Source organism: Clostridium sp. Ade.TY, assembly GCF_000498355.1.
In the GTDB taxonomy this organism is placed as follows: domain Bacteria; phylum Bacillota; class Clostridia; order Clostridiales; family Clostridiaceae; genus Clostridium.
In genome coordinates this window covers 1-57,671 of sequence record NZ_AVSV01000007.1, presented here as the reverse complement: position 1 = coordinate 57,671, position 57,671 = coordinate 1, and the positions used below count along the sequence as shown (strand labels likewise).

General features: G+C 25.8%; 48 protein-coding genes, 2 pseudogenes and 1 riboswitch (1 of these 51 running past the window's edge). Of the genes and pseudogenes, 10 read left to right on the top strand and 40 right to left on the bottom strand.

Annotated elements, in window-relative coordinates:
- Positions 1-133 carry the 3' portion of a hypothetical protein gene (locus O212_RS16820; protein WP_173391476.1) on the top strand. 23 nt of this gene lie to the left of the window's left edge, so 133 of the gene's 156 nt are visible here — the last part of the coding sequence; the start codon falls outside the window, past its left edge; the stop codon is at positions 131-133.
- A gap of 35 nt (positions 134-168) precedes the next feature.
- Here O212_RS16820 and O212_RS0103310 read toward each other — a convergent pair whose 3' ends face one another.
- From O212_RS0103310 to O212_RS0103300, 3 genes are all read right to left on the bottom strand, one after another.
- Positions 169-1,587 carry a peptidoglycan binding domain-containing protein gene (locus tag O212_RS0103310; RefSeq protein ID WP_024613741.1) on the bottom strand — a complete coding sequence of 473 codons (1,419 nt, stop codon included), beginning with the start codon at positions 1,585-1,587 and terminating at the stop codon, positions 169-171.
- 493 nt (positions 1,588-2,080) lie between these two features.
- A complete protein-coding gene (locus tag O212_RS0103305; RefSeq protein WP_278244683.1) occupies positions 2,081-3,391 on the bottom strand; it encodes an NCS2 family permease in 1,311 nt (436 codons plus the stop codon).
- A gap of 67 nt (positions 3,392-3,458) precedes the next feature.
- A riboswitch (purine riboswitch) is annotated at positions 3,459-3,560 on the bottom strand.
- A gap of 145 nt (positions 3,561-3,705) precedes the next feature.
- On the bottom strand, positions 3,706-5,406 hold the full coding sequence (locus O212_RS0103300) for an ABC transporter ATP-binding protein (protein WP_024613739.1): 1,701 nt from the start codon (positions 5,404-5,406) through the stop codon (positions 3,706-3,708).
- Between the two features lie 274 nt (positions 5,407-5,680).
- Between O212_RS0103300 and O212_RS16360 the strand changes: the two are divergent.
- Positions 5,681-6,212 (top strand): annotated as a pseudogene (locus O212_RS16360) (asparagine synthase C-terminal domain-containing protein); the annotation flags it as partial.
- A gap of 51 nt (positions 6,213-6,263) precedes the next feature.
- Here O212_RS16360 and O212_RS0103290 read toward each other — a convergent pair.
- The 6 genes from O212_RS0103290 to O212_RS0103265 form a co-directional block, all read right to left on the bottom strand.
- Complete coding sequence (locus tag O212_RS0103290) at positions 6,264-6,794, bottom strand: DUF1949 domain-containing protein (protein ID WP_024613737.1); 531 nt, start codon at positions 6,792-6,794, stop codon at positions 6,264-6,266.
- A gap of 17 nt (positions 6,795-6,811) precedes the next feature.
- Positions 6,812-7,540, bottom strand: coding sequence for a nitrite reductase (locus O212_RS0103285; RefSeq protein ID WP_024613736.1), 729 nt, complete (start codon positions 7,538-7,540; stop codon positions 6,812-6,814).
- A gap of 154 nt (positions 7,541-7,694) precedes the next feature.
- The gene (locus O212_RS0103280) at positions 7,695-10,913 is read right to left on the bottom strand and encodes an MMPL family transporter (protein WP_024613735.1); all 3,219 of its coding nucleotides are present in this window, start codon (positions 10,911-10,913) and stop codon (positions 7,695-7,697) included.
- Positions 10,914-11,273: 360 nt separating this feature from the next.
- The gene (locus O212_RS0103275; protein WP_024613734.1) at positions 11,274-11,429 is read right to left on the bottom strand and encodes a zinc-ribbon domain-containing protein; all 156 of its coding nucleotides are present in this window, start codon (positions 11,427-11,429) and stop codon (positions 11,274-11,276) included.
- A 204-nt stretch (positions 11,430-11,633) separates the two neighbouring features.
- Entirely contained in the window at positions 11,634-13,415 is a 1,782-nt protein-coding gene (locus tag O212_RS0103270) for an ABC transporter ATP-binding protein (protein WP_024613733.1), read from the bottom strand.
- Positions 13,408-15,141, bottom strand: coding sequence for an ABC transporter ATP-binding protein (locus O212_RS0103265; RefSeq protein ID WP_024613732.1), 1,734 nt, complete (start codon positions 15,139-15,141; stop codon positions 13,408-13,410). Before O212_RS0103265 ends, O212_RS0103270 begins: the two co-directional genes overlap by 8 nt.
- A gap of 466 nt (positions 15,142-15,607) precedes the next feature.
- On the opposite strand from O212_RS0103265, the gene O212_RS0103260 reads away from it, so the two are divergent.
- Positions 15,608-16,723 (top strand): DEAD/DEAH box helicase, encoded by a 1,116-nt coding sequence (locus O212_RS0103260; protein WP_029699148.1) that lies wholly within the window; start codon positions 15,608-15,610, stop codon positions 16,721-16,723.
- A gap of 29 nt (positions 16,724-16,752) precedes the next feature.
- Here the strand turns inward: O212_RS0103260 and O212_RS16145 are convergent, their stop codons facing one another.
- The 6 genes from O212_RS16145 to O212_RS0103230 all read right to left on the bottom strand — a co-directional run bounded on the left by O212_RS16145 (position 16,753) and on the right by O212_RS0103230 (position 25,511).
- Positions 16,753-17,829, bottom strand: a complete 1,077-nt coding sequence (locus tag O212_RS16145) for a helix-turn-helix transcriptional regulator (protein ID WP_024613731.1) — start codon at positions 17,827-17,829, stop codon at positions 16,753-16,755.
- A gap of 169 nt (positions 17,830-17,998) precedes the next feature.
- Complete coding sequence (gene ygjK, locus O212_RS0103250; RefSeq protein ID WP_024613730.1) at positions 17,999-20,632, bottom strand: alpha-glucosidase; 2,634 nt, start codon at positions 20,630-20,632, stop codon at positions 17,999-18,001.
- Positions 20,633-20,961: 329 nt separating this feature from the next.
- Positions 20,962-22,956: an ABC transporter permease gene (locus O212_RS0103245; RefSeq protein ID WP_024613729.1), complete on the bottom strand. Its 1,995-nt coding sequence runs from the start codon at positions 22,954-22,956 to the stop codon at positions 20,962-20,964.
- On the bottom strand, positions 22,946-23,716 hold the full coding sequence (locus tag O212_RS0103240) for an ABC transporter ATP-binding protein (protein WP_024613728.1): 771 nt from the start codon (positions 23,714-23,716) through the stop codon (positions 22,946-22,948). Before O212_RS0103240 ends, O212_RS0103245 begins: the two co-directional genes overlap by 11 nt.
- 107 nt (positions 23,717-23,823) lie before the next feature.
- Positions 23,824-24,837 (bottom strand): sensor histidine kinase, encoded by a 1,014-nt coding sequence (locus O212_RS0103235; RefSeq protein WP_024613727.1) that lies wholly within the window; start codon positions 24,835-24,837, stop codon positions 23,824-23,826.
- Entirely contained in the window at positions 24,828-25,511 is a 684-nt protein-coding gene (locus tag O212_RS0103230; protein WP_024613726.1) for a response regulator transcription factor, read from the bottom strand. The genes O212_RS0103235 and O212_RS0103230 overlap by 10 nt, the downstream gene beginning before the upstream one ends.
- Before the next feature lie 440 nt (positions 25,512-25,951).
- On the opposite strand from O212_RS0103230, the gene O212_RS0103225 reads away from it, so the two are divergent.
- The 3 genes from O212_RS0103225 to O212_RS0103215 are packed head-to-tail and all read left to right on the top strand — an operon-like array spanning position 25,952 to position 26,960.
- Positions 25,952-26,314 (top strand): DUF2089 domain-containing protein, encoded by a 363-nt coding sequence (locus tag O212_RS0103225; protein WP_024613725.1) that lies wholly within the window; start codon positions 25,952-25,954, stop codon positions 26,312-26,314.
- Between the two features lie 18 nt (positions 26,315-26,332).
- A complete protein-coding gene (locus tag O212_RS0103220; protein WP_024613724.1) occupies positions 26,333-26,722 on the top strand; it encodes a hypothetical protein in 390 nt (129 codons plus the stop codon).
- A gap of 10 nt (positions 26,723-26,732) precedes the next feature.
- Positions 26,733-26,960 carry a hypothetical protein gene (locus O212_RS0103215; RefSeq protein WP_024613723.1) on the top strand — a complete coding sequence of 76 codons (228 nt, stop codon included), beginning with the start codon at positions 26,733-26,735 and terminating at the stop codon, positions 26,958-26,960.
- A 114-nt stretch (positions 26,961-27,074) separates the two neighbouring features.
- Here O212_RS0103215 and O212_RS0103210 read toward each other — a convergent pair whose 3' ends face one another.
- The 7 genes from O212_RS0103210 to udp all read right to left on the bottom strand — a co-directional run bounded on the left by O212_RS0103210 (position 27,075) and on the right by udp (position 36,209).
- Positions 27,075-28,046, bottom strand: coding sequence for a Gfo/Idh/MocA family oxidoreductase (locus O212_RS0103210; RefSeq protein WP_024613722.1), 972 nt, complete (start codon positions 28,044-28,046; stop codon positions 27,075-27,077).
- Positions 28,047-28,229: 183 nt separating this feature from the next.
- Positions 28,230-29,417, bottom strand: a complete 1,188-nt coding sequence (locus O212_RS0103205; RefSeq protein ID WP_024613721.1) for an acetate kinase — start codon at positions 29,415-29,417, stop codon at positions 28,230-28,232.
- Between the two features lie 419 nt (positions 29,418-29,836).
- Entirely contained in the window at positions 29,837-31,303 is a 1,467-nt protein-coding gene (locus tag O212_RS0103200) for a catalase (protein ID WP_024613720.1), read from the bottom strand.
- A 62-nt stretch (positions 31,304-31,365) separates the two neighbouring features.
- The gene (gene zupT / locus O212_RS0103195; protein ID WP_024613719.1) at positions 31,366-32,169 is read right to left on the bottom strand and encodes a zinc transporter ZupT; all 804 of its coding nucleotides are present in this window, start codon (positions 32,167-32,169) and stop codon (positions 31,366-31,368) included.
- Positions 32,170-32,296: 127 nt separating this feature from the next.
- Entirely contained in the window at positions 32,297-33,766 is a 1,470-nt protein-coding gene (locus O212_RS0103190; RefSeq protein WP_024613718.1) for an amino acid permease, read from the bottom strand.
- 415 nt (positions 33,767-34,181) lie between these two features.
- The gene (locus tag O212_RS0103180) at positions 34,182-35,372 is read right to left on the bottom strand and encodes a phosphopentomutase (protein ID WP_024613717.1); all 1,191 of its coding nucleotides are present in this window, start codon (positions 35,370-35,372) and stop codon (positions 34,182-34,184) included.
- Positions 35,373-35,396: 24 nt separating this feature from the next.
- A complete protein-coding gene (gene udp, locus O212_RS0103175) occupies positions 35,397-36,209 on the bottom strand; it encodes a uridine phosphorylase (protein ID WP_024613716.1) in 813 nt (270 codons plus the stop codon).
- 223 nt (positions 36,210-36,432) lie between these two features.
- Between udp and O212_RS0103170 the strand changes: the two genes are divergently transcribed.
- Complete coding sequence (locus O212_RS0103170; protein WP_024613715.1) at positions 36,433-37,173, top strand: GntR family transcriptional regulator; 741 nt, start codon at positions 36,433-36,435, stop codon at positions 37,171-37,173.
- Positions 37,174-37,208: 35 nt separating this feature from the next.
- On the opposite strand, the gene O212_RS0103165 is transcribed toward O212_RS0103170, so the two are convergent.
- The 4 genes from O212_RS0103165 to O212_RS0103150 form a co-directional block, all read right to left on the bottom strand.
- Positions 37,209-38,135: an exonuclease domain-containing protein gene (locus tag O212_RS0103165; protein WP_024613714.1), complete on the bottom strand. Its 927-nt coding sequence runs from the start codon at positions 38,133-38,135 to the stop codon at positions 37,209-37,211.
- 126 nt (positions 38,136-38,261) lie between these two features.
- A complete protein-coding gene (locus O212_RS0103160) occupies positions 38,262-38,807 on the bottom strand; it encodes a nitroreductase family protein (RefSeq protein WP_024613713.1) in 546 nt (181 codons plus the stop codon).
- Between the two features lie 27 nt (positions 38,808-38,834).
- A complete protein-coding gene (locus O212_RS0103155) occupies positions 38,835-39,455 on the bottom strand; it encodes a hypothetical protein (protein ID WP_024613712.1) in 621 nt (206 codons plus the stop codon).
- A gap of 91 nt (positions 39,456-39,546) precedes the next feature.
- Entirely contained in the window at positions 39,547-40,296 is a 750-nt protein-coding gene (locus O212_RS0103150; RefSeq protein WP_024613711.1) for a hypothetical protein, read from the bottom strand.
- A gap of 72 nt (positions 40,297-40,368) precedes the next feature.
- On the opposite strand from O212_RS0103150, the pseudogene O212_RS16565 reads away from it, so the two are divergent.
- Positions 40,369-40,446: pseudogene (locus O212_RS16565) on the top strand (HAD hydrolase family protein); the annotation flags it as partial.
- Between the two features lie 115 nt (positions 40,447-40,561).
- On the opposite strand, the gene O212_RS0103145 reads toward O212_RS16565, so the two are convergent.
- From O212_RS0103145 to O212_RS0103125, 5 genes are all read right to left on the bottom strand, one after another.
- Positions 40,562-41,440 (bottom strand): ROK family protein, encoded by an 879-nt coding sequence (locus O212_RS0103145; protein WP_024613710.1) that lies wholly within the window; start codon positions 41,438-41,440, stop codon positions 40,562-40,564.
- Positions 41,441-41,457: 17 nt separating this feature from the next.
- The gene (locus tag O212_RS0103140) at positions 41,458-43,458 is read right to left on the bottom strand and encodes a beta-galactosidase trimerization domain-containing protein (RefSeq protein ID WP_024613709.1); all 2,001 of its coding nucleotides are present in this window, start codon (positions 43,456-43,458) and stop codon (positions 41,458-41,460) included.
- 32 nt (positions 43,459-43,490) lie between these two features.
- Complete coding sequence (locus O212_RS0103135; RefSeq protein ID WP_024613708.1) at positions 43,491-44,327, bottom strand: carbohydrate ABC transporter permease; 837 nt, start codon at positions 44,325-44,327, stop codon at positions 43,491-43,493.
- 15 nt (positions 44,328-44,342) lie between these two features.
- A complete protein-coding gene (locus O212_RS0103130) occupies positions 44,343-45,353 on the bottom strand; it encodes a sugar ABC transporter permease (RefSeq protein WP_024613707.1) in 1,011 nt (336 codons plus the stop codon).
- Positions 45,354-45,448: 95 nt separating this feature from the next.
- Positions 45,449-46,756: an extracellular solute-binding protein gene (locus tag O212_RS0103125; protein ID WP_024613706.1), complete on the bottom strand. Its 1,308-nt coding sequence runs from the start codon at positions 46,754-46,756 to the stop codon at positions 45,449-45,451.
- 144 nt (positions 46,757-46,900) lie between these two features.
- Here O212_RS0103125 and O212_RS0103120 point away from each other — a divergent pair, with 144 nt between their 5' ends.
- Both O212_RS0103120 and O212_RS0103115 read left to right on the top strand, forming a co-directional pair.
- Complete coding sequence (locus O212_RS0103120) at positions 46,901-48,676, top strand: sensor histidine kinase (protein ID WP_024613705.1); 1,776 nt, start codon at positions 46,901-46,903, stop codon at positions 48,674-48,676.
- Positions 48,673-50,157: a response regulator gene (locus O212_RS0103115; protein ID WP_024613704.1), complete on the top strand. Its 1,485-nt coding sequence runs from the start codon at positions 48,673-48,675 to the stop codon at positions 50,155-50,157. The genes O212_RS0103120 and O212_RS0103115 overlap by 4 nt, the downstream gene beginning before the upstream one ends.
- A 50-nt stretch (positions 50,158-50,207) precedes the next feature.
- Here the strand turns inward: O212_RS0103115 and O212_RS0103110 are convergent, their stop codons facing one another.
- The 9 genes from O212_RS0103110 to O212_RS0103070 form a co-directional block, all read right to left on the bottom strand.
- Positions 50,208-50,711, bottom strand: coding sequence for a GNAT family N-acetyltransferase (locus O212_RS0103110; protein WP_024613703.1), 504 nt, complete (start codon positions 50,709-50,711; stop codon positions 50,208-50,210).
- 11 nt (positions 50,712-50,722) lie between these two features.
- Positions 50,723-52,078, bottom strand: coding sequence for a PFL family protein (locus O212_RS0103105; RefSeq protein WP_024613702.1), 1,356 nt, complete (start codon positions 52,076-52,078; stop codon positions 50,723-50,725).
- Positions 52,079-52,093: 15 nt separating this feature from the next.
- Entirely contained in the window at positions 52,094-52,363 is a 270-nt protein-coding gene (locus O212_RS0103100; RefSeq protein ID WP_024613701.1) for an ACT domain-containing protein, read from the bottom strand.
- A 144-nt stretch (positions 52,364-52,507) separates the two neighbouring features.
- The gene (locus O212_RS0103095; protein WP_024613700.1) at positions 52,508-52,789 is read right to left on the bottom strand and encodes a hypothetical protein; all 282 of its coding nucleotides are present in this window, start codon (positions 52,787-52,789) and stop codon (positions 52,508-52,510) included.
- On the bottom strand, positions 52,786-53,121 hold the full coding sequence (locus O212_RS0103090; protein WP_024613699.1) for a hypothetical protein: 336 nt from the start codon (positions 53,119-53,121) through the stop codon (positions 52,786-52,788). The genes O212_RS0103095 and O212_RS0103090 overlap by 4 nt, the downstream gene beginning before the upstream one ends.
- A gap of 213 nt (positions 53,122-53,334) precedes the next feature.
- Entirely contained in the window at positions 53,335-54,690 is a 1,356-nt protein-coding gene (locus O212_RS0103085; RefSeq protein WP_024613698.1) for a radical SAM protein, read from the bottom strand.
- Positions 54,691-54,884: 194 nt separating this feature from the next.
- Positions 54,885-55,118 (bottom strand): hypothetical protein, encoded by a 234-nt coding sequence (locus tag O212_RS0103080; RefSeq protein ID WP_029699144.1) that lies wholly within the window; start codon positions 55,116-55,118, stop codon positions 54,885-54,887.
- Positions 55,119-55,361: 243 nt separating this feature from the next.
- Entirely contained in the window at positions 55,362-55,931 is a 570-nt protein-coding gene (locus O212_RS0103075; protein ID WP_024613696.1) for a TetR/AcrR family transcriptional regulator C-terminal domain-containing protein, read from the bottom strand.
- A gap of 200 nt (positions 55,932-56,131) precedes the next feature.
- Positions 56,132-57,433 (bottom strand): M20 family metallo-hydrolase, encoded by a 1,302-nt coding sequence (locus O212_RS0103070; protein WP_029699143.1) that lies wholly within the window; start codon positions 57,431-57,433, stop codon positions 56,132-56,134.
- Positions 57,434-57,671 lie beyond the last annotated feature (238 nt).

Sequence of the window (57,671 nt, the reverse complement as noted above, 5' to 3'; positions counted from 1 at the left end):
TAAAAAAACTTCAAGAATGCCAAAATGTAATTGCCAAACTTCACTTACTAGCGAAGAAGGTAAAAACCATAATAGAACAGCAAAAAAACATTCCGTAAAACGCGAAGGTTTTCAAAGTCAACATATAAATTAAACAAAAAAATACGAGTGAAAAATCACTCGTATTTTTTATTTATAACAAACAACAGGTGTTCCTGATGTTATGTTATTAAATATTGTTTCTGCAACTTGTGGTGGTAAATTTACACATCCATGTGAACCTTGATTTTCGTATATTTTCCCACCAAACTTATCTCTCCACCATGCATCATGAAGTCCTATACCTCCATTAAACGGCATCCAGAATTTAACTGGTGTTTTATAATTTTCACCTTTTAGTGTTGCATCTTTTTCTTTGTAATTTAAGAAATATACTCCAGCTGGTGTTGCCCAGTTTTTGCTTTCATTACCTGTAACAATATCACCCTCTGTAACAAGTGCACCATCTTTATAATACCAAACGTGTTGTTTATCTAGGTTAACTTCAACATATGTATTTCCTATATCATTAGTTCCATAAGATAATGAAGTTTGTGAATATATTGGTTTTCTTGTAACTTTTTTGCCTTCTTTTATTTCTGAAATTAATGTTTGAACTTCTTCTGGAACATTTATTTTCCATCCATAAGATCCGCCACTTACTTTTGCAATAGTTCCTAATGAAGTTTTAAAATCTCTAGTCTTTCCTACTGTATCATATTGATTAGCTAATCCATTTACATAGTTTGAAACCGCTTGATCATTAATTATAACGTTCATGTTCTTGTCCACATTAATCCAATTATGAATTATTGATCCATTTAAATTTATTTTACTATCTCCAATAGTATATGTTATATCTGAAGATACATATTTATTTAAAGTATTTTGGGCCTCTATAACCTTTTTAGAATCAGCTAAAAACTTAGGATTATCGTAACAATTTGCTTTATCTAAATTTATGCTTGTTTGTCCATTATGAATTGCATCTACAACTTCTTTATATAACTTTTCTTTATTAACTTTATTACCATAGACTTCTTTTATAATTTCATACTTTCCATCTATATATTTAAAGCTAGCATTTTTAGGATTAACTATTTTAGCTTTGTCAAAATAAACCATATTATTTATAGTATTATTTAAAAGCTTATCATCATATGATGCTAAAATATCTATTTGAGTATCTTTATTTCTAAAAATTTCTATAACCCACTTAAAAGGGCTTTGTTTTTCTTTTAACTCTTTAATAGTTTTAGCTGCATCATATTTTAATCCTATTTCCTTTGCAGTTATTACTTCGTTAACTTCATTTCTTCCTTCTAATTCTAATTTATAATTCCCGATTTTATCTTCAATCTTTTTATTAGCTTCTTCAACAGTATCTCCTGATATACTTATTGAATTAACAGATGAACCAAAATAAAAATGATTAACAAAGTACATGGACATTCCTAAATATATAGCAAGTAAAATAGATATAGAAATTATAACTCCTATTATAATTTTTTTACGATTAGTATCCTTGTTTCTTTCACTTCTTCTACCTCGATCATTATCTTTTTCCATAATAATAATTCCTCCCTATAATACTATACCAAACTTTAACTTAAAAGGTTGTCCTTTTTTGATACAGTAAACCGATATTAAATTTTTATTTACAATTTCCTCTGTTTTTAAGTAATAAATTTAAAATTTTTTAAATTTATTACTTAAAAACCTACTTTAAACTTTATTTTATTTATCTAAATTATATTTTAAATAATAATTAAAAATATATTAAATCTAATATATGCAATAAAGCATATTTAATTATATTCGTATTTTTAAGTTTTGCCAATTACTATTTGATTACAAATTTGATTTATTAATATTTTTTTATCCTAATAAAGTATATATATGTATTTAAACTCATATATTATACTAAACTCTGTATAAATGGTTATAATTATAACCTAATTTGTGAGTTCTTCTTCTTTTTAACCCAAAATCAAAGGGAACTATTTTAAATAGTTCCCTTTTAATTTTATAAAATAAATTTTTAATATTTAATTTATATTCATTATGACAAACCAAATATAAAATAAAATGTAAATAATCCAGCCAAAGTGTACATTATAGGATGAACGCCCTTAAAATTGCCTTTCAAAACCATTAATACAACGTAAGCGCAAAATCCAAAAGCAATTCCTATAGCTATACTATATGATAATGGCATTAATATAACTGTTAAAAAAGCAGGTATTGCAATTTCTGGCTCTTTCCATTCAATATCAGCTAATGATGCACACATAAGAGATCCAACAATTATAAGTGCTGGTGCTGTTACTTCAGAAGTAACTACAGAAAGAAGTGGTGAAAAGAAAGTTGATAATAAAAACATTCCTCCAACTATAACACTTGAAAATCCAGTTTTAGCTCCTACAGAAGCACCTGATAGAGATTCAATATATGATGTTGTATTAGTTGTTCCAAATATAGAACCAACACATGTTGCAATTGAATCTGCAACTAAGGCTCTAGATCCATTTTCAATAGATCCATCTTCTTTAACAAGTCCAACCTTTGCACCAACAGCAACCAAAGTTCCTGCTGTATCAAAGAAATCCATAAATAACATTGTAAATACAACCATAAGCATTTGTGGTGTAAATACTTCTTTTACATTTGAAAGTGCATATCCAAAAGTAGGTGCTATTGATGGTACTGAAGAAATTACTCTACTTGGAGTATCTATAAGACCTGATATTATTCCAACTATTACCGTACATATCATACCAACAAAAATTGCTATTTTAACTTTTCTTGCCATTAATGCACCTGTAAATAAAAGACCAAATATAGCAAGTAATACTTTAGGACTTGTCAAATTTCCTATTGAAACGAAAGTAGCATCATTTTGCACTACTATTCCCGCCCCTTTAAATCCTATAAATGCTATAAATAAGCCTATTCCAGCTGTAACTGCTGATTTTAAATTCCCTGGTATTGCTTTTATTATAAGTTCTCTAAGTCCTGATACTGAAATTATCACAAATATTATTCCTGAAACTAAAATTCCTGAAAGAGCAACTTTCCATGAGATTCCCATCTCTCCACAAACAGTAAAAGCAAAAAAAGCATTTAATCCCATTCCTGGTGCAAGTGCCATTGGAAAATTTGCATATATACCCATTATTAATGTTCCAAATGCAGCTGCTAATGCTGTTGCAACAAATACACTATTTTTATCCATTCCTGTTGTACTTAATATATCTGGTATAACGAATAACACATATGACATTGTTATAAACGTTGTTATTCCCCCAATTAATTCACCTTTTAAAGTAGCATTTCTTTTTTCAAACTTGAAAAATTTTGAAATAAAATTCATCTTTTGTATTTCCTCCTTTAGCTTTTAATATTTTATTATAATTTTGATTAATCTAAAGGATTGTTTCTATACTCTTTAGAAAAATCGTAGTCAAACCATTTACGGTGGCTTGGTAGAAACTATCGAACCTTATTTACGATATTATACGATTATTTTTTTATTTTTTAAACTTTATATTTCGTATATTTATATAATATTATACTTAATTCATTTAGTCAATATTCGTGTTTATGTTTTTTAAAATTAAATTTTTGCATATAAATATAAAAAAGTATAAGTTTTTTAAGTTAAATTAAAAAACTTATACTTTTTTTTTATTTTCTATGAAGCTTTGAATATACTCCACCTTTTTCTATAAGATCTTTATGAGTACCTCTCTCTTCTATTCCATTTTCAGTTAAAACAATTATTTCATCTGCATTTTTTATTGTAGATAATCTATGAGCTACAATTAAGTTTGTTCTATTTTTACTTAACTCTTCTAATGACTTTTGTATTTCTTTTTCAGTTACATTATCAAGAGCTGATGTAGCTTCATCTAGTATCATAATAGGAGGATTCTTTAAAAATATTCTAGCTATTGATACTCTTTGTTTTTGTCCTCCTGATAATTTTACTCCTCTTTCACCTATATAAGTATCATATCCATTTGGAAGAGACATTATAAAATCATGTATTTTTGCCCTTTTACAAGCTTCTATTATATCTTCATCTGTAGCATTGTTATCTCCTATTGTTATATTTTCCTTTACTGTACCTGTAAATAAAAATACATCTTGTGCTACAACTCCAATATTATTTCTAAGAGAATTTAAACTTACATCTTTAACACTTACGCCATCTATTTTTATATCACCATATTCAAAATCAAAAAATCTTGGTATAAGACTACATAGAGTTGTTTTACCACCACCAGAAGGTCCAACAAGTGCTACTGTTTTTCCTGCATCTATTTTTAAATTAATATTATTAAGTACTTCATTTTCCTCTTCATATGTAAAAGATAGATTTTCTATTTCAATATCACCTTTTACTTCTTTTAATTCTATTGGATTTTCACATTCTTTTTCTGTTTCCTCGTGAATTATCTCCATAAATCTTTCAAATCCAGTCATACCATTTTGATATTGCTCTGTAAAGTTTATTAGCTTTCTAATAGGCTGCATAAACATTTTTACATAAAGTAAGTATGCAGCAAAATCACCTAAAGTAATATAATCCATATAAGTAAAATATCCTGCAACTATTAAAACAACTAATTCTAAAAAGTCAGTTCCAAAAAACATACCAGAAAAGTAACTTGCCATTACTCTATACGCTTTTTCTCTAGCCCTTTTAAATACTGCATTAGATTCCTTCATCTTTTTAAGTTCTTCTTCTTCGTTACAAAAAGATTTAGTAACTCTAATTCCAGCTATACTATTTTCTAAAGTAGCATTAACTTCTCCAATTTTAACCCTAGTTTCTTTAAAAGCTCTACTCATTCTTTTTCTTTGAGTTATTGCAAATAAAATTATAAGTGGAAGTATAGAAAAAACTATTATTGTAAGTGGAACATTTATTCCAAGCAATATAAAGAAAGACCCAAATATAATTACTATAGATATAAATAAATCTTCAGGTCCATGATGTGCAAGTTCTGATATATCCATAAGATCATTTATTATTCTAGACATTATAACACCTGTTTTGTTATTACTAAAATAAGAACTTGGGAGCTTTTGAAGATGAACAAATACCTTTTCTCTCATATCAGCTTGCATCCTAACCCCAACAACATGTCCCCAATATTGCATAAAATAATTTAAACCAGCTTTCAGTATAAATATTAGTAATAATGTTACTCCAAATATTACAAGCAACCTAAAATTCTTTTCTGGAACAACATCGTCCATTATATTTCTTGTTATCATAGGATATACCAAATCACATAAAGCTACTGTAAAGGCTGCAAATAAGTCTAATATAAATAGCTTTTTGTAAGGCTTATAATATTTTATAAACTCTTTAAGCATAATTTATCCCTCTCTTTCGTATTAAATTTTATTATTTAATATACATTATATCAAATATTTATAATTTATCTAAAAATTTAAAAGTTGTATTATAAATTATCATTATAATACAACTTTTAGTTTATTTTTGTTACAAAGTTTTTTTACTTAGTTATAGCAGTATTTACTTCATCTAACATTTTATTTGTTGATATAATTCCTCCATCACTTAAATACCATTAATGAGTATCTAAGTAAACTATATTATTATTTTTATAAGCTTTAGTTTTATTTATTAAATGAAGTACCCCATTTAAGTGGTGAATCTTCAGAAGAATATAGAATGAGAGAATTATTTTATTTAAATCTTAAATGGTTTATGGTAACTCTTCTTACTCGTAAAGATAGAATGAGTATGGCAAATAGCCTTGAAGTTAGAGTTCCTTTTGCTGACAAAAAAATTGTTGAATATGCTTTTAATATTCCAAGTAATATTAAATTATTAAATGATAGAGAAAAAGGTCTTTTAAGACAAGCATTTGAAGGATATTTACCTCAAGATATACTTTATAGAAAAAAGAGTCCCTACAAACTCATAATCCTTTGTATACAGACTTAGTTTGCAAAGAAATGAGTAATATTCTTCAGGATAAAACTTCTCCTATATTACAAATTATAGATATAAAAAAATTAAAGAAATAGTAGATACTAAGGGTTCATCTTATAAAACACCATGGTATGGTCAACTTATGACAGTTCCTCAATTAATTGCTTATTTAATTCAAGTAAATATTTGGCTAAAAGATTATAATATTATAATTGAATTATATTATATAAAAACTCTGATAAAACAATTATTTGTTTATCAGAGTTTTTTCTTAACAAGCATACATATTCGCATTTAAATTATCTTTTGTATAATCTTTTAATTTTTTATATAAAGCTTCATTAACTTTAGCCTTTATAGATACTAATCCACTAAAATCAATATTATCAATATTTCCATCATTACTTTCTATTATGTTTCTAATTGGAGAAAATATACTATAATCACATTCTATAAATACATTTAAGTCATCTTCATCTTCTTCAGATTCCTCAATTTCTTCTCTATAATTTGCTCTACAAACACTACTATCTTTTGAGTCTAATATATAAAATCTTAATTTATTACTTCTTGGGAATTCTCTTTTTTCTATTGTTTTGAGAAGTTTTTTCAACTTATCTATATTTAAATTATAAAATTCTTCCTTATGAAATCCATCTTCATAAAGATTATAACTATCTTCTAATTTTTCTATAATAACTTTTCTATTTTTTTTGTATGACCTTATATCCAAACAATTTAAAGGCTTTAAACTTTCTAGTCTCTTAATTGAATCTAATACAAAATTATCAATTGATACCATTTAAAGCCACCTCTCTTCTATTTAATCTTACTATCAAATATTTTATTTATAGAGTTTTCTACCTCTTTTAAAGAAACTCTTTCTATAAGCTCTGCAAATCTTTCATTTTCATTTGCATTTTTATCATAATATTCAATTATTGATTCTATAATATTCATAAGTTCTTCTCTTTTAAATTTTCTTTCCATAGGCTTTGCAAGTCTTGCATTTCTTCCAAGTCTTCCACCTAAAAATATTAAATATTCTATATTTGAAGTTTCTAAATTTCTAGTTGGCATTATAGATAAATCATTACTTTGTGCTTTTCCATAACTATTTACACATCCAAAAACTCCAATTTTAAACTTACCAATAAGATTTCTTCCAAAAAATTTATCTTCAATTTCATTTCCAAGCTTTCTTGTATCTATAAGTCCATGTATACATACATTTCCTTTACATGCTATTACTGCTCTAACAGTTTTTCCAGCTCCACCAATTCTTAATCCATTTTCTTTCGCATAAGCTACTACATTTTCTATATTTTTTTCTTCTATATAAGGAACCTCAACTGTTAATCTACTAGTTAAGCTTACTTCTCCATTACCATATCTTTTTGCTATATTACTTAATGCTATTATTTCATCTGCTTCAAAATATCCAACTTTACTTAAAAATCTAATTGTATAATAACCCTCTTGCTTCTGAGCTAATATACCCCTCTTTTTTAAATTCATTTTTTCATCATATGTTAATCTTAAGCTCATCACATTCCCTCCACTTTACACTATAAATTATAATTTTATTATACATCCATTATATAAATAAGTAATATATTATTATATTATTTATTATATAAGTAATTTATTATATATAATTATAAAAAAGAAAACCTAATTTTTAGGCTTTCTTTTTTTATAATTAATCAGTATGATTATTATCCTTTTTTTCTATTACAACTTTAAATGGCCACCAATTTGCCTTACCAAATATTTTAACCATAGCTGGAATAAATAGTGGTAATATAACTACAACATAAAGTACTATACCTGTTAACACAACCATTGATATTTCAACAAGTGATAATACTCCTGAAGGAAGTAATGCTGCAAATGTTCCACTTAATATAATTACTGCTGAAAGTATTACGCCTCCCATTAATCTCATTGTTGTAACTATGCGAGTCTTCATATCACTATTTTCATCTTGATTAAATCTTGTCATTATAAATATAGAATAATCTATGCCAAGAGCCATCAACACTACGAATCCGAAAAATGATGTTATCCATGAGATACCTGGATATCCCATTATCTTTTCAACAACAAACTGAATTATACTTATTGAAGTAAAATAAGTTAAAATAAGTGATGCCATCAAATATATTGGCATTACTAATGATCTTAAAATTATTACTAATGCTATGGATACCCCAATAATTACAAATACTAATGCTTTATCATAATCTTTTTGAGCCATCATTTTAGTTTCATAAGTTGTACTTGCTATTCCTCCAACTCCAATATTTGCATTTTCAAGATGTGTTCCTTTAACACTATTTTTAACTACATTTTCAAGCTTTGGAATTGCATCTACTGCTTCATTTGAGTATGGATTCTTTGTTGTTATTACATTTATAACAGCAAGCTTTCCATCTGAACTCATATATTGGTTTAATGATTGTCTAAATTCACTATTACTAAATACTTCTACTGGAACACAAATTCCAGAAAGGTTATATGAAAGATTAGACCAATCATTAATGAATCCATTTGCATATCTAAGACCATTTTGTATCTCTTCAATACCATTTGAACCAGTTTTTAATCCATCTGATAATTCATTTATTTGTGAGCTAAATTCTTTAAATCCATTTTCTATTTGTTCTTGTCCTGCTGCTATTTTAGATAATGCACTTGATATTTCAGGTACTTTTCCTGATATTTCTTTTCCACCTTTCAATGATTTTGAAAGTCCTGAATCTAACGCATTTAATCCATTTTCAACCTGTTCTATACCTGAATTAAAATTATTTAAGTCATTTATTATTTTAGTTTTTTTGTTATTTAATTCTTTTAAACAATTATTTAAATAATTTATATCACTATTTAAACCCTTCACTTTATTTAATAAATTATCATTTGCTTTACCTTGAATATTATTAGTATTACTGTCTAAACTATTTAAATCATTTATAAATTTTTGAAAATTCTTATCTTTTTCTGCTTCAGGATGAATTTTTAAATATTCATTTAAATTATTTTTAACTGATGATATAGTATCTTTTATCTGTTTATTATTAACATTTACTAATCCATTATTATCAATTAAATTATTAAAATTACTTACTTTATCTAATATTTCACCTGCTTTGCCTGTTATATCATTATAAGCATTTTCAATTTCTGTTTTACTAAATTTTAAACTATCTAATTTATTCTTTGCCTTATCTACTCCATCCTTAAGTTCTGTTGCTCCATTATGTTCTAAATTAATACTATTTACTAATTCATTTAATGCTTTTTGAAGTTCATTAACACCATTTTTAGTCTTAAGTGTACCATTTTGTAATCTTTCAGTTCCTTCTTCTGCTCCTTTAAGTTTTGACTTAGAACTGTTTATTTTATTTCCTGCTGTATTTAATCCATCTTTAATTTGATTTAGGCCTCCATTTGCTTTATTTATTCCTTTATAGACATCTCCTGCTTGATTATTAACATATATCTCATCTAACCTACTTCCTGTTGGTCTTGTAACACTTAGTACTGAAGTAATATCTTTATTTGAGTTTTCTATATCATTTGATATCTTTTCTATTAAAGCAATATATTCTGGCTTCTTCATGTTATCATCATTTTCAATATATATTGATACTGGTGAAGCTTTACCTATTCCAAAATCATCAGCTACAATATTAAATCCTTTTTTTGCTGAGTAATTATTACCTATTTCATTTAGATTATTAAAAGATTCATTCCAATTATTAAATAATATCGGTATAATCGTTATTACTAATATAGCTATCAATGTTGGTATTGGCTTACTAAAAGCAAAATTTCCAAGTTTACCCCACAATTTGTTTTCTTCAACTGAAATTTTCTTTTTAACAGGCCAAAATATATTTTTACCTAAAATCGTCATAACTGCTGGAAATATAGTAAATAATGCAATTATTAAAAATACTATCCCAATAGCAACTGCTACAGCACTTCTATAAAGATTAAATCCAATAAAATTTAATGATGCAAAAACTACAAATACAGGTATTGCACTTGACAATACAGTTTTCCCTGCTGTTTTATATGTAATTTTTACAGCTTCATATTTATCTTTACCTCCTGCTATTTCTGCTTTAAATCTATTTAAAAGCAATATAGAATAATCTGTTCCTATTCCAAACATAATACATATCATAAATATTTGTGTATAATTTGAAAGTGGAAAATTATATTTATTCGCTAGTATTGCTACAACAGATTGTGCAGCTAGATAACTTATTCCTACAGTAAGTAATGGCACAAACGGTGTAACTATTGACCTAAATAATAATATAAGAACGATAAATATAAATACAACTGTTATATTTTGAGTTTTATTAAGTCCACTTTGAGCTGCCAAATTAACATCTGATTCTATTAGCTTTTCTCCTGTAAGATATGTAGAAACTCCTGGTGTATTTAGCTTACTATCTATAGCTTTTTTTATTACATTAGTTTTATCACCCTTAGGGTCTATTGTTATTAATGCCATTATTGTTTTATTATTATCTGATACTAATTGTGATTTTAATTCTGGCGTATCAAAACTATCTACTATACTTTTTATATAAATACTATCTTTATCCTGTTTTAAATTTTCAATAGTATTTTTAATGTTTTGTTTATCAATATTATTTAGTCCATTATCTGAATGAAAAACTGCTATGTAGCTATCATTACTATTAAACTTGTTATTATCTTTTAATATACTTGAAATTTTTGAAGAATAATCATTAGGTAATTGAATTCCTCCTTTAACACTAACTAATTTAGTTAGAGATGGAGAATTAAATACTAAGACTAATGCTACTACACACCATAAAATTAATATTCCAAAACTATAAACCTTTTTTAAATTTTTTTTGCTATTACCTTCTTTCATACATCATCCACCTTTTCTTTTTTGCATTAGTACATAAAGAAATATAACACTTTATAAGATTTTTTCAAAAATTAAAAAATAGTTTGAAACAGTTATTTTTAAAAATAATTTATAATTTAATTATTTTGTATATACATTATTAATATAGTTAAAAATATAAATCGTATATTTTTAAAGTTATATACATGTAATCTAAAAATTTTTCTCATTTATTAGCTTATATAATAAAATTCAGATAAATACTAGCTTATTTTTAAATATTTTATCTTTAATATACAAGTTAATGTAAACTTATTATTATATTTTTTTTAAACAATAAAAAAAGCTGTAGTTTACACTACAGCTTTATAATAATTTGAATTATCTTCTATTATTTTGTTCTTTTTTAGCTCTTCTACAAGCTGGACATCTTACAGGTTCATTTGTGAATCCTTTTTCTTTGTAGAATTCTTGTTCTCCTACTGTGAATACGAATTCTTCTCCACAATCTCTACATTTTATTGTCTTATCTGTCATAATAAATCCTCCTAAATTAAAAGATTCAAATTGATAATAACCTCTAATTAATTTAAGAGTAATTATATACCTAAGAGAAACTTTTCTTATTGTTAGCATTTCCTGCTACCAATTAATAATAACATATTATTATATATATAACAACACTTATTTTCTGTTTATTTAATCTTTTTTTGTTATTTTTTTCTTTTTGAAAAAATTATATTACTTATTTGCAAATTGACTATTATAAAGTTTCTCATAAAATCCTTTTTTGGCCATAAGCTCTTCATGATTTCCTTGTTCTATAATATTACCTTCATTAATAACTAATATTAAATCTGCATTACGTATTGTAGACAGTCTATGTGCAATAACAAAACTTGTTCTACCTTTCATTATGTTTTGCATAGCTTTTTGAAGTAGCTGTTCAAGCCTTGTATCTACTGAACTTGTAGCTTCATCTAATATAAGTATTGCTGGATCTTTTATTATAGCTCTTGCAATAGTTAAGAGTTGTTTTTCACCCTGAGATATATTTGATGCTTCCTCATTTAAAAACATATTATATCCATCAGGTAAAGTTTTAATAAAATGATGTACATTTGCAATTTTACAAGCATTAACTATTTCTTCTTTAGTTGCTCCAAATCTACCATACTCAATATTATCATATATTGTTCCATTAAAAAGCCATGTGTCTTGTAATACCATACCAAACATTGAACGTAAATCTTCACGCTTCATATCTTTAGTATCAACACCATCTATTTTTATCGAACCACCATTAATATCATAAAATCTCATAAGTAAATTTATTAATGTTGTTTTTCCTGCTCCAGTTGGTCCAACTATTGCAACCATTTGACCACTTTTAACTTTAGCATTTAAATCTTTTATTAAAATTTTATCTTTGCTATATCCAAACTTAACATGCTCAAATGTTACATCCCCACGTAAATTTTTAATTTTAATTGGCTTTATAGGGTCAGGTGTTTCTTCTCTTTCATCTAATATTTCAAATACACGGTCAACGGCTGCAAAAGCTGATTGTATACTTGAAGATAGCTGAGTTATTTGTGAAAGTGGTTGATTTATTTGCCATATATAACGAATAAATGCTTGTAAATTACCAACTGTAATTATCCCTTTAATTGCATAAATAGGTCCTATAAAAGCCATAACTGCAATTCCTAAATAAGTTACTAAAGAAACTAAAGGTGACATAAGTCCTGATACAAACTGTGCCTTAAATCCATTTGTACAAAGCTCTTCATTTATTTCTTTAAATTCCTTAATTGCATCATCTTGCTTTCCATATAACTTTATTTCATTAAATCCAGTATACATTTCTTGTACACTTCCATTTAACTTCCCTAAAGCATTTTGTTGTTTCTTAAATAACCTTTGAGATTTTTTTACTATAAATCTTGAAACTAAATAACTAATAGGAATAATTAGTGTTGCAAGTATTGCCATAGTTACATTAATAGTAAACATCATTGCCACAGCTAAAGTTACTGCAAGTATTGAGTTAACAACTTGACTAAAACTTTGTTGAAGTGCATTTGATATTGTATCAACATCATTGGAAATACGACTTAAAATATCTCCATAGCTATTTTTATCAAAATAACTTATAGGTAACTTTCTAATCTTATTTAAAAGAGAATTTCTTAAATCTCTCATTGTATTTTGAATTGCATTTGTTAATAAAAAGTTTGCTGCATAAGTTAAAACTGTATATGAAACATAAAGTATTGCTAGTATAATTAAAATTTTAGTAATATAAGCAAAATCTACACTTGCTCCTATTACCCCTTTTGACATTTCAATTACATCTTCTGTAAGCTTAGTAATTATAAGACCTTCAACCTTTGGAGATAATGCACTTATAATTGCTGCAAATACTATAAATAATATAGCCATCATAAAACCTATTTTATAAGGCTTTATATAAGGAGAAATTTTATTAAAAGTAATCTTTAAATTTTTAAATTTATTCATCTTCTAATTCCTCCTTTGTAAGTTGTGATGTAGCAATTTCATAATAAATTTCACAAGATTTAAGTAATTCCTTATGAGTTCCCTCTCCTACAACTTCACCTTCATTTAATACAATTATCTTATTAGCATCTAGTATTGAACTAATTCTTTGAGCAACTATTAAAACAATTGAATCTTGTATCTCTTCTTTAAGTTTAGCTCTTAATATAGCATCTGTTTTAAAATCAAGTGCTGAAAAACTATCATCAAATATATATATTTCTGGTTTTCTAACTACTGCTCTTGCAATAGATAATCTTTGCTTTTGTCCACCAGATACATTTGATCCACCTTCACTTATCTCTTCATCAAAACTGTTAGGTTTTTTTACTATAAAGTCATATGCTTGTGATACCTTAGCTGAATGAATAAGTTCATCCTTATTTGCATCCCTTTTACCAAACTTTATATTTTTACCTATACTTCCTGTAAATAATAATGTTTTTTGTGGAATAAAACCAATTTTAGTTCTTAGAGATTTAAGATCATAATCTCTAACATCTACTCCATCAATTTTTATACTTCCATCTGTAACATCATAAAATCTAGGAATTAAATTTATAAGTGTACTTTTACCACTACCAGTACTTCCTATAAAAGCTATTGTCTCACCCTTATTAGCAGTAAATGATATATTTTTAAGTACTGGTTCTTCTCCATAAGGATATGTAAAAGTAACATTTTTAAATTCTATTTTTCCTTCACCTTTTATATCTTTAATTCCATTTATAGGATTTTTAATTAATGGTTCTTCATCCAATAATTCTTGTATTCTATTTGCTGATACTTCTGCTCTTGGATACATTACAAAAACTAATGAAAATAACATTATTGAAAACATAGCATGAAATAAATATTCAATAAATGCAACTAATTGTCCGACTTCTAAAGATCCAGTATTAATCATATGACTAGAAATCCAAAATATAGCTATTATTGCTAAGTTAAGTAAGAAAAAGAATGTTGGTTGAGTAATTGACATAAGTTTGTTTAATTTTTTTGAAACATCAGCGTAACTTTCATTTGTATCTTTAAATCTTTCTGTTTCATGTTCTTCATTTCCAAAAGCTCTTATAACTCTTATTCCAGTTAAATTTTCCCTAGATATTCTATTTAATTTATCTAAACCTTTCTGTTGGCTTTTTGACATAGGGTGAGATGTTTTAGCTATAATAACTACTCCTGCTATTATAAAAGGAATTGTTATAGCTAATACTAAAGATAATGATAAGCTTGTTCTTATTATCATTATTAAACTGATAGTAAACATTACTGGTGTAATGAGTGCTGTTCTTAAAACAGTATTTACGAATTGTTGTAATTGGAATGCATCATTAGTAGTTCTAGTAATCATAGAAGATATTCCAAATTTATCATATTCACTATGAGAAAATTCTTGTGCTTTAGAAAATATATCATTTCGAATATCTCTTGTTATACTCGTTGAAATTTTTGAAGAACAATATCCCAAAATAATAGTTCCAATAGATCCTATTATAGATATAAGAACAATAATAATTCCCATTTCCCTTATATACGGGACATCATTATAAACAATCCCAACATCTATAATTTTAGCCATTACAGTTGGTATACCAAGTTCCACTAGGGCAAAGCCAAATACTGACACTATATTTAATGAAATTAAAATTTTATATTTTTTCAAATATTTTAAAATCAACTTCATAAAAAATCATCTCCTCTCTTTATAATTTTTAATTTATATTTTTATAAATATAATGTTCCTTATTTATTTGCAAAAAAAAATACCTTTATAATAGGAAAATCCTATTTAAGGTATGTATACCATGCAAACTTATAATTTACAGAGTAATACCAAAATCATTTATAATATACCTGTAACAAAATTAATTCTTACAGATTTATAAATAATTTTCATGTTATTCTTAATATTATTAATAATATACCATACCAAGAATTCATTGTAAATATTTATATTATTTGTATTATAATAGTTTATTTTTATAAAAATAATTTATTTTTAGGTAATAAATTTGTTGACTCACATAAATTTAAATGATATGATTATCTAGCAGTTGGTACGTAAAGTGCTAATTAATTGTGGAGCTTGGTTGTCTTTCGCCGGATACCAAGCTCCATTTTTATATTTTTTATTGAAAGGATAATAATTAATGAATTTTAATAATTTAGGATTAAATAATAATATAGTTAAAACTTTAAATAAAAATGGTATTAAAGAACCTACTCCTATCCAAGCTGAATGTATACCTTATATTTTAGATAAAAAAGATGTTATTGGTGAAGCAAAAACTGGAACTGGTAAAACTTTAGCTTTTTTACTACCATTATTTCAATCTATATCTACTAAAGATAATTTTACACAAGTTCTTATTATATCTCCAACTAGAGAACTTGCTATACAAATAACTGACGAAGCAAATAAACTTAATATAAATAATGAAATTAATATTCTTGCAGCCTATGGTGGAAAAGATGTTTCATCTCAAATAAAAAAACTTAAAAATACTATTCATTTAATAGTAGCAACTCCAGGTAGATTAATAGATCATATAAAAAGAAAAAGCATAAATTTAAGTAAACTTAAAACAATTGTTATAGATGAAGCAGACCAAATTCTTTTTATGGGATTTAAAAATGAAATAGATGAAATTATGAAGCATATTCCAAAAAAGCGTCAAACACTTTGTTTTTCAGCAACTCTTGATTCTAAAGTGAAAAAACTTGCCTATAGATATATGAAAGATCCAGTTTTAGTTGAAATTAAAGAAGAAAATATTACAGTTGATAAAATAAAACAAAATGTTGTTTTTACAACTGATAGATGGAAACAAGATTCTTTATGCGAGACTTTAAAAGAAGATAATCCTTTTATGGCAATAATTTTTTGTAGAACTAAAAGAAGAGTTGATGACTTAGAAGAAGCAATGCATAAAAGAGGATTTAACTGTCAAAAAATACATAGTGATATCCCACAAGCAAAGCGTGAAAGAACAATAAAATCTTTTAGAAAAGCTGACATTCAATATTTAATAGCAACTGATGTCGCAGCTAGGGGCATAGATATAACTGGAGTTACTCATATTTATAACTATGATGTTCCTGAAACTCCAGAAAGTTATATTCATAGAATAGGAAGAACTGGTAGAGCTGGAGAAGATGGTTATACTTGTATGTTTGTAGTTCCAAGACATGAAGGTCATTTAAATAAAATTGAAGAACTTTTAGATTATAAAATACCTGAGCGTAAAATTAATATAGAAAAATAAAAGATGGATTAATCACCCATCTTTTTTTATTATACTAACCTTTCTAATTTTTTAATTAATTCTTTAAATCTATCATCATCTTTTAAAAATTTATATTCACTCTCTTCTTCTAATTCACCCTTTAATATTTTTATTAAATTTCCTATAACATATTCTTTAGAATGAATAGCCTCTGAAAGTTTTACTCCATCAAATAATATATGCCCATTAAAATCATATTTATCATTTACATGTTCTATAACATATTGTATATGCTCTAAAGTTTTTAAATCATTATGCTCCTTTGCATACATAGATGCAAACATAATATTACTACTAACATTATATATTCCCTCTAATTTAAATATTTTTATTATTTCATTTTGAATATTAAGTATTTCTTTCGCTCTTTTTATATTGCTTTCTTTAAAAGAAATACTTATATAAGTATCTAATGCTTGTATAATATTAACAACTCTTTTTAAAGTTAAATTTATTAGTATTTCTTTTGCCTTATCATATTTATTTTGATTTATATAAAGTGCTATTAACATATCATCTCTATCCAATGTTACTTTTGGTAAACTTAATAAAATTTCTTCTGCTTTATCCCATTGTTCATTCATAGTATATAAAGAACTTAATATATATTTTGATGCTTCACTTATTTCATTATTAGGACTAGTGGAGGATTCTTCTAATAAAATAATAGCTTTATTTAAAATATCCTTAACTCTATCTTCACTAGTTGCACTTCCCATATACATCATATATAAAGAACCTAGTCTAAATTTTAAAAATAAATTATTAGGATATTCTATCAAAACTTTTTCTGAAGCTTCAAGTGCTTTTTCCATACCTTCATTTTCAAAAATTTTTGCTAAACTTTTCATAATTTCCATAACATCTTCATTAGAAATATCTTTATTAAAATTTAAAAGTTCATCTATACTTATATCAAAAAACCTTGCTATAGATGGTAATATAGTAATATCAGGATATGATATTTTGCTTTCCCATTTTGATACTGCTTGAGAAGATACTCCAACTGCATTTGCTAACTTTTCCTGTGTTATTTTTCTTTCTTTTCTAAGTTTATATATAACCTCACCAACTGATAGTTCCATAAAATTCTCCCTCAAAATATATTTATAAGATCTTATATTTAAATTATATAATTTATTATTTATCCAAACAATGGAAATATAGTTGAATAATAGTTTATTTATTTAACCATTAGTTAAATATAAAATAAATAGAGCAATGATAATATTGCTCTATTTACTAATTAAATTTTTATTTTTTTCTTCTCTTTATTAATCCTATTCCAGCAGCTATAGAAGTAGCAGCTAAAATCCCTGCAAATCCTAAATTGTATCCTGTGTCTGGCATAGGTTTACTATTATCAACACTTGGATTACTTTCATTACTTGGTTTATTATTTTCCGGTTTATTATTTTCTGGTTTGTTTTCTGGTTTGTTTTCTGGTTTATTGTTATCACCTGGTTTATTGTTATCACCTGGTTTGTTGTTATCACCTGGTTTGTTATCATCACCAGGCTTATTATCTTCTGGTTTACTATTTAATATTGGAATTGCTATAGCTTCTTGTGATGTAGTCTTTTTAGAAGTTAATGTATTTTTGTACATTAAATAATATGCTGATGCTGACCAACTAAAGTTTTTAGTATGAAGTCCTTCCCCTGTTTCTGGATTATAATTTTCTCTAATTGGGGCATCTCCCATTAAACCTTCTGCATTATTAAATAACTTTTTAGCCATTCTTTCAGCATCTTTATTATATCCATAATTTTGAAGAGCTTCTACGCCATATAATGCTTGATCAAGCCATACTGGTCCTCTCCAATATTTGCTTGGATTATATTTTGGATTATCTTTTGATGCAGTTGGAAAAGGAACAAAAGTATCGAATTTGCCTGGATCAACCATATTATCTTTAACTTTTTCTGCTTCCTCTTTAGTAGCCATTTTTGCCCATAAAGGAATCCAACCTTCAGTTCCTTTACCTCTTTCATCTAACATATTTTTCTTATTTCCATCTTCGCTTATTTGAAGATCATAGAAGAATCCTGTTTTTTCATCAAACATATTTTCACTTACATATTCTCTTACATATTTTGCTTCTTTATCATATTTATTTGCATCAGCTGAATTCCCAAGCTCCTTTGCCATTGATTTTAAGAATGCTTTTTCGGCATAAAGATATGCATTTAAGTCAACTGATTCTTGGTTTATAGAATATCCAAGAAGCTTTCCATTTTTATCTTTATTTTCAAATACTTTTACGCCAATATCTTCTCCGCCTGCTCCTTCTTTATCGAATCTTGTAGCATTATCCATACCACTTTCCCAAGCAGCTGCTAATATTACTTCGTCTTCATTAAATTTAGGATTTCCTTTTTCATCTTTTATAATATTTCCATTTTCATCATACAACCAGTGTGCATCATGTACCATTCCACCATATTCAGCTATACCATTTTTATTGTGATCTCTATTTGTATACCACCAATTATGATATTCAACTAGCTTAGGATACATTTCTTTTAAAAATGCCTTATCATTAGTTTCTTTATATACATTCCAAACTGCCCATGCTGCTAATGCTGGCTTTGAATTTCTTTCATTCCAGTTACCACCATCATCATTTCTTGCTCCATCTTTATTATAGAAAATAGCATCTATTATAGCTCCTTTATCTTGTGGTCTTAATTCATCATTTCCTTTAATTTGATAATCAAATAATGCTTTTATATTATCTTGAGCAAGCTCTCCATTAAATTTTGCTGTAGCTACTGCTTGTTTCCATGAGTCCCATGCCCACATTCCAATAAACCATTTATATGACATTGAAGGAACTATACCATCATGTTCAATTGCTCCTGCTGCACTTCTCCAGTTTGTAGTTAAAGTTTCTATAGATTTAACTGCTGCATTTTTATATTCAGGGTTATTTGTACTTTCTATTCCATTAAAAGTTTTATCTAAATACCCTTGCCAACGACTATTATTTTCTGAAAAATATTTATCTCCACTTTCTATGTATTTATTTAAATTTTTCTTTTCATTTTTTAACTCTTCATCAGTAAAAGTATAACTTTGAGTTGAATAAGTTTTAAATTCTTTTTTAGGTTCTATTTTAACTTCATTATTTAATTTAGTTACATATTCTTTACCTTTTACTTCTGTTTTTACATCTCCATCATATTGAACTGTAAATTTAGTTTCTGGAGTTGAAAAGAAATTCCAAGTATCTCTTAAATTTGAAAAATTAACCTGAACTCCTTTATCTGTCGCTTCTAAAGTTTGTTTTAAATCTATAACTCTACTTCCTGTATTAAGTTCTCCAAATATACTACCTGTCCACTCTAAATTTAATTTTAATTCTTTATTTGTTTTATTTTCTATTCTTGTTTGTATAAGTGCACTTCTATTACTTGCAAAAATAAGTTCTAAATTCAAATTAAAATCATTCATTTCATATGTTTGAACTAATTTTCCTGGATAATAATTAAATGTTACATTTTTTGCTTTAGTTAAATCATATTCCTCTTTTGTCTCTAAATTTTTTATAATAATTTTACTAATTGTTTTAGACATATTTGCTGGATACTCTTCTCCAATTATTACTGGTCCTGCAAAACCACCATATATATCTTTAGCATCTTTAGTTGGTAAATAATATCCATGCCATGCTCCCATATCTGAGAAGTTATTATATTTGTTTGTTGAATATGATCCATATATTTGTGATGTTGGATTTGCAGTTACATTAAGAACATTTTTAAAATCTGTAACCTTATCCCTTTTATCTTTAGCTAAGGCATTTATCCCTCCTAAATTCCCAACTAATACAGCTGTTAATAAAGCTGTTGTTAAAATTCCTTTCTTTTTCATTCTAAAAGCCATAAATAAAATCCTCCCCTATTTCTTTAATTATAATTAATTTTGTTAAAACAAAATTTCACTCTAAAAATATATAAAAAAATACCTAAACCAAACTTTTCTCACATCATAATCAAACCAAAATATTTTTATAATATTTCAGCAATATAATATAAGAATTTTAAATTTGATTTAGGTATTGCCTCAATTAAGAGTTACAAGCCTATTTTCAACATTTTTTGTATTTCATAACCAAATATTATCATGTAAAGGTTTTTATGTCAACATTTTATTACGTTTTTATTAATTTTTAGTAAATTTATAGCTGGATTAAAAAATCTAGCTATAAATAACTAATATTTATCATTTATATTTTTCTTTACACCAATATAAGTTGCAATAAAATATCCTCCATATATTAATAAAATAACTACTACTGTAATTATTATATTTTGTACAGTTTTTGAGTTACCAAATATAGCTACTATATGAGATGCTATCTTAAGCCCTACTATAGAATGCACTATCGCCAATGATAATGGAATAAAGAAATACATTGCAACCTGCATAAATATTGCTTTATTTATTATTTTTTTATCTACACCAATATTTTTTAACAATCTATATCTTTCTATATTATCTGTTGATTCAGAAAGCTGTTGTATTGCTAATATAACTGAAGCTGTTATTAAAAATATTATTCCAATATACATTCCAAGATATGAAGCTATTGCTCCAATTCCAACTGAATTTGATATCATTTCATCTTTACTCATACAATGTATTATATCTTTATCTTTAAGTTTTTTATTATTATATTCTCTTATCTTCTCTTCTATATTCTCTAATTTTTTCTTATCCTTTAAATTAATGTTTACTATTGATTGATTAATTTTTAAATTTTTTACTAAGTTATCATCTACAACAAAAACTAAAATATCTCCTTTCATAAGTCCATTCGCTGTAGTAATATTCATAACTTTATTATTTTTCGGTGTAAGACTTTTTCCATTCAAATTTATTTTAATGCCTTTTTTTAAACTCTCATCTATTTTAGGCATAAGATTATCTATATTACTAAATGCTAAATACTCGCTTTCATTTAAACTTATAGTTCTTTTATTCAACATTTTTAAAATAGAATTAAAATCCGATATTTTCATTACACTTATATTCTTATTACTTGTTATTGGGTAATAAGATTTCTCTTCTTTAATTGCTTTATGACTTAAAAAATCACTATATTTAATATTACTTTCATACATAATTGAACTACTATATTCATCAACATCATCTTTTAAATCAATATTGTACTCTCTTAAACCTTTTACTATGTTCATTCCATTATTGTTCCATATTGTTGCATCAAATTGAGTTAAATCTTTAAGTTCAGTATTTATCGCACTATTTATTCCAAGTCCTCCTGAAAATGTACATATTGCAATAAATAACATTAAACATATAAAAGACATTGATATAAATGTTGTATTAATTTTACTACTTATTTGTTTAGTTACAAACATATTTAAATCTTTTAAATAAAACTTCTTATTTGATTTAACTAATTTTAATAGAAACCCTGTCAATGAATAAAAAAATAAAAATGTTCCAACTGCTCCAAATATAATTACTACACCATCAATATTAAAACTTACAGTTCCAATGCCTTCACTTAATATTTTATAATAAGCATATCCAATCATAATAATACTTATTATAAATAAAACTACTGAAACCCATATATTTTTTATTGTTTGTTTTTCATTTTTCTTTGAAGCTATAAGTAAATCAACTAATTTTATTTTTCTAATACTTATACTATTAAAAAGTAACACTACTATATAAATAAGAACGAAGCATATTATTGTCTTTATAAAAGAACTATTTGAAAATACAAACTCAAATTTAGTAAAACTTGCTCTAAACATTTTAGCTGTAAGTACTGACATACCTTGTGATAATAATATTCCTAAAATTATTCCAACAACTAAAGAAAGTAGTCCAATAATAAAAGTTTCTAAAAAAATTAATTTTGATAAACTTCCCTTTTCAACTCCTAATGTCATATAAATACCAAATTCTTTTTTTCTTCTCTTAATCAAATAATTATTTGCATATATAATTAAAAAACCAAGTACAAATGCAATAAAAATTGATACAATTCCTATAATCTGATCTGCTAAATTAAAAGCATTTTTTTGCATTTCATCTAATTCCATTAATATGCTTTGAGATTTTATTGCATTAAAAGTATAAAATATACAAACACCAAATACTAAAGTAAAAAAATATATAGTATAATCTCTAAAACTTCTTCTTAAATTTCTAATGGCTAACTTAAAGTACATTGTTTGAATCACCTCCAAGAAGAGTTATGACTTCAATGATTCTATTAAAAAACTCTTTTCTTGAATCTGTTCCTTTTACAATTTCATTGAATATTTTACCATCTTTTATAAAAAGAATTCTGCTTGCATAGCTTGCTGTAAAAGCATCATGAGTTACCATCATTATAGTTGCATTTAAATTTCTATTTAAATATTCTAAACTCTCTAACAGTATTTTAGCTGATTTTGAATCAAGTGCTCCTGTTGGTTCATCTGCAAGTACTAAAGCTGGATTAGTAATTATAGCTCTTGCTGCTGCAGTTCTCTGCTTTTGTCCTCCTGATATCTCATATGGATATTTATTAAATATATCACTTATATTTAGTTTTTTTCCTATACTCTCTACTCTTTTATCTATTTCTTTATTATTTACTCTTTGAACTGTTAATGCTAATGCTATATTTTCATAAACAGTAAGTGTATCTAAAAGATTAAAGTCTTGAAATATAAATCCTAATCTTTCTCTTCTAAATTTTGAAAGGCTTTTATCTTTTATTTCTGTAATATCTTTCCCCTCTAAATAAATATGCCCACTAGTTACTTTATCTATGGTTGAAATACAATTTAAAAGTGTCGTTTTTCCGCTTCCTGATGCCCCCATAACACCAACAAATTCTCCTTCTTCTACAGAAAAGCTAATATCATTTATAGCCTTTGTTATATTCCCTTTCTTCCCATAATATTTTTCTATATTATTTACCTTTAAAATTTCTTTACTCATTTTTATCCTCCTAACAAACTCTTTGTAATTAAATTTTATATTTATAAACATTATCTAGCCATAGGAGAACATAACGAGAAACTTACATATTTGTCACATTAAAATTTTTAATCAAAAATCATCATTTTATTAATTGGAAATATTATAGATACTGTTGTACCTTTGTTTTCTTTAGATTTAATATTTATAAAAACCCCTAATTTGTTACTTAACTTTTTACATAAATATAATCCTATACCAGTAGCTTTACTAAACTTACGTCCATTTTCTCCTGTATAGCCTTTTTCAAATACTCGCCTTATATCTTTTTCTTTTATTCCAATACCATTATCACTTATATTAAGTGTAATACTTTCTGAATTTTCACTTGTATAAAATTTTATTTCACCTAATTCTTTATCAATATATTTAATTGAATTAATTACTATTTGATTTACTATAAACTCTAACCATTTACCATCACAATAAATATTTTTATCCAAATTACTAATGCTTATTTTTATCTTTTTACTTATAAGAACATCTGAATTTCTTCTTATAACATTATTTATACAATCTAATAAATTCATCTCTTTTATAATATAATCTTTTTCTACATCATTACTTCTTGTATAAAAAAGAGCTTGTTCTATATAATTTTCTACTTTATTTATTTCTTCATCTATACTTTTAGTTACTTCATTATAATTATTTTCTATTAATAATTTACATGTTGATATAGGTGTTTTTATTTCATGAACCCAAATTTCTATATACTCTCTATACTCTTTATTACTAATTTTAAATTTAGCTATTTCATCATTCATAGATTTATCTGTCTTTTTAATTGTGTCATATAATATTTTACTTTCTAAAAAATTTCCTTCATTAATAACATCTGATATAAGATACTTTTTATCTAATACATCTAAATTTTTTTCAAGCTCATCATAATATTTTTTCTTTCTTAAATAATCATATATGTGGAATAAAATAATGCTTAACATATTCATTATTATTACAAATAAAATAGCAAAATCACTTACATTCAATGCATTAAGTAAAACTCCTGTAAAAAATAAAATTAATATATTTATTATTATAAAAATTATTCTATCTTTAAAAAAATCAATTAATCCCATACTAATATATATCCTTGTCCTCTTTTTGTTTTTAAATACCCATTTGCTCCAAGCTCTTCAATTTTCCTTCTTAACCTATTCACATTCACTGTTAAAGTATTATCATCTATAAATTCATTTGATTGCCATAAAGCCTTTATTATTTCATCTCTTGAAACTATCTTTTCACTATTTTTCATTAAAACAAATAATATTTTACTTTCATTTTTAGTTAAATCAATACTTTTATTATTAAACTCTACTTCACTTTTATATAAATTATATTTTAATCCATTATAATTTAAAATTTCCGTTTCATTACTATTACTATATGTCCTTTTTATAATTGAGGCTATTCTAGCCAAAAGTATTTGAGTATTATAAGGTTTTGTTACAAAATCGTCAGCACCTAAGTTCATACTCATAAGTTCATCAATTTCATTTTGTCTACTAGTAACAACAATTATTGGAACATCACTTTGCTTTCTTATTTCTCTACATACATAATATCCATCATAATAAGGTAAATTTATATCTAACAAAATTATATGTGGATCTTCATCAATTGCATCTTTAACTACATTTTCAAAATTTGTTGCTACACTTGTTATATAACCATACTTATTTAAAAAATTACTTAACTCATTTCTTATTTTTTCCTCATCTTCTATAATAAATATTTTCTTATCATTCATATTTTTTCTCCCCCAAAACAAAAAACCGTACAATATCAGTGCACGGTCTTTACTTTTCATATTTTATTATAGATTATTTTTACATATATTGAAATAAATATATCTATTTATAGTCTATTTCTATTATTAATTTAAAATTCTTTTAATAATAATTTTAAAGAATAGTCTTTTTTACTTTTCTTAACAAGAGTATATCCTATAATAATGAAATATTTCCCATTTAATGGCATATTAATTATTCTTTATAAAATTTTACTACTTCAACAGTATCCTTTAAAGCATTTTAAACTTTTTAATAATATTAATTTATATATTCAATATATTAATATTATTATTTATTAATATTAATATTTTTAATTAATATTTTCAAAAAATCAATCTTCATATTTACATTCTATGAAAAAAGGTGTACATTAGTATTATAGATTTGGAGGTAATTTATGCATAAAATATTAAGCCATTGTCCAGTATGTTCTCATAAGTTAAAAGCAATAAAATTAAAATGTACTAGCTGTAATACAACTATAGAAAATGAATTTGAGTTATCTAAATTTGATTATTTAAATAGTGATCAATTATATTTCATTGAAACTTTTATAAAATGCAGAGGAAACATAAAAGAAGTCGAAAAAGAAATGGGAATTTCATATCCAACAGTTAGAGCAAAATTAGATGAAGTTATTGAAAACTTAGGATATTCATCAAAAGAAAATAACTTAAAACAAGAACGTAAAAATATTTTATCTGCTTTAGAAAATGGATACATATCAGTTGACGACGCAATTAATAAATTAAAAGATTAAATTTTTGGAGGAATTATTATGAATGAAGAAACCCTTTTAGTACTAAAAATGATTGAAGACGGTAAAATTTCTGCTGTAAAAGCAAAGGAAATACTTGATGCTTTAGGAGATCCACTTAAAAATACTGAAACTATAACCCCTAAAAAATATGAAGATAAATTTTTAAAAGTTGATGTTTTAAGTCATGATGGTGATAAGGTAAATATAAAATTACCAGTTAAGGTAGTTAAAGAAATTATAAAAGTTGCTGGAAAGTTACCATTATCTACACATATAGAATGTATGAACGGAATTAATATAGATGAATTAACAAATACTCTAGTATCTTGTTTAGATAATGAAGTTATGGGAGAAATAGTGAATGTTTACTCAAGTCAAGGCGATACAGTTAAAATATTTATAGATTAGAGGTCTCTAAATGATAATTTCAATAAAAAGCAAAGAATTTAATTTAACTTTACCAGTTCCCTTATTTCTTGGAGGTCTAGTTATAAGATTTGTTCCAAAAAAATACCTTAATGCTCATGAAAAGAAATTAGCTATACTGCTTTTCAAAAAAATAAAATATAGCTTAAAATGTTATAAAGGATTAAAATTAGTAGAAATTATTTCACAAAATGGTGAGCATATAACTGTTAAAGTATAGTAAAAATATCATTCTTATTTGCAATATACCCTATTTAATAAAACGTTTAAAGCAGAGAATCACTCTGCTTTTTATACTGTTTTAAATATTATTTTTAATTTTTCTTTTATAAGTTTATTCAAAAGGATATTTAAATCCCCATTGATTTCTAACTTCACTTAATAAATGAGTTACATCAGAAGTTAACTTAATATTTTTTCCACTACTTTTTTTATCTATTGCTTCTTGCATATCTATAACCTCATAATTTAAAGCTTTAGCTGAATCCCCAATTTCTATTTCTTCTGTTCTACCATCTTCTGTATAAGTAATAGTTGCCTTTTCCGCTCTTGGATAATTATTAATTTCTATATATCCAAACTCTCCTGCAATAACTCCACGCTTTGGTTGTTTTGCTCTCATTGTTAATGAAATTACAGCCATTTGATCACAATCATTTTTCATAATAATCCCTGATTGTTCATCAACTCCTGTTTCAAAATAATTAGCTGTTGTTAAAATAGTATTTGGTTTACTTTCCATAAAGTATCTAGCAAATGAAACTGCATAAACTCCAATATCAAGTAAAGCTCCACCGGCTAATTCTTTATTAAAGAAACGATTATTAACATCATATTCCTTACAACTTCCAAAATTAACTTGAATCATTTTAACTTTACCAATCGCTCCTAAGTTTACTAATTCTCTTACCTTTTTATAAATTGGCATATGATAAATTGTCATAGCTTCTAAAACTACCAATCCTTTATCATCTGCTATTTTTAAAACTTCATCTAATTGTTTAGCATTAACTGTAATAGCCTTTTCACACAATACATGCTTATTATTATTTACTGCATCTAATAATGCTTTATAGTGCAAATTATGTGGTGTTGCTACATATATTACATCAACATCTTCATCCTTTAAAATATCTTCATAATTTTCATATACCTTTTTAACCTTAAATTCTTCTGCAAATTTTTTTGCTTTATCTATATTATGATTATATACTCCATAGATGTCTCCATTAACTTCATTTAATGCTACTGCCATTTCTCTTGCAATAGTTCCAGCCCCTAAAATAGCCCAATTGTATTTCTTCATATAAATATCATCCTCTCTAATTCATAATTTTTAAACAACCACTCTTATTAATATTTATAAATTAAATTTTACTATTTTATTAGATTTACTAAAATTATTATATTATATTTTAATATAAAAAACCTCTATAACACTTGTTATAGAGGTTTTAATGTTATATACTTTAACTATTTTATTTTAAAATTAAATAAGATTTGCAGTTTCTTTAGCTATCATAAGTTCTTCATTAGTAGGTACAACATAAGCTTTAACTTTTGAACCTTCCGCTGAAATTTCTCTTAGCTTTCCTCTTACTTTATTCTTTTCTCTATCTAAATCTATTCCTAAAAATTCTAAATCTTTTAAACATTCTTCTCTAGTTTCTGGTGAGTTTTCTCCAACTCCTGCTGTAAATGCAATTGCATCTAAACCACCCATTGAAATCATATAAGCTCCAATAAATTCTCTAATTTTATAGTGGAATATATCTAAAGCAAGTTGTGCTCTTTCATTTCCTTCAGCCGCAGCATCTTCTATATCTCTAAAATCTGAACTTACTCCTGATATACCAAGAACACCTGACTCTTTATTTAAAGAATTATTGACTTGTTCCATTGTATATCCACATTCATTCACTAAAAATGGAATTATTGATGGATCTATATTTCCTGATCTTGTTCCCATAGGTACTCCTGCAAGAGGTGTAAATCCCATTGAAGTTTCTATACACTCTCCATTTTTTATTGCAGCTAAACTTGCTCCATTACCTAAGTGACAAGTTATAATTTTTAAATCCTTTATATCTTTACCCATAGCATCTGCAAGCTTTTGTGATACATACTTATGTGAAGTTCCATGGAATCCATATTTTCTTATTTGATGTTTTTCATATAAATTATAATCAATTGCATATATATATGCTTTTTTAGGTAATGTTTGATGGAACGCTGTATCAAACACAACTACCATTGGAATATTTGGCATTAATTTTTGACATGCTTTTATTCCAATTATGTTAGCTGGATTATGAAGTGGTGCAAGTGGTGATATTTCTTCTAAATATTTTATAACATTCTCATCAACTACAACTGATTCTGAATATTTTTCTCCACCATGTACTACTCTATGTCCAACTGCTTTTATTTCATCTAAGTTCTTAATTACTCCAACACTTTCATCAGTTAATGTTTTAAGAACTAATCCTATAGCATCATTATGATCTTTTATTGGTTCCTCTATTATATGTTTTTCGTCATTTTTTTTATGAACTAGTCTAGATCCTTCTATTCCAATTCTTTCTACTAACCCAGTAGCTATTGATTCCTCATTTTCCATATTTATTAATTGATACTTCAAAGATGAACTACCACAATTAATTACAAGTATTTTCATATTGATTAACCTCCGATAAATTCACAAAATATAAGTAATGCTACCTAGAAGTATCCAAGAAATTTATGATACATATCTTTATGTAAGCCTTTACTTGTAAATCCTATTTTAACTGCTCACTTATTTTATGTCAACATTTTCATTAAAAATTTAATATTTTTAAAGTTAATATTTTAACAATTATTAAAAATAATACCCTTTTTACATCATTTTTAATATAGTCAAAAAATTTAATATATTCTTACTATTATTTTACATACCGATTTATAATTTATGAAAAAGAGGTTTATAAAATTATAAACCTCTTTATAAATACATATTATTTTTAATAAAATTTTAGTTAGGCAAATTATATTATTAGTGTCATACTATACACATATTATTAATGACTAATTTAATAGATTAATACTATATTATAATTATTTTAAATTTAGCCCTTGTTTTACTCTTCTACCAAAATCAACATCTGCATTTTTAAAATTTTCTATAGCTTTAACCTGTATTTTATAATCAACTTCCCACATATCTGCAACTATATTATCAACTAATATTTCTTGTTCTTTTTTACTCATTGCTCTAAACTTATCTCCAGCTTGTTTAAAATTATCATTTTTATCAATCTCTTCCGTAACTATATTCCCTTCAACAAATTTTGCTTTTTGATTCCCTTTAGGGTAATCAATAGGTTTATTATCATTTAATTGATTTGGCTTATAATTAACTTTCCCTTCATTATAATAATATCTCATAGCTCCATCTTGAGTATTATTTAAAACATCAACCTTTGGTTTATTTATAGGTAATTGTTGAAAATTAGCACCTATTCGATGTCTTTGAGTATCCTTATACGAAAATCCTCTTCCTTGTAATAATTTATCCGCTGATAATTCTATTCCTGGAACTAAGTTTGCTGGACAAAAAGCTATTTGTTCCATCTCTCCAAAAAAGTTTTTAGGATTTTCATTTAATGTCATTCTTCCTACCTTAATTAATGGGAATTTATCTTCTGGCCAAGTTTTAGTTGCATCCAAAGGATTAAAATCTAATGATTTTATTTCATTTTCTTTCATAATTTGTACTTTAAAATCATATTCAACTATATTTCCTTTTTCTATATGTTCATATAAATCTCTCGTTGCTACATCAGGGTCTAAGCCAGCAAGCATCTCTGCCTCTTTTCTATCTATAGTTTTAACACCAAGTAGTGGAACCCAATGATATTTTATAAATACTCTATCTCCTTTTTCATTTACCCATACATAAGTATTTACTCCAAATCCACCAATTGTTCTATAACTTTTTATAGTTCCAAGATCTGAAAAAAGAAAAGTTATCATATGAGTTGATTCAGGACTACTTGAAATAAAATCCCAAAATCTATTTTTATCTGTTAAATTATTATCAGGCGATGGCTTAAATGAATGAACCATATCAGGAAATTTCATTGCATCTCTTATAAAAAATACAGGAATATGATTCCCAACTATGTCCAAATTCCCTTCATTTGTATAAAATTTTGTTGCAAATCCTCTTGGATCTCTTAAAGTATCTGCTGATCCTCTAGCTCCAATTACTGTTGAAAATCTCACTGATACTGGCACTTTATTACCCAATTCTGTAAAAACTTTCGCTTTTGTATATTCTTTCATTGATTTTGTTAATTCAAAATATCCTTTAGCTCCAGCTCCCTTAGCATGAACCACTCTTTCTGGTATTCTTCCCCTATCGAAACTGGATAACTTTTCTATTAAATTTAAATCTTCCAATAATACAGGCCCATTTCTACCTACTGTTAAAGAATCTTTATCATTACTTATTGGATTTCCTACATTATTTGTCAAGTACTTATCTTCATCATAATCTCTTTTTGATCTATGCTTACCCATATTAACCTCCAATTTATATCTTTATAATTAATATATAAATTCAAGTTATAGTATATTACTAATTAGATAAACATTATAAGGCTTATTGCCATTACTGCCATTCCAGCTATTAATCCATATATAGATATGTGATGTTCACCATACTCTCTAGCTGTAGGTAATAATTCATCTAAAGATATAAACACCATAATACCTGCAACAGCTGATAGAAGAACTCCTAAAGTTATATCATTAAAAAAATTTCTAAGTAATGTGTATCCAATTACTGCACCTAACGGTTCTGACATTCCAGAAAGAAAAGAATATAAAAATGCCTTCTTTTTATCTCCCGTAGCATAATAAATAGGTACGGATACTGATATTCCCTCTGGAATATTATGAATTGCAATTGCTACTGTTATTGGTATTGCTAAACTTACATTATTTAAAGCTGATACAAAAGTTGCAAGACCTTCCGGAAAATTATGAATTGTAATTGCTAATGCAGTAAAAAGCCCTGTCCTTAAAAGTGATTTATTTTTCTTTATTTTATCTTCATCTATGTCTTCAACATTTTTAATTTCATGAGGATTTTCTGCATTAGGCACTAACTTATCTATAATTGCAATTATAAAAATACCTGCAAAAAAAGATATTACATTTACTGTACTTCCAAGCTTTTCACCTAACCCTAAAACAAGAGACTTATTTGCTTGTTGGAATATTTCTACCATTGATACATAAATCATTACTCCTGCTGAAAATCCTAAACTTAAGCATAAAAATTTAGTATTAGTTTTTTTAGCAAAAAAAGCTATAAGACTTCCTATTCCCGTTGCTAATCCAGCTATTAATGTTAATATAAAAGCCGTCAATACACTATTCATATTACCACCCCTTCTTTAATTGATAATTATTATCAATTATACTATTGTAATTATTCTTTGTCTATATTAATATATTAAAAAAAATAAAAGCAGCTAAAGATTTAGCTACTTTTATTAAACTTAATTCTTAATTTAAATCTAATTCTTCTCCCATACTTTCATCAAATTCAAATTGTTTTTTTATCTTTCTATTATAAGCTTTTTTAGAAAAATTAGTTATGAAAAGACCTAATAAAGTTAATATAACAGGTCCCCCATATGTTTTTATAATTAACATAACTGCTTCTTTTCCACTACTACCTACTATATAATCAAGTCCAGCTCCAAAAAATCCTGCACATGATAATACTAAAGCAATTCCTGCGAAGCTATATGCTAAAATATTAGATTTAAAAAATTTAAATTCTAAATTTTTATTATTTTTTCTAAATATTATATATCCATATATTAATATTACATAAGGAACAACAACTGCTAATGATGATAAGTCTGTTAAAAGCTTAAAAAAATCATTAACTGATCCAATACCAACTAACGGAATAGCTATAAGAACTACTAATATAGCACATTGAGTCCATAATGCATTAACCAATGTTCCATCTTTTCTTTTTTTAGTTAAAAATTCTGGGAAAGTTCCTTTTGGAACTTCTCCAAACATAGCTCTTATTGGTGATTCCATCCAAATTATATATGCTGCAATTGAAGTTATTAAGTTTATTGCTGCATATATTTGAACTACTATTTTCCCATCTATTCCAAAATTATTTGCAAGTATTGAATATACTACATATCCAGCATCTTGAAGTCCTGCATCTTGTAAAACTTTTGGTGATGCTATAAGTTGTATTGCTACGGAACCTAATATATAAGATAGCGCTATAAGTAATGTTGCTATCATCATTGCCTTTGGAAATGTTTTTTTAGGTTTATCTGTTTGCATTATATATGTACCTGCAACTTCTGAACCTGAAACTGCAAATAAAAGCCAAGAAAATGTTGAAAAATAATTCACATTAAAATCTGGAATAACATTACTTGGAGTAAAATCAGTTGCAGATGGGGTTCCAACAAAATATCCAACTATAGCCATAACTATAAATATTACTGTTGCTGCTAATGTAAATTTTCCACCAAAGTCAGCAAGCTTTGAAAACTTGCTTACACCTATTGTTGCAATATAAGTCATTATTATACATATAAATATTGATAGTATAGGTAATAAATATGAATTAGAATCTGTAAATATATTTCTACCTAATATAGCCCATGATGCAGCAACTGGTATTCTTGAAAAAACCATTTGTAAATAAAAAAGTATTCCTATAAAGTATGTCCAAGTTCCTATAAATGCCCACTTTTCTCCTATAGCTTTATTTATCCAAGAATAAATCCCACCTTCTTTATCTTGATTTGCAGAAGCCATCTCAGCAATTATTCCACATAAAGGTAAGAAATATAATATAGCAACTATAACCCATGATGGTATTGCAGCCGGTCCTAAGTACACAGCATTACTAGCTATATTTCCAAATCCAAATGTTGGAACAAATATAAGCATTACTAAAGCCCAAAGTTTTATTTTTTTATCTTTTCCCATGTTTTATCCCTCTCTTTTTGAGTTTTATCTTTTGTTTTGTTTATCTTTTTTCTTTGAACTTATTATAGCATCTTCCGTATGTTTATACAATTATATTTTATATTTATTCATAACCTAATTAATTATTGTTTCTATTTTATGAATAGACTATTTTTCTTACACTTCTTAATTCATCACCAAAACTATAGATTTTAAAAGACTTTTCAGCACTAGTAAATTTTTTATTTATTTGTAAAATAATTGTACCAATAGATATTTTTATATTATAAAATGCATTTTTATTCATTTTATTTTTACATATTCATATATAGATGTATAAACTTTAATTAAATTTTTATATAATTTATTCCTTAATTAAATATATTTTTTTCTAAAAAAAGAGAGTAGATTTCTCTACTCTCTTTTAACTAATATATTAATCTAATTTATTTAATACTGATTCACCAATTGTTCCTTCTGGCATTTTTATATCAAAGTTATCAGCTATAGTTGCACCAATTGTTGCAAAAGTATTTGCATCTTCTAATACTCCATCGCCTTTCATTGAAGGTGAATATGCTAAAAATGGTACATACTCTCTTGTGTGATCTGTTCCACTATATGTTGGATCATTTCCATGGTCTGCTGTTATTATTAATAAATCATCTTCATTTAACTTATCTAATACTTTTCCTAAGTTAACATCAAATTTTTCTAATTCTTCTGCATAACCTTTTGGGTTTCTTCTATGTCCCCATAAAGCATCAAAGTCAACTAAGTTAACAAAGCATAATCCATTAAAATCTCTATCCATTATTTCTAATGTTTGCTCCATTCCATGAACTGAACTCTTTGATTTATTTCCTTCTGTAATTCCTTCACCATCAAATATATCTTTAATTTTCCCTACAGAAATTACATCAAAGTTATTATCCTTTAATTCATTAAGAACAGTTTTTCCATATGGCTTTAATGCATAATCATGTCTATTACTAGTACGTTTGAACTCACCTTTTTTGTTTCCAAGATATGGTCTTGCAATTATTCTTCCAACTTTCCAATCATCTTTAAGAGTTATTTCTCTTGCTATTTCACAACATCTATATAACTCATCTAATCCAAAAGTTTCTTCATGACCACAAATTTGAAGTACAGAATCTGCTGATGTATAAACAATCATATCTCCTGTCTTCATTTGATGTTCTCCAAGTTCATCTAATATCTCAGTTCCACTAGCACTCTTGTTTCCAACAATATTATGACCAGTTCTCTTTGTTAATTCATCTAATAATTCCTTAGGGAATCCTGTATCAGTAAATGTTTTGAAAGGTTTTGTAATGTGTAATCCCATCATTTCCCAGTGACCTGTCATTGTATCTTTACCAACACTTGCTTCGCCCATTCTCATTTGATATCCTAAAGGTTTTTCTACTTTATCAACATGTTTCACTTTGTGAAGATTTGATATACCCATTCTTTGTAAGTTAGGAATATTGAAACTTTCTACTGATTCAGCTATATGTCCAAGTGTATCTACATTTACATCACCATATTTTTCTGAATCAGGCATAGCCCCAATTCCTAATGAATCAATTACTATTGTAAAAACTCTTTTATATTTTCCCATATTGAAAATACCTTCTCCCTGTGTTTATTTATTATTTTCTTTATCTAATTTAATTAAGTTTCTTATTGCTTCTACTGCTACTTTTATAGCTCTTTCTGTATCATGAACTTGAGTATTTTCAAGACCTCTTTTTTCTCTTTCTTGGTTAGCTACAGTTAAGAATATAGCTCCTGTTCTAACTCTTAGGTAACTTCCTACTATAAATAATGCTGCTCCTTCCATTTCTGAAGCTAAACATCCACATTTAACCCAAGCATCCCATTTATTTAATAAATCATATCCTATTGGTTTTGTTTCTGGTGAATGTTGTCCATAGAATGAATCTTTTGATTGAGCAACCCCTACATGATATGGTGCCTTTAAAGTTTTAGCTGCTGTAACTAAAGAATTAACTACATCTAAGTTTGCTACTGCAGGGAACTCTATTGGAACATATTCTCTTGTTGTTCCTTCTGCTCTAATTGAACCTGTAGCTATTACAAGATCTCCACCTTTTACATCAAGATCCATACCACCACATGTACCTACTCTTATAAAAGTATCTGCTCCACAGTTAACTAATTCTTCTAAAGCAATTGCAGCTGATGGTCCACCAATACCTGTTGATGTAACACTTACTTTAACTCCATCTAAGTATCCAGTATAAGTTACATATTCTCTACTATCTGCAACAAGCTTTGCATTGTCAAAATACTTAGCAATTTTTTCACATCTTTTTGGATCTCCTGGCATAATTACATATTTTCCAACTTCTCCTGGTGCTACTCCTATATGATATTGTCTATCAGAACCTTCTGTATAAATTAACTTTTTATTAGAATTTTGTTCATTGCTCATTTTTATTGCCTCCTAAAACTTAAAACTTTAACTTGTCTATTTTCTTGTATGTATTATATATATAGATAATATCATGTACTATCATAACTTGTCAATCGTTTACATATTTTTTCACTTTTTTATTTGCTATTTTTAAAAAATATTTTATAATTTATATTAAAGAAATAATTTTTTAAAAACAAACTTGTATGTAACTTGTCTTATTGTTGGAAAGGTTGATTAAATGGATAATATTAATATAAACGTAATAGATACTGCAAAAGAATTAAGATATGTAACTGTCTATAATAAACTTTTTAAAATGATAACTGAAGGCTCTTTTTCAGAAAATAGTAGACTCCCTTCTGAACCTGATCTTGCTAAAACTTTAGGTGTAAGCAGAAGTACACTTCGTCAAGCATTAGCATTACTTCAAGATGATGGACTTATAAAAAATATACGTGGAAAAGGCAATTTTATAACAAAAAAATCTCCTACGAAAAAGGTTGGACTTGAAAAAATAGGACATGTTATTTATAAATGTTTAGACCATGAAATAGATAATATTCAATTTGATTTTAAAATACAACCACCTTCAGATTATTTTACGAAAATACTTGGTAAAGAATCTGTTGCTACCGTAGGAATAGACAGATGGTATATGTATCAAGGTAAAACTATTGCTTATATATTTACAATAATGCCAATAGAAGCTATATCCTCTTTTAATCTTGATTTAAACAACAAAAAGGATTTCTTGAATTTCTTAGAGGAAAAAGTTTATGATGAATGTACTGATGCTTTAGTTGATATTAAATTTTCAACTGCTGGTAAATTTGTAACTAAAAATCATCCCATTTCTTTCGAAAAACAATTTTATTTAATAGAAGAAGCTATTTATAAAAATACTAATCATCCAATAGTATTTAATAAAAATTATCTTCCTATACAATATGCAGATATAAAGTTTCATCCAATAAAATAATATAAACCTATTCTTTAATTAGAATAGGTTTTTTATTAATATTTAACCATCTTTAAAAATTCTTCTTCATCTATAAATTTTATATTTTGTCCCTTAGACTTTAAAACAACTGCCTTTTTTAATTTATTGCTCATCTCATCTCTTTCTAATATTTCAATATTTTTTGTATTTGTAACTAAACATGTTGTCTTTTTAGTTACAGAACTTCCTACATTTCCAGATAACTTTCTAACAAGCATCATAGCCACATCTCTTGTCATTGAAGATAATCCGCCAGTAAATACTACAACTTCATTTAAAAAAGCATTACTATTTAAATCTTCTAATAAATTTAAACTATTTTTTGATGTTTTCCTTCTTGATACTTTTTCTATTCTTCCCTTACTTGATGAAGGCTTGTACCCACTACTATTAACATTTCCAATTGTTACGCCTAAATATTTAGATATTAAATTAATATCTTTTACATTAAGCTCTTCTGATATACTAAGTAATATATTACTACAAGCTATTGCATCTGCTAAAGCATCATGGTGTTTAAACTCAAATCCTAAAAAATCATTTACTGTATTAAGTTTTGCATTACTTAAATCTCTATAAAAATTTCTTGATAATTTCATAGTGCATATATAATTGAAAGAAGGTAAAGTTATATTATAGGTTTCTAGTGTATTTCTTAAAACAGATATATCAAAAGAAGCATTATGTGCAACTACAAGACTTTTATCAAAGTATTTTTTTATCTTTTCCCATATCTCATCAAATTCAGGTTCATTAATAACCATTTTAGGTCTAATACCATGAATACCAATATTAATTGGCATAAATCTCATTTCTTTTGGCTTTATTAAATAATGTATTTTTTCTTTTATTTCACCATTTTCTACAACAACAATACCAATAGAACATGGACTATTTCTCTTTTCATTTGCTGTCTCAAAGTCTATTGCAATAAAATTCATTTATAACCTCCTCTATATTTTAAACATAATATTTTACATAAAAATATATTATAATCAATTAATAAATATAACTATATTTAAAACAAATGTAAGGCAAAAAACAAATTAATGCTTCTTGCCTTAAGTTTATTTATATTCATTAAAAGAGTATATTTCATCTATTTGTTTTCTTACTTTTTTTCTTGGTATATTATTGTTATGATATCCTAATGATATAACAAGCTGAATTTCTCTATTACTTGGAATATTTAATAGTTTTTTTATTTCATTTTCCTTAAACCATCCCATCATACATGTTCCAAGTCCAAGTTCTGTTGCAGCTAAACAAATATGTTCTGCTGAAATTCCTATATCTATAGATGTATAATCTTTTTTCTTTATAAGTTCTCCCATTTTAGAGGTTAAATTTCTTTTTTCACTAACTACAACTATAAAACTAGGTGCAGTAAGTGCAAATTTATTTAAACCTATAACTTTCTCATAAAGGCATTTTGAAATACTTTTAACTTTATCTTCATCATCAACAACAATAAATTTCCACGGCTGAGAATTACAAGCTGATGGTGCAACTCTTGCAGCTCCTATTATTTTTATGATTTTTTCTCTTTCTACTTTCTTTTCAATATAACCTCTTATGCTTTCTCTTTTTTCTACAAGTTCAAAAAAATTCATAATCTTTTACTCCCCTGAATTTATATACTACCTTTTCTCTACCTTAAATCCACCTTTTTTACTAACTACTTTTATTTTTAATTCATTATTAAGCTTTTCCATACTTTTAACTTGATTTATATATTTTATATTATTTTTGTTTACTAATTTTTCTATCATAGTTATTATATCTTTCTTTTCTTCTCCTGATAACTTGATATTATTTTTTATTAATTCTCTATTTATATAAGTTAAAGTAGTCCATATTTGATCACTTTTTATATTATTTATATCCATAAGAACCCAAGTGAAATTTTTTCTTCTTTCTTTTGCTGGATATGCCTTTTTAAAGAATTTAATAAAACTATTTTCCTTTCTTGGGTCTTTATCTTTAACTAACTTACCAAGTTTACTTTTAAGAGTGTTTTTTAAGTGCATCATTGTATTTGGTTTTATTGTATTTCCCATAGCTTCTATACACTCATAAATATAATTATAAGTTTCTTGTATTTTTTCTTCATCTACATCTTCTTGTTTAAAAACATTTGTAAGCTCTATATATTCTAATATAGTTTTTTTAGAATTTAACTTTTCTCCATATAATTCATTTAAAAGTTCTTCTGCTCCTAAATTATTTATTAGTACTACATCTATTAATTCTTTATCCATAGTTTTCTCTCTTTCTTTTTAATATTAAACATAAACTAAATTATAACACCTTATATTTATTTATAATATAAAAACTTTTTATATTTCTATATTAAACTTTAAAATTAATTGCCATATCATTATTAAAAACTAATATTATAATTTCATCAAATGATTGTAATTCATAACTATCATTCAATTTATATACGTTATATTTCTTTTTTAAAATATTTATTCCTTCATCACTTTTAAAAAGCTTATTAATCTTTAAGCTCTCCTTATAAACTTCCATAACTTTATTAATTATATTTAAATATTTATCTTCTATATATATAACTCTTTTAACTCCCTTATTAAATTTCTTAAATTTCTTTAACCTATCACTATTTATTCTTTTTGAAACTATTTTCCTACTTTTAATATGAGTTTCTTTTGTTAACTTTGGTCTTATATTATATTTTCTATACCATTCCTTTGAGTTAACTATAGTTCCAATGTTATAAAATTCATAAATTAATTCAATATCATTTTTATTTAAATCAATAAATTTATATCCTGAAATATTTTCTCCAAACTCTTTTAAAATATGATACTTCCCGCATTCATATTTTGCTAACATCCAATTATTCTCTATATACTCTTCTCTATTTTCTAAAACACAATGTTTTTTTCCATGACTTATAAAATTCCAATGATCTGATATTCTAAGACTTCCTTCTGGTTTATGTTCCCAAGTAATATTTGGAACGTTATAAAAACTTAAACTATAAGGACTTTTATTTATATAATCAAATGTTTTAATTTCCTCCAAAACTTCTCTTGGAATTACTTTTCCTTCTATAGGCACTAATATCTTTTCCATAAAAATTCTCCTAAATATTTTATACAAATATTATTCCACATTTATAAAATATTATATATAACTTATGTATATATAGAAATGTTATCTACTGTTGGTTGTGGTATAGCAATGGGTAATGCTAGTGATGAAGTTAAAATACACGCAAAGTAAATCACAGATACGGTTCATAATGATGATATTGCAATAGTAATTAAAGCATTTATATTATAAATAAAAAATAGAAAGTATCACTTTAAGATACTTTCTATTTTTATTATTTAAATATTTAAGTGTTAAAAAAATTGTAAGTCGCTCCAATTAAACCTGCATTATTTTCATGCTTACACTTTTCTATTTTACATTCAACAAAGTGCCACCATGGTATTTCATTAAGAGCTTTATTTAATTCGTCTATTAATTCTTCTCTAGCACTTACCCCTCCACCTATTAAAATTTTCTCAGGGTTTAATATTGAAGAAACATTGTATATCATTCTTGCAATATTTCCATACCAATCTTTGATAATAAATTTTATATTATCATCATACTTTGCTTCATCAAATATTTTATCTCCTAATACTTTTTCTTTGCTATCTATATTTTTATATTCCTTATACATATTTATTAACGCTGTCATAGATGAGTTTTCATTTAGTCTTTGATAATTTTCTTTATCTTTTGTTATCATATAGCAAAATTCACCGCCCTTAAACTGCTTTCCTCTAATTAAATTACCATTTAAATAAATTCCTCCACCTATACCAGTTCCTATAGTTATACATATAAAATCATCACATTCTGATGCGTTTCCATTGAATTTTTCAGCTAAAGCAACACAATTTGCATCGTTTTCTATTTTTACAGTAAACCCACATCTCCACTCTAAAACATCTTTTAATCTATAATTTTCTATAAATCTTAAAGCACTACAAGCTATTGGAATACCTTCTTTATTATTTATAAAACCAGGCATACTAATAGATACACCCAAAATATCTTCATCACTTTTATATGAATCTATTATTTCGCATAATTCATCTACGAAACCTTCTATCCCACTTTTATTAGTTGGTTTTTTACCACAATCTAAAATATTTCCTAAATTATCAACTAAACCATATTTAACAAAAGTTCCTCCAATATCTATAGAAATTATTTTTTTCATAAATGTTTCCCCATTTCTTAATAACTTATTTCCACCATTTGATGTCCATTTATTTTATTAACAGTAAATTCTAAATTCCCATCTATAATATTAAAATCTACATTTTCATTTTGTGGAACTAACTTAACTGACTTAATATTTTTATCTAATGCCATATTTAAATTTAAATTATATATAGGAATTATATCTTCTATAACATCAATTCTTTGACATCTTCTTTCTGGAACATAATGAAGAAGATGAAGTACATATCTATTTTCTTTTTCTTGTTCATTTATTGTACTTATTATTGTACTTGGTCCATCATGTTTAACTAATCTATTATTAAGTAGCATATCTATAGCATTTATAAATAACTTTTTACACCACAATGATCCATAGCTTTGATATTGTGAAAATATTTTATGAGCAAAATATATTGAATTATATCCTTTAATTATTGCTGGTCCATAAACTTTACCACTGCTTGGTGCATGTTGATGTGAACAGAAATGTTCTGGTGTTCTATTAAAGTATGGTTCCATTGAATAAGATAAAACTTTTCCACCATCTTCTACAGAAACCTTTAATGAATCTTCATACATAACATACTCTGTATTATATAATTCTTTAGATAGTTCACCTTCTGGAATTATAAATGTAGGTGCAAATTCGCCTTTTGATTCATATTTAACTTTTAAGAATGGAAGATTAAATCCATTTTCTCCTTCATTTAATCCACCTTCGTTAACAGCTATAACTTTACCTCCGCAATTTACAAAAGCCTCTAATTTTTCTTTAAAAGAATTATTTACTATAGTTCTTTCTGGTAAAACTAATAACTTATATTTATTAAAATTCATTGTACTATCAATAATATCAAATTGAAGAGATTCTTCTTGTAACATTCTAGTTACACCAGTTATTGCAGGCTTTAATCCAAATGGACTTGCTGCACTATAATCTATAAACTCTTCTGGAGTAAATACTGCAATTTCACAAACCTGTTTTGCATCTTCACACCATGGTTCTTTTTCTTCAACTTCACTATATACTTTTCCAATCAAATCATAAACTTCTTTTGATATTTTACCATTTGGATCTAATTGATCTCCAATTGAACATTTTGTATTTTGAGCTAACATATGAAAACATTCATATTGAAGTGCTGCTAAATTTTTAAATGAATGAAAATCTCCCCAATAAGTATGGAACTTACCTGTCATTCCTAAACAATCTTTTCCTAAATTTCTAGCATATCTAACTGTTATAGGAAAATGCATATAACCCCATCCACCACTTGGTAATGATTCAATTTCAATATGGCTATAAAAATCTATTGATCCTTTAAGAGCTGGACTTATATGAGATCCATTATAAAATATAGCTACATTTTCATTTATTCCTTTTACAAACTCAGTCATTTCTCTCTTAAATTTACTTAACATTTTCTCTGAAAATTTTAATCTTTCACCTTTTACATTATAATCTATCCCTAATTCTTCCATACTCTTTTTACAGTTATCACATGCACAAGGTAAAACCATAACTATATCAAAAAATAATCCATCAACCTCTGGAAACATTTCTAATATTTCTCTTACATGATTTTTAAGAAATTCTCTATAAGGTGTATTAACACATAAAAACTCATAAAAGCCTGGTTTTCCACCTTCTCCTTTAATTATATTGCCCTCTAAATCTTTTGAAACCCATTCTGGATGTTCATCATAAGTAAACTTATCCCATTGAACTGGTAAATATATTGGAGCTTTTATATTTCTTTTATGACAAGCTTCAATTTGTTCTTTTAATAAATTTTTATTTGCAAGATGTGGATGAATTCTTTCTTTATTTATTTTTGAATCATAATATAAATATCCATGGTGACATCTTGCAAAGCATGTTATTGAATTAACTCTAGCTTTTTGTAAAATTTCACCAAACTCATCTTTATTAAAATCTTTACCTATTCCTTTAATTAATGGACTTGTATGGAAATCTAAATGTACTTGTCTACTTCTTGTTTTATAACTCATAAATACTTCTCCCTTAATTTTAAAAATTATTTTTATCCTTTAACAGCTCCAGCTGTAATTCCTTTTTCAACATGTTTTTGACATGCTATATAAATTATTATTATTGGAATTATAAACATACATATAGCTGCAAATATTGCACCTTTATCAGATGAATATCTTCCATTTAAACTCATAAGAGCTACTGAAATTGTATATTTCGCTTTATCAGTTAAGAACATCAGTCCAAATATAAATTCATTGTATACTCCTAAAAATGAGAATATAGAAATTGTTGCTGCTGCTGGTTTACTTAAAGGAAGTAATATTCCAAATAATAATCTTAAACGTCCACATCCATCAATTGTTGCAGCTTCGTCTATTTCTTTACTTATTCCTCTCATATATCCTGACATCATAAATATTGCAAAAGGTAATTGGAATGTTGCATATAAGAATATAAGCGGTATAAATTGATTTTTAAATCCATGTCTATTTATAATATCTGCAATTGGAATTATTGTAGTATGCATTGGAATTGTTAATCCCATTATAAAATACATTAATACTAAACTTCTAAGTTTAAATTTTGTTCTTGTTATTACATAAGCAACTAATGTAGCTAAAATTACTACTAATAATGTTGTTGAAATTGCTAAGAAAAATGAATTAAATACAGCTCTTGCAATATCAGCCTTACTCATTGCTGTTTGATAATTAGTAAAATCTAAACTTTGTGGAAGAGCAAATGCATCACCATATATTTGGTTTGTACTTTTAAAAGATGACATAAGTGTAAATATTAATGGTGCAACGCTGAATATTGCCCACAATATTGCACAAATATACATACCATATTTCATTAATTTATTTTCTTTATTATTTAACATATAATCCCTCCTATTCTAATCGTCTTTTGATTTAAATACTCCATTTAATATTAATGTACATATAATTGCAGCAACTAATATTAACATACCTATTGAACTACCATATCCAAAGTTATTATATTTAAATGCTTGATCATATAATAAAGTTACTGGTACATCTGTAGCACCACCTGGACCTCCTCCAGTCATAACATATATAATATCAAATACTTTAAATGATCCTACTATAGCTAGTACTGAGAATATTTTAAAACTTTCCTTCATAAGAGGTAGTACTATGTGTATTTGTTCTTTAAATCCATTAGCTCCATCAATTTTTGCAGCTTCAATTAAGTCATCTGGTATATTAGTAAGGCCAGCTACAAATATTAACATGTTATATCCAATGAATACCCATGCATTTACTAAAGCTACTGTAAAAATAGCAAATTTAGGATCTCCAAGCCAGTCTTGAACTGCATTATTCATTCCAAAATTTATTAATAATGTATTTAAAGCGCCACCAGATTTATAAAGTATTAAAGTCCACATTAAACCAGTTGCTGCTGTTGGTAAAATTGAAGGTAAGAAATATACTGTTTTAAAAAATCTTTTTCCTTTAATATATCTACTACTAACTAAAAGAGCTAAAAGATATGCAAAAGGCATTATTACAAGAAAACTAACAGCTATAAAAACTCCTACATTTTTTAAAGCATTATAAAAAGCTGGATCTTGGAATATGTTAAAAAAGTTTTCTAATCCTACAAACTTTTTAGGAACTGCTGGAATACCATTCCACTTTACAAATGATAAATATAATGACTTAACAACTGGTGATATATAAAAGAAAGTATATAAGCATATTGCAGGAAGTATAAATAATATAAATGTAGAATTGTCCTTTAAACTCTTTTTAAATTTAGACTTTTTACGATTAATATTATTTTTATGTTCAACTTTTTTATAATTACCTTCTTTAGGTTCTATATAAAATTTGTCTTTAGATTTTTCTTTTGTAATTGTATTATTTTCTAAAGCCTTCATCTTTGACCTCCTTAAATTTTCTTTTACCTATTCATATTAGGTAAAACGGGTCGCAATATATACGACCCTACTAAATTTCACCTATTTAATATGAATTACTTTTTCATATCAGTTACTTTTTGTATTCTACTTAAAGTATCGTCAACACTTGTTCCAGCAAACATACCTTGAATTGCATCTCTTATTTCTTCTCTTAATTGTGGATTCTTTGCATAATCACCAGGCTCAAGTTTTGTATCTTTAACATCTACAAATACTTCATTAAATTCCTTAGCAATTTTTGTAACATCATCAATCTTTTCCATTGTTGTTACTGGATAAATTCCACCTTTAGCTAATTTTTGAGATTCATTATATCCATCTTTATCAGTTAAATATTTTAATAATTTTATTGAAGCTTCAAGTCTTTCTTCACCATTATTTGCAGCTAAACTTATTCCTTCTGAAGTTCCTGAATGCCAATTATTTTTATGATCTGGATATTTTTCAAAATATGGGAAAGGAATAAATCCTATTTTTTCTGGAATTTCTGAATCATTTATTTGATTCATAAACCATGATCCATTTAAGTGCATTGGTGTATCACCATTTAAAAATAATGCTTGTTCTGCACTTGAATCCATTGTTGTTATATTTTCTCCTAAGTAACCTTTCTTTTGCCACTTTTCCATTAACCCAAATAATTCTTTCATAACTGGATCATTCCATTTAATTTTTCCATCAATAACATCCTTTGTATATTGAAAATTCTCTCTTTTTAATGCTAAATTAGCTAAAAGATGAGCTCCTCTAAAATTATCTTTATCACCTAAAGCAAATGGTATAATACCTTTTGCTAAAAATGCATCACAAACTTTTTCAAATTCTTCAATTGTTTTTGGAGCCTTTAAACCATTCTTTTCAAATAATTCTTTATTATAATATATTCCTGTAGCAAAACATGAAACTGGAACACCATAAAATCCATCAATTCCTTCAAACTTCCATGCATCTAACATTGTTGGTATATATTTATCAGCCCACTCCTTATCTTCACTTGCAACAGTACTTAAATCTAAAAATAATCCATTTTCAACATATTCTTGGAATTGCATTCCACCATAATTTACAAATAAGTCCGGCGCATCTCCTGTTGCAATTGATGTCTTAAACATATTATTATAAGTTGCTTCATCTCCGATAGCCTCATGTTCAACCTTTATGTTTGGATTTTCTTCCATGAACTTTTCAATTCTACTATTAATCATTATGTCATCTGGTCCTTGATCACTACTATATCTTGATAACATTTTTATAGTTACAGCATCGCCTCCCCCCTCTGCACTTGTCTGTTTACTTCCACATGCAACTAATGATGTCATAGTCATTGCTGCTAATATACAAGCAATAATTTTTTTCCTCATAAAATATCCCCCCACACTTTTATTTTGGTTAATTTTATGATAACATTTACAATAATAGGTTTAAATGTATTATTTTTCATTTTGTTGTATTATTTTTAGAATTTACATATTTTGTAAAATATTTTCATCTTTTTAGGAGGCTCAATGAAAACATATAATTTAAAAAGAAAAATTTTTAATAAACTAAATAATATAAAATTTAAATCTATTAAAGATAAAGTATTTTACTTCTCATTTTTTGTATCTTTATCAATTATATTTTTAATTATTTTTACTTCTTATTCTATTGCATATAAAACTATAAAAAAAACATCCATATCTAGAGAAAAAAATACTTTAGACTTAATATCAAATCAAACTGAAATAACATTAAATTCTGCTGAATCTAACTCAACAAATCTTATGGTAAATATAGATGTACAAAATATATTAAAAAAATGTTCTTCAAATAATATATATCCAACTAAAGAAGAAATTTTAAAATTACAAAGAGAAATGGATAAAATTATGTATAAAGACTCAGTTATATCAGGCGTTATTTTACATTCAGCAAATGGATTTAAGATGCAATCAAATAGTAAATTTATCAGTTTAATAAATTTAAATCATATACCTATGAGCTTTAATAAATGGTATGGTGCAATATTAGATACTCAAGGTAATCCAAATCTTTATATTGCAAGACAAATTTTTGACATGAATACAGGAAAATTAATAGGTTACTTAGAAATATTTGTACCTGAAAGTTTTCTCTCCAAAAACTATACAAATAAGAAAGATACAAGTAGTTACATAGACTTCTTTTTAGTAAATGATGAGGGTTTTATAACATCTTCCTCTAATTCTAAGGAAGTTACAAGTAATATTTTCAAAAAAATACCTAATATAAAATTTGCTAATAATAGTTCTCCGTTCTTAATTATAGAAGATAAACCTAAAGATAAAATAACTCTTATGTTATATAATAATAAACTTAATTGGAATATAGTTGCCAATATATATCTAAAAGATATTATTCATGAAAAGGGTGCACTTATAATATTATTAATAGTTTTAATATTTATAGGTCTTATATGCGCTTATATACTTTCAAAATTAATTTCACAATCTATAACTAAACCAATTTATAACTTATATGATGCTATAGCTGAAGTCGAAAAAGGCAATTGGTCTACTGAAATAAAAATTACATCATCAGATGAAATAGGAATTCTTTCTAAAAAATTTAATCATTTAATTATATATATTAAAAACCTTTTAGATAAAATCAATTACGAACAAAATAAAAAAAAGGAATTTGAAGTAGAATTAATACAACTTCAAATAAAACCACATTTTTTATACAATTCCCTTGAAAATATATCAGCACTTATAGAACTTGAACAAAGTGATGAGGCCGTAAATATGATAGGAAACTTATCAACATTTTATAGAGGTGTATTAAATAAAGGAAATACATTTATTACAGTTAAAGAAGAACTGTCATTAACTGATAGTTACTTAAAAATTATGAAACTTAGATATTATGATATTTTTGATTATAAAATAAATTATACTAATTCTCTTAATAATTTTTTATGTCCTAAACTACTTTTACAACCCCTTGTTGAAAACTCTATATATCATGGACTTAAAAACAATAGTTCTAAAGGCTATATAAATATTAATATTGAAAAAATTAACGATAAACTTAAAATAACTATAAAAGATACTGGTATTGGAATGACAGAAACTGAGTTAAATAAAGTACTTAAAGGAACTATAGCATCATCAAAAGGTGGATTTGCTGTAAAAAATACTATAGAAAGATTAAATTTATTCTATGATAGAAACTGTACATTTAATATTGTAAGTAAAAAAAATGTAGGAACTACTATAATTATAACTATTCCTGCCATAGTAGAAAGGAGTTTATTATGATTAATATACTTTTAGTTGATGATGAGTATTTAATAAGAGCTAAGATTCATAAATACTTAAAAGATGGGATATTTAAATTTGATAATATTTATGAAGCATCCAATGGATCAAGCGCTCTAGATATAATTAAAAATAATAATATAGATATTGCAATAATAGATATTCAAATGCCCTTAATTAATGGTATTGAATTTGTAAAAAAAATAAGAGAAGAATATTATGAAACTAAAATTATATTTTTAACTGGCTTTGAAAAGTTTGAATATGCAAGACAAGCAATTCAATATAATATAGTGGAATATTTATTAAAGCCAGTAAAAAAAGATGAACTTTATAGTTCAATTGAAAAATGTCTTTCTCTTATATATAACGAACAAAAAAACTTAATAGCATTAAATGAAATAGATGAAAAAAAGAAATATCAATTTATTATTGATTCATTGTATAATAATTTAACTCAAGTTTATTCTCCATTAAATATTAATGAGAGTTTCAATACAGTTATTTCAATAGAAGTAAGTGAAAATTCTCACATAATAGATTTATATAAATTTTTAGATAATAATTTTAAAAACTATGATGTAATATATGGACTTTCAAAAAATAATAAAATATTAGTTTTAGATTGTATTTACTCTGAAAATATTAAAACTTTATTTTTATCTCTTTTAAATAATAATTTATTGGATTATTGCTATTTTAGCAACTATAAAAAAAATAATAGTATAAAAGATAAAGTTTTTGAATGCTTAACAGTATTTCCATCAAAAATATTTTTCAATAAAAAATCTATATTTTATTTTGATGAAATAAAATATAAAGCTCTTTCAATTCCTAATAATTTAAAATTAGACTTTGAATTATTAGCTAGATCAAATTCTAAAGATAAACTTATTGATAAGGTTAATTACTATATTTCTGAAGCTAATATATTCAAAGATATTAATGGGTTAAAAAAAGTAATATCATATTACCTTTCAGCATTAGATAGTATAATTTCAGAAGGTGAATGTTATTTATCTATAATAGACATAGACTATATTATAAATACTTTATTATACTCTTGTAATAATTTAGATGATATAAAAATATACTGCAATAATTTCTACACTAAAATAACCTCAATAAATAAAACAACAAAAATTACTGACTCTACTAAAACTATAAAAAAAGTTAAAGATTATATAGATAAAAACTATACTTCTGAAAATATAAATTTAGAATATTTATCTACTACATTTTTTATAAATCCTTGTCATTTAAGTTCAACATTTAAAAAGGTTACTGGCGATAGCTTAATCGAATATATAACTAAAAAACGTATAGATAATGCAAAACTTTTACTTAAAAATAATGAAATAAAAATTTCTGAAATAGCTGAGAAAGTTGGATATAAAGATTATTATTATTTTAGTAAAATATTTAAAAAATTAGTTGGAATTCCTCCTCTAAAATACAAGCAATTATCTTATAATAATTAAAATAAAAAAAGCAGTAAATCTTATTTATAATAAGTTTACTGCCTTTTATTTTAAAACAATTTTTCAAAAGCTATCCTTTTACTTTTATCTTCTAAATATATAATTCCACAATATTCAAAACTATTTTTTTTAAGTAATTTTTGCATAGCTATATTATCTTCATGTGTATCTATCTTTATACTATTTATGCCTTCATTTAAACAAATGTCTTCTACATGCTTTATAATTTCAGAAGCTAATCCAGTACCCTTATGATTTTCATTTATAGCAATTCTGTGTATTACACCAAATTTTTCATTACTAATCCATCTGCCATTATAAATTTTATCGTAAGTTTTTTCTCCATCAAATGAAACTGCAAATGTTCCTACAATTTCACTATCTTTAATTACAACATAGCTTATATTATTTAATATATCATCTTTAATAGTATTTTCATTTGGATATCCATTTTGCCATTGATCTATATTTTGTGCTTTTAAATTGTTTTGTGCTAATTTTATAATTTCCATTATATCCTTTATATCTTCATTAAATGATTTTCTTACTATCATAAATTTCTCCTTTAGTTTTTAAATGAATGTATTGGAGCTGGTATTCTTCCACCTCTTTTTATAAATAATGAAGATGAATACTTATTAACAGGCATAACCGGAGCTGTACCTAAAAGTCCTCCAAATTCAACTAAATCTCCTACTTTACATCCAGGAGCTGGTATAATTCTAACAGCTGTTGTCTTGTTATTTATCATTCCAATTGCTGATTCATCTGCTATCATAGCCGCTAAAGTTTCAGAACTTGTATCTCCTGGAACTGCTATCATATCAAGTCCAACTGAACATATTGCTGTCATAGCTTCAAGTTTTTCTAAATTTAAAGAACCATTTAAAACTGCATCTATCATACCAGCATCTTCTGATACAGGTATAAATGCTCCACTTAGTCCTCCAACATGACTACAAGCCATTACTCCACCTTTTTTTACAGCATCATTTAAAAGAGCAAGTGCTGCTGTAGTTCCATGAGTTCCTACAACTTCAAGACCCATCTCTTCTAATATATGAGCAACTGAATCTCCAATTGCTGGTGTTGGTGCTAATGATAAATCAACTATCCCAAATGGTACATCTAATCTCTTTGAAGCTTCCTTTGCCACTAATTGACCCATTCTTGTTATTTTAAATGCTGTCTTTTTTATAGTTTCTGAAACAACATCAAATGACTCTCCTTTTACTTTTTCTAATGCCCTTTGTACTACTCCTGGTCCACTTACCCCAACATTTATAACCCTATCAGCTTCTCCAACACCATGAAAAGCACCTGCCATAAATGGATTATCTTCAACTGCATTACAAAATACAACTAACTTTGCACATCCAAATCCTTTTGTATCTTTTGTAAGAGAAGCTGTTTTCTTTATAACCTCTCCCATATCTCTAACTGCATCCATATTTATTCCACATCTAGTTGAACCAACATTTACTGAAGAACAAACTTTAGTTGTTTTAGCTAATGCCTCAGGTATTGAATTAATTAATATCTTATCTCCTTTTGTATATCCTTTTTGAACAAGAGCTGAAAATCCACCTATGAAATCTACGCCTAAAGTATTAGCAGCTTTATCTAAAGTTTCTGCAAACTTCACATAACTTGTCTCATCTGTAGCTCCTGCTATTATTGATATAGGTGTAACAGAAATTCTTTTATTAACTATTGGAATTCCAAACTCATTTTCTATTTCTTCACCTACTCTAACTAAATCCTTTGCTGAAGTTACTATTTTATTATATATTTTTTCTCTTGCTTTATCTCCATCAGAATCTATGCAATCTAAAAGAGAAATACCCATAGTTATAGTTCTTATATCAAGTTTTTCTTCTTCAATCATTTTAATTGTTTCTAATATATTGCTTGTATTCATCTTATTACCTCCAACTTAAAGTGTATGCATTGAATTAAATATTTCTTCTCTTTGTATCTTTACATCAACACCTAATTCTTCACCTTTTGAAAGTAATTCTTTTTTAACTTTATCAAATTTTTCATTAGCATATTTTAAATCTAACATCATAATCATTGTAAAATAATCATCCATTATCGTTTGATTAACATCTAAAATATTAATGTTAAGCTTTAAAAGCTCATTACTAATTCCTGCTATTATCCCAACCTTATCTTTTCCTATAACTGTTAAAATACCTCTCATATTAAACACTCCCTATTTCCTTAATTAATAAATTCTTATCTATTTTTCCTTAAATTTTATTATAATTCTATACTTGCACTATAAGTTTGTCAATTTATAAAATAATAATTTATTTAACTCTATTTTTTATTTATAATATATTATTTAAGCAGTTTTATTTCCTCTAATTATTTTATACCAAATTTTATTACTCCTTGGAAATTCTTTCTTTTGAAGTTCTTTAAGTATTTTTTTTACTTCCTTGTATTTAATATTTAAAAATTCCTTTTTTTCATATCCATCTTCTATTATATTGAAAGCTCCTTCAATCTTTTCTATAGTAAATCCTCTATCTTTTTTAAATGTTTTAAAACTAACTTTATCATTAACTTCAATAATTTTTAAAGTATACATTGCTACATTAATTAAATCAGTATTATTTATCACGCCTTAACAACTCCTTTAACTTTTGCTACTAGCTTTGTAAATAAATTTTTTCTTATAATATTTGATATAAAAAATACTAATATTTTATCTTCTATATAAATATAAGCAACTCTACAATCTAAATCTTTATCTAATGGTATTTTATACTCATATATAGTTTTACCTTTGTACTTATATCCTCTTACTGTTTTTATTTTATGTGGTCTATCATTTATAATAGTTAATATTTTGCTATTAATTTCTTTTTTTATAAAATCCTCATATTTTTTGTTATCATAAAAATATTTTTCTAAACTATTGTTTTCCTCTATACATATTTTTTTATCTTCCATTAAAATCATCCCTTTAATCTATAAATTTAATTACTTTATACAGTTAATTATATACTTTAAATTTCTTCATAAAATATACTGTTTTCTTATTGTTATTATATTTAATTGTTTATATAAAAATTTAAAATATATCTTTTGTAAACTAAAAGTTTAAAACTATAATTTAAAAGAAAAAATGACACTTACCTTAAATAAAGTAAGTGTCATTTTATATTATTTATTTTTATTTTCTAAATTTTCTTTCCATAATGGTTCTGCTCTTTTAGCCCAAGTTTGACCATACTCTATAGTTTTTTTACATAAATCATCAACATCCTCTGGATCTATAAATTCTGTTGATTTTGCTCCTGAATTTTTTACCATTTCTGCAATTTTAGGTGCATTATCTAATATCGGACAAGGCCTAAATTGATTTTTATTAAATGGTTGATTTTTTTGATATTCCAAAAATAATGGTTGTCCTAATGCCTCAATTAATGAAACATCTTTAATATTTGCACTTGAATAATGACAAAATACACATGGTTCAACATCACCATTTGCATTTATGTGACAATATCTTCTTCCTCCAGCTATACAACCACCAACATACTCAGCATCATGCCAAAAATCCATATTAAATATAGGTTTTGTATTACGCCAAGCTCTTATTGTTCTATATAGTTTTTCTCTTTGATCTGGACTTGCCATTAATGATGTATCAGTTTTACATCCTATTGGCATAAATGTAAAATACCATGAGAAATATGCTCCTTTATCTATCATTAAATCTATAAATTCATCTGATAATACGCTATCACAATTTGCTGTAGTAAAGCATGTTGAAAATCCAAATGGTATATGATTTGCTTTCATAAGATCCATAGCTCTCATAATATCATCCCATGAACCCTTTCCTCTTCTTCCATCAGTTGCATCATCAAAACCTTCAACACTTATTGTTGGTACTATATTTCCAACTTCGCATAAATCATCACAGAATTTCTGATCTATAAGTGTTCCATTTGTAAATATCATAAAAACACAGTCATTATGTTTCTTAGCTAACTTTAATACATCATTTTTTCTTACTAAAGGTTCTCCACCTGTCATAATGTAAAAATATATTCCAAGTTCTTTTCCTTGAGTAAATAATTTATCTAGTTCATCATAACTTAAGTTTAATGAATTATTATAATCAGCTGCCCAACAACCAATACATTTTTTATTACAAGCTGTTGTTGGATCTACCAATATAGTAAAAGGTATGCTATAACCATACTTCTCTATATTCTTATCTATTTCTTCACAACCTCTAATAGCTGCGTTTAATAAAAAGTTTGTGAAAACAGTTTCTACTATGTGTGGATTTACTTCTGTTGCTATTTTACTCATAAGCTCAACCCAGTTATTATTTTCTTCTTTTAAAAAGCCCTCTATTACATCATATTGTTCTGCATACATTCCTTTGTTATCAAATTTTTTTACTAATGAAACAATATTACTTAAATTCTTTTCTGGATTTTTTCTTAAGTAATTAAGCAACTGTTTTATTACTATTTGTTCTGCTTTATATTTTGGACTTAACATAGATTTTCTCCCCTTTTTAAAAGAGTAAAAACTCTCCTTATTTTATACGTTTATAATTTAATTTTATCTAATTATTCCATATTTCAAATGTACAATATTTTATAACTGTTTATAACCATATACAAAAAGACGGCTTTGTAGCCGTCTTTTTACAAATATTATCAAATGAATATCTTTTCATTTTATTTTTTAATCTAATTATTATTTCTTTCTTTTTTATTCTTAATCTCAATCTTATCTGAGATAAATGATAATATTATTGAAAAAATTAAAATTAATATAGCTAAATATAATAATCCTCTATTATCCTCTAAAGGACAAACCCCTGGTGGTAATTTTCTATGACTATTAAATACTTTATATCCAGCATACAAAGAAAAAATAATAGCAATATTCATAATAAAATTACTTATCCTACTTAACTTCATCTTCCATACCTCATTACTCCACATATAATATTTTCAAATATTAATTATATATAATAATATATTAAATTATAAAAACTATAACAATGAGTTACTTTTAAGTAACCATAGTTTTATAATTTATACTTTAAATAATATTTAAAAATATTTTCTTGTATCAAAAAGTAAAAATTATTTTAGTTTGTAATTATACAAATCTCTTTTTAAGTTTACTATTGCTACATATGCTACATAAAAAACTTATTTTTACTCTATTAAATTATCAATAATATTCTCTAATGAATTATTAATAAGCATTTCATACTTATTTGATAAATCTTTAGCTGATACACTTATCCCATCTTCAATCCACCTTTTTATTATATAAGTTAACCCTCTTGAATAATATTCAGCTACATATTCTGCAGAAAACTTTTCTTTTAAACCTTTATTGCTTCTATCATGCTGCTTGAATAGTTTTACAAAAATTTTGCTTAAATGTTTTGTCATAATTTCTTCAAATGAATTTTGTCCTGTTACTTTAGCAGCTTGAAAATAAAACTCTTTATTATTTTCAATTCTTGTAAACATATAAGAAATTGCTTCTTTGGGCATCTTATTTTCAATTAGCATCTCAATTCCACTAAATATATCATTATAACAAATCTCTTCTAATAGCTCATACTTGTCTGCATAATGATTATAAAATGTTGGTCTAATAAGAGAAGCGCCATCAGTAATCATTTTTACCGTTATTTTTTCAAAATTATACTTTAATATTAATTTTTTGAAGCTCTCTTGTAATGCTAAATGAACTTCCTCTCTCTTAGTATTCATAATTCACCTACATCCATTATTTGCTTTTATTAAATAATAAGCTCTTTATTTTTTATAAAATTAACTTACTTATTATTACATTATTAATTTCTTATAAATTCCATTTACTTATTATAATGTTATCATATAAGATTTTTTTAGTAAAACAATCTCATTTAAATTTAACTATATTTTCCTTATACTACCTCTTATTAAATAAGTTAAGCATCCTTTTTAGCAAGTATATTCATTATAACTTCAGTATAAAGTTTAACTGCATTTATCATATCTAATTCGTTAAAGTCAAATTTTTCTGAATGATGCTCTCCCTTAAGTTCACTACCAAACATAATATATGATGCTTTTCCACCTCTTTCTTGAACCTTTTTCATCATATAACATATATCTTCACTAGCACCAAAATCTTCTTTTTCTCTTATAAATTTATAATATTTTATATTTTCTGCTACACTTTGTATTATCTTTATTAACTCTTCATCACTTTCACCACTTATTGATTTGCCTACATATTTTATATCCACATGAGTATCGTGCATTTCTGCTGAAGATTTTAAAATTCTTTCTGCATATTGTTGCATATAATCATTTAATTCTGTTGTTTCTCCTCTAGTTTCTATTTCCATAAATGCTTGTCCTGGTATTACATTTCTTCCACTTCCTGCTACTAATTTCCCTACATTTATTCTAGTAGTTCCCTCACTATTTCTTGGTATAGCATCTAGATTCAAAACTGCTGTTGAGGCTGAAAGTAGTGCATTGTGTCCTTTCTCCGGTGCTACCCCAGCATGTGAAGCCTTTCCTCTAAACTCTGCATTAATTTTAGTTGTTGCTAAAAATCCATAAGTTCCACATATTATTTCTCTAGATTTCCTAGCCTTTATTCCAACATGCCCACCTATTAAATAATCTACATCATCCAAAATTTTTGATTCAGATAGTGCAAGTGCTCCACTAACTCCTTCTTCTGCTGGTTGAAATATAAGCTTTATTTTTCCTTGAAACTTTCCTTTAATCTTTGAAATAATTTCGGCAACCCCAAGTCCAACTGCAATATGACCGTCATGTCCACAAGCATGCATTATTCCATCATTTAAAGATGAAAAACCTTCCTTAAAAGGTATATGAGAGCTATCCTTACTTTCGCTTACTTTAACCCCATCCATATCAAATCTTAAAGCTATAGTAGGTCCTTCTCCATTTTCTAAAATACCTATTACTGCTGTATATCCACCTTTCATTTTCTTTGAAAATTCTTCATACGCTCCTTCTTTAATTGCTCTATTATAGCTTTCTTCTAACTCATCTTCCTTAGGAATATTCATTCTATAATTATCATTTATAATTTCTTTTCCTATATTAACCTTATACCCCATATCCAATAAAGCTTTCCCTATTAATGAAGCTGTTCTAAATTCCATCCACGCAACTTCTGGAAATTTATGAAAATCTCTTCTATAATTAATTATTTTCTCTTCTATATCGCTTACTAATTTATCTATCATTTCACACACTAAAAACACATCCTTAGTTTATATTAAACCTATTTATTATAAAATACGCCCTTTTGTTTCTAAAGTTTCTATATTAAAAATTTATTTCTCCTTATATTTTTAAATTCACTCCATTTTTTATTTTAATGATTAATTTACCACATTTAGTATATTATACTATTGTTAAAAAAGAAAATTATTACAATAATTTCATATATACTTAAATAGCATTAAAAAAGAAGATAATTTA

Bases quoted from the DNA above. Each gene is read 5' to 3' on its own strand.
- O212_RS0103275 (WP_024613734.1), bottom strand. From the start codon at position 11,429: ATGACAGATAAGACAATAAAATGTAGAGATTGTGGAGAAGAATTCGTA.
- O212_RS0103165 (WP_024613714.1), bottom strand. From the start codon at position 38,135: ATGAATTTTATTGCAATAGACTTTGAGACAGCAAATGAAAAGAGAAAT.
- O212_RS0103115 (WP_024613704.1), top strand. From the start codon at position 48,673: ATGATTAATATACTTTTAGTTGATGATGAGTATTTAATAAGAGCTAAG.
- O212_RS0103155 (WP_024613712.1), bottom strand. From the start codon at position 39,455: ATGGATAAAGAATTAATAGATGTAGTACTAATAAATAATTTAGGAGCA.
- O212_RS0103305 (WP_278244683.1), bottom strand. From the start codon at position 3,391: ATGAATTTTATTTCAAAATTTTTCAAGTTTGAAAAAAGAAATGCTACT.
- O212_RS0103210 (WP_024613722.1), bottom strand. From the start codon at position 28,046: ATGAAGAAATACAATTGGGCTATTTTAGGGGCTGGAACTATTGCAAGA.
- O212_RS0103180 (WP_024613717.1), bottom strand. From the start codon at position 35,372: ATGGGAAAATATAAAAGAGTTTTTACAATAGTAATTGATTCATTAGGA.
- O212_RS0103100 (WP_024613701.1), bottom strand. From the start codon at position 52,363: ATGAGAGGTATTTTAACAGTTATAGGAAAAGATAAGGTTGGGATAATA.
- O212_RS0103300 (WP_024613739.1), bottom strand. From the start codon at position 5,406: ATGCTTAAAGAGTTTATAAAATATTATAAGCCTTACAAAAAGCTATTT.
- O212_RS0103140 (WP_024613709.1), bottom strand. From the start codon at position 43,458: ATGAGTTATAAAACAAGAAGTAGACAAGTACATTTAGATTTCCATACA.
- O212_RS0103070 (WP_029699143.1), bottom strand. From the start codon at position 57,433: ATGATAGATAAATTAGTAAGCGATATAGAAGAGAAAATAATTAATTAT.
- ygjK (WP_024613730.1), bottom strand. From the start codon at position 20,632: ATGGCTTTTAGAATGAAAAAGAAAGGAATTTTAACAACAGCTTTATTA.
- O212_RS0103265 (WP_024613732.1), bottom strand. From the start codon at position 15,141: ATGAAGTTGATTTTAAAATATTTGAAAAAATATAAAATTTTAATTTCA.
- O212_RS0103245 (WP_024613729.1), bottom strand. From the start codon at position 22,956: ATGTACTTTAAGTTAGCCATTAGAAATTTAAGAAGAAGTTTTAGAGAT.
- O212_RS0103120 (WP_024613705.1), top strand. From the start codon at position 46,901: ATGAAAACATATAATTTAAAAAGAAAAATTTTTAATAAACTAAATAAT.
- O212_RS0103170 (WP_024613715.1), top strand. From the start codon at position 36,433: ATGGATAATATTAATATAAACGTAATAGATACTGCAAAAGAATTAAGA.
- udp (WP_024613716.1), bottom strand. From the start codon at position 36,209: ATGAGCAATGAACAAAATTCTAATAAAAAGTTAATTTATACAGAAGGT.
- O212_RS0103225 (WP_024613725.1), top strand. From the start codon at position 25,952: ATGCATAAAATATTAAGCCATTGTCCAGTATGTTCTCATAAGTTAAAA.
- O212_RS0103200 (WP_024613720.1), bottom strand. From the start codon at position 31,303: ATGGGTAAGCATAGATCAAAAAGAGATTATGATGAAGATAAGTACTTG.
- O212_RS0103090 (WP_024613699.1), bottom strand. From the start codon at position 53,121: ATGGAAGATAAAAAAATATGTATAGAGGAAAACAATAGTTTAGAAAAA.
- O212_RS0103220 (WP_024613724.1), top strand. From the start codon at position 26,333: ATGAATGAAGAAACCCTTTTAGTACTAAAAATGATTGAAGACGGTAAA.
- O212_RS0103110 (WP_024613703.1), bottom strand. From the start codon at position 50,711: ATGATAGTAAGAAAATCATTTAATGAAGATATAAAGGATATAATGGAA.
- O212_RS0103145 (WP_024613710.1), bottom strand. From the start codon at position 41,440: ATGAAAAAAATAATTTCTATAGATATTGGAGGAACTTTTGTTAAATAT.
- O212_RS0103235 (WP_024613727.1), bottom strand. From the start codon at position 24,837: ATGGGATTAATTGATTTTTTTAAAGATAGAATAATTTTTATAATAATA.
- O212_RS0103130 (WP_024613707.1), bottom strand. From the start codon at position 45,353: ATGAAGGCTTTAGAAAATAATACAATTACAAAAGAAAAATCTAAAGAC.
- O212_RS0103135 (WP_024613708.1), bottom strand. From the start codon at position 44,327: ATGTTAAATAATAAAGAAAATAAATTAATGAAATATGGTATGTATATT.
- O212_RS0103240 (WP_024613728.1), bottom strand. From the start codon at position 23,716: ATGAGTAAAGAAATTTTAAAGGTAAATAATATAGAAAAATATTATGGG.
- O212_RS0103280 (WP_024613735.1), bottom strand. From the start codon at position 10,913: ATGAAAGAAGGTAATAGCAAAAAAAATTTAAAAAAGGTTTATAGTTTT.
- O212_RS0103105 (WP_024613702.1), bottom strand. From the start codon at position 52,078: ATGAATACAAGCAATATATTAGAAACAATTAAAATGATTGAAGAAGAA.
- O212_RS0103230 (WP_024613726.1), bottom strand. From the start codon at position 25,511: ATGAATGATAAGAAAATATTTATTATAGAAGATGAGGAAAAAATAAGA.
- O212_RS16145 (WP_024613731.1), bottom strand. From the start codon at position 17,829: ATGGAACTATCAGTTGGTGAGGTTATATATAAACTTAGAAAAGAAAGA.
- O212_RS0103190 (WP_024613718.1), bottom strand. From the start codon at position 33,766: ATGGGAAAAGATAAAAAAATAAAACTTTGGGCTTTAGTAATGCTTATA.
- O212_RS0103310 (WP_024613741.1), bottom strand. From the start codon at position 1,587: ATGGAAAAAGATAATGATCGAGGTAGAAGAAGTGAAAGAAACAAGGAT.
- O212_RS0103150 (WP_024613711.1), bottom strand. From the start codon at position 40,296: ATGGAAAAGATATTAGTGCCTATAGAAGGAAAAGTAATTCCAAGAGAA.
- O212_RS0103085 (WP_024613698.1), bottom strand. From the start codon at position 54,690: ATGTTAAGTCCAAAATATAAAGCAGAACAAATAGTAATAAAACAGTTG.
- O212_RS0103260 (WP_029699148.1), top strand. From the start codon at position 15,608: ATGAATTTTAATAATTTAGGATTAAATAATAATATAGTTAAAACTTTA.
- O212_RS0103080 (WP_029699144.1), bottom strand. From the start codon at position 55,118: ATGAAGTTAAGTAGGATAAGTAATTTTATTATGAATATTGCTATTATT.
- O212_RS0103270 (WP_024613733.1), bottom strand. From the start codon at position 13,415: ATGAATAAATTTAAAAATTTAAAGATTACTTTTAATAAAATTTCTCCT.
- O212_RS0103075 (WP_024613696.1), bottom strand. From the start codon at position 55,931: ATGAATACTAAGAGAGAGGAAGTTCATTTAGCATTACAAGAGAGCTTC.
- O212_RS0103215 (WP_024613723.1), top strand. From the start codon at position 26,733: ATGATAATTTCAATAAAAAGCAAAGAATTTAATTTAACTTTACCAGTT.
- zupT (WP_024613719.1), bottom strand. From the start codon at position 32,169: ATGAATAGTGTATTGACGGCTTTTATATTAACATTAATAGCTGGATTA.
- O212_RS0103125 (WP_024613706.1), bottom strand. From the start codon at position 46,756: ATGAGGAAAAAAATTATTGCTTGTATATTAGCAGCAATGACTATGACA.
- O212_RS0103160 (WP_024613713.1), bottom strand. From the start codon at position 38,807: ATGAATTTTTTTGAACTTGTAGAAAAAAGAGAAAGCATAAGAGGTTAT.
- O212_RS0103290 (WP_024613737.1), bottom strand. From the start codon at position 6,794: ATGGTATCAATTGATAATTTTGTATTAGATTCAATTAAGAGACTAGAA.
- O212_RS0103285 (WP_024613736.1), bottom strand. From the start codon at position 7,540: ATGAGCTTAAGATTAACATATGATGAAAAAATGAATTTAAAAAAGAGG.
- O212_RS0103205 (WP_024613721.1), bottom strand. From the start codon at position 29,417: ATGAAAATACTTGTAATTAATTGTGGTAGTTCATCTTTGAAGTATCAA.